Source organism: Nostoc sp. (assembly GCF_036919555.1).
Taxonomy (GTDB): domain Bacteria; phylum Cyanobacteriota; class Cyanobacteriia; order Cyanobacteriales; family Nostocaceae; genus Nostoc.
Genome location: NZ_JBALCS010000093.1, coordinates 1 through 57671, shown reverse-complemented (window position 1 = coordinate 57671; position 57671 = coordinate 1). Strand labels below are relative to the sequence as shown.

The 57671-nt window shown below is 42.3% G+C and carries 43 protein-coding genes, 1 tRNA gene, 2 pseudogenes and 1 CRISPR repeat array; of the genes and pseudogenes, 25 read left to right on the top strand and 21 right to left on the bottom strand.

Features of this window, described 5'->3' with window-relative positions:
* The first annotated feature begins 16 nt into the window (after positions 1-16).
* Together cobN and V7K36_RS25820 are read left to right on the top strand one after the other, a co-directional pair.
* Positions 17-4120 (top strand): cobaltochelatase subunit CobN, encoded by a 4104-nt coding sequence (cobN, locus tag V7K36_RS25825; RefSeq protein ID WP_335120539.1) that lies wholly within the window; start codon positions 17-19, stop codon positions 4118-4120.
* A gap of 9 nt (positions 4121-4129) precedes the next feature.
* Positions 4130-5269: a peptidoglycan-binding domain-containing protein gene (locus V7K36_RS25820; RefSeq protein WP_335120538.1), complete on the top strand. Its 1140-nt coding sequence runs from the start codon at positions 4130-4132 to the stop codon at positions 5267-5269.
* 131 nt (positions 5270-5400) lie between these two features.
* Here the strand turns inward: V7K36_RS25820 and V7K36_RS25815 are convergent, their stop codons facing one another.
* From V7K36_RS25815 to lipA (V7K36_RS25800), 4 genes are all read right to left on the bottom strand, one after another.
* The gene (locus V7K36_RS25815) at positions 5401-5856 is read right to left on the bottom strand and encodes a Fur family transcriptional regulator (protein WP_292790390.1); all 456 of its coding nucleotides are present in this window, start codon (positions 5854-5856) and stop codon (positions 5401-5403) included.
* A gap of 418 nt (positions 5857-6274) precedes the next feature.
* A complete protein-coding gene (gene sigC / locus V7K36_RS25810) occupies positions 6275-7525 on the bottom strand; it encodes an RNA polymerase sigma factor SigC (protein ID WP_334826592.1) in 1251 nt (416 codons plus the stop codon).
* Positions 7526-8106: 581 nt separating this feature from the next.
* Positions 8107-9033 (bottom strand): NAD(P)H-dependent glycerol-3-phosphate dehydrogenase, encoded by a 927-nt coding sequence (locus tag V7K36_RS25805; protein WP_335120537.1) that lies wholly within the window; start codon positions 9031-9033, stop codon positions 8107-8109.
* A 61-nt stretch (positions 9034-9094) separates the two neighbouring features.
* The gene (gene lipA, locus V7K36_RS25800) at positions 9095-9973 is read right to left on the bottom strand and encodes a lipoyl synthase (RefSeq protein WP_335120536.1); all 879 of its coding nucleotides are present in this window, start codon (positions 9971-9973) and stop codon (positions 9095-9097) included.
* A 146-nt stretch (positions 9974-10119) separates the two neighbouring features.
* Between lipA (V7K36_RS25800) and V7K36_RS25795 the strand changes: the two genes are divergently transcribed.
* Positions 10120-10193, top strand: a tRNA-Pro gene (locus V7K36_RS25795).
* A gap of 322 nt (positions 10194-10515) precedes the next feature.
* Positions 10516-10926: a CRISPR direct-repeat array (repeat unit 37 nt; unit sequence CTTTCAACCCACCCCTAGCCGGAATGGTTGTTGAAAC).
* Between the two features lie 497 nt (positions 10927-11423).
* On the opposite strand, the gene cas12k is transcribed toward V7K36_RS25795, so the two are convergent.
* Entirely contained in the window at positions 11424-13352 is a 1929-nt protein-coding gene (gene cas12k, locus V7K36_RS25790; RefSeq protein WP_335120535.1) for a type V CRISPR-associated protein Cas12k, read from the bottom strand.
* Between the two features lie 176 nt (positions 13353-13528).
* Between cas12k and V7K36_RS25785 the strand changes: the two genes are divergently transcribed.
* Entirely contained in the window at positions 13529-13690 is a 162-nt protein-coding gene (locus V7K36_RS25785; RefSeq protein ID WP_335120533.1) for a hypothetical protein, read from the top strand.
* Between the two features lie 85 nt (positions 13691-13775).
* Here the strand turns inward: V7K36_RS25785 and V7K36_RS25780 are convergent, their stop codons facing one another.
* The 3 genes from V7K36_RS25780 to V7K36_RS25770 all read right to left on the bottom strand — a co-directional run bounded on the left by V7K36_RS25780 (position 13776) and on the right by V7K36_RS25770 (position 16548).
* Positions 13776-15626 (bottom strand): GmrSD restriction endonuclease domain-containing protein, encoded by a 1851-nt coding sequence (locus V7K36_RS25780; protein ID WP_335120532.1) that lies wholly within the window; start codon positions 15624-15626, stop codon positions 13776-13778.
* Between the two features lie 142 nt (positions 15627-15768).
* Positions 15769-16161 (bottom strand): hypothetical protein, encoded by a 393-nt coding sequence (locus tag V7K36_RS25775; protein WP_442948517.1) that lies wholly within the window; start codon positions 16159-16161, stop codon positions 15769-15771.
* A gap of 69 nt (positions 16162-16230) precedes the next feature.
* On the bottom strand, positions 16231-16548 hold the full coding sequence (locus V7K36_RS25770) for a hypothetical protein (RefSeq protein ID WP_335120531.1): 318 nt from the start codon (positions 16546-16548) through the stop codon (positions 16231-16233).
* A gap of 195 nt (positions 16549-16743) precedes the next feature.
* Here V7K36_RS25770 and V7K36_RS25765 point away from each other — a divergent pair, with 195 nt between their 5' ends.
* From V7K36_RS25765 to hsdR, 5 genes are all read left to right on the top strand, one after another.
* Complete coding sequence (locus V7K36_RS25765) at positions 16744-16866, top strand: hypothetical protein (protein ID WP_335120588.1); 123 nt, start codon at positions 16744-16746, stop codon at positions 16864-16866.
* A 265-nt stretch (positions 16867-17131) separates the two neighbouring features.
* On the top strand, positions 17132-18646 hold the full coding sequence (locus V7K36_RS25760) for a class I SAM-dependent DNA methyltransferase (RefSeq protein ID WP_335120530.1): 1515 nt from the start codon (positions 17132-17134) through the stop codon (positions 18644-18646).
* Positions 18643-19881: a restriction endonuclease subunit S gene (locus V7K36_RS25755; RefSeq protein WP_335120528.1), complete on the top strand. Its 1239-nt coding sequence runs from the start codon at positions 18643-18645 to the stop codon at positions 19879-19881. Before V7K36_RS25760 ends, V7K36_RS25755 begins: the two co-directional genes overlap by 4 nt.
* The gene (locus V7K36_RS25750; RefSeq protein WP_335120526.1) at positions 19878-21302 is read left to right on the top strand and encodes an ATP-binding protein; all 1425 of its coding nucleotides are present in this window, start codon (positions 19878-19880) and stop codon (positions 21300-21302) included. The genes V7K36_RS25755 and V7K36_RS25750 overlap by 4 nt, the downstream gene beginning before the upstream one ends.
* Before the next feature lie 386 nt (positions 21303-21688).
* Positions 21689-24022: an EcoAI/FtnUII family type I restriction enzme subunit R gene (hsdR, locus tag V7K36_RS25745; protein ID WP_335120524.1), complete on the top strand. Its 2334-nt coding sequence runs from the start codon at positions 21689-21691 to the stop codon at positions 24020-24022.
* 219 nt (positions 24023-24241) lie between these two features.
* Here hsdR and V7K36_RS25740 read toward each other — a convergent pair whose 3' ends face one another.
* From V7K36_RS25740 to V7K36_RS25730, 3 genes are all read right to left on the bottom strand, one after another.
* Positions 24242-24757 (bottom strand): hypothetical protein, encoded by a 516-nt coding sequence (locus V7K36_RS25740; protein ID WP_335120523.1) that lies wholly within the window; start codon positions 24755-24757, stop codon positions 24242-24244.
* Complete coding sequence (locus V7K36_RS25735) at positions 24750-25196, bottom strand: ATP-binding protein (RefSeq protein WP_335120522.1); 447 nt, start codon at positions 25194-25196, stop codon at positions 24750-24752. Before V7K36_RS25735 ends, V7K36_RS25740 begins: the two co-directional genes overlap by 8 nt.
* A 254-nt stretch (positions 25197-25450) precedes the next feature.
* Positions 25451-27022, bottom strand: a complete 1572-nt coding sequence (locus V7K36_RS25730) for a transposase (RefSeq protein ID WP_335120521.1) — start codon at positions 27020-27022, stop codon at positions 25451-25453.
* 406 nt (positions 27023-27428) lie between these two features.
* On the opposite strand from V7K36_RS25730, the gene crtD reads away from it, so the two are divergent.
* The 3 genes from crtD (at position 27429) to V7K36_RS25715 (ending at position 31037) form a co-directional block, all read left to right on the top strand.
* Positions 27429-28961 carry a C-3',4' desaturase CrtD gene (crtD, locus tag V7K36_RS25725; protein WP_335120520.1) on the top strand — a complete coding sequence of 511 codons (1533 nt, stop codon included), beginning with the start codon at positions 27429-27431 and terminating at the stop codon, positions 28959-28961.
* Between the two features lie 97 nt (positions 28962-29058).
* Complete coding sequence (locus V7K36_RS25720; RefSeq protein WP_335120518.1) at positions 29059-30165, top strand: saccharopine dehydrogenase family protein; 1107 nt, start codon at positions 29059-29061, stop codon at positions 30163-30165.
* Positions 30166-30608: 443 nt separating this feature from the next.
* Positions 30609-31037, top strand: coding sequence for a hypothetical protein (locus V7K36_RS25715; RefSeq protein ID WP_335120517.1), 429 nt, complete (start codon positions 30609-30611; stop codon positions 31035-31037).
* Positions 31038-31224: 187 nt separating this feature from the next.
* Here the strand turns inward: V7K36_RS25715 and V7K36_RS25710 are convergent, their stop codons facing one another.
* Positions 31225-32523: a cation:proton antiporter gene (locus V7K36_RS25710; RefSeq protein WP_334831336.1), complete on the bottom strand. Its 1299-nt coding sequence runs from the start codon at positions 32521-32523 to the stop codon at positions 31225-31227.
* A gap of 485 nt (positions 32524-33008) precedes the next feature.
* On the opposite strand from V7K36_RS25710, the gene V7K36_RS25705 reads away from it, so the two are divergent.
* Positions 33009-33278: a hypothetical protein gene (locus V7K36_RS25705; RefSeq protein WP_335120516.1), complete on the top strand. Its 270-nt coding sequence runs from the start codon at positions 33009-33011 to the stop codon at positions 33276-33278.
* Positions 33279-34517: 1239 nt separating this feature from the next.
* Positions 34518-34889, top strand: a complete 372-nt coding sequence (locus V7K36_RS25700; RefSeq protein WP_335120515.1) for a hypothetical protein — start codon at positions 34518-34520, stop codon at positions 34887-34889.
* Between the two features lie 100 nt (positions 34890-34989).
* On the opposite strand, the gene V7K36_RS25695 is transcribed toward V7K36_RS25700, so the two are convergent.
* Entirely contained in the window at positions 34990-36135 is a 1146-nt protein-coding gene (locus V7K36_RS25695; RefSeq protein WP_335120514.1) for a glycosyltransferase family 4 protein, read from the bottom strand.
* A gap of 63 nt (positions 36136-36198) precedes the next feature.
* Entirely contained in the window at positions 36199-37371 is a 1173-nt protein-coding gene (locus V7K36_RS25690) for a glycosyltransferase family 4 protein (RefSeq protein ID WP_335120513.1), read from the bottom strand.
* A gap of 686 nt (positions 37372-38057) precedes the next feature.
* Between V7K36_RS25690 and V7K36_RS25685 the strand changes: the two genes are divergently transcribed.
* From V7K36_RS25685 to V7K36_RS25675, 3 genes are all read left to right on the top strand, one after another.
* Complete coding sequence (locus tag V7K36_RS25685; RefSeq protein WP_335120512.1) at positions 38058-40271, top strand: hypothetical protein; 2214 nt, start codon at positions 38058-38060, stop codon at positions 40269-40271.
* Between the two features lie 560 nt (positions 40272-40831).
* Entirely contained in the window at positions 40832-41452 is a 621-nt protein-coding gene (locus V7K36_RS25680; protein ID WP_335120511.1) for a PEP-CTERM sorting domain-containing protein, read from the top strand.
* A gap of 83 nt (positions 41453-41535) precedes the next feature.
* Entirely contained in the window at positions 41536-42423 is an 888-nt protein-coding gene (locus tag V7K36_RS25675) for an Rpn family recombination-promoting nuclease/putative transposase (RefSeq protein ID WP_335120510.1), read from the top strand.
* On the opposite strand, the gene V7K36_RS25670 is transcribed toward V7K36_RS25675, so the two are convergent.
* Entirely contained in the window at positions 42420-43298 is an 879-nt protein-coding gene (locus V7K36_RS25670; RefSeq protein ID WP_335120509.1) for an aspartoacylase, read from the bottom strand. The two genes, V7K36_RS25675 and V7K36_RS25670, sit on opposite strands and share 4 nt — an antisense overlap.
* Before the next feature lie 224 nt (positions 43299-43522).
* Between V7K36_RS25670 and V7K36_RS25665 the strand changes: the two genes are divergently transcribed.
* A complete protein-coding gene (locus tag V7K36_RS25665) occupies positions 43523-44725 on the top strand; it encodes an AGE family epimerase/isomerase (protein ID WP_335120508.1) in 1203 nt (400 codons plus the stop codon).
* 94 nt (positions 44726-44819) lie between these two features.
* Here V7K36_RS25665 and V7K36_RS25660 read toward each other — a convergent pair whose 3' ends face one another.
* On the bottom strand, positions 44820-45455 hold the full coding sequence (locus V7K36_RS25660) for a response regulator (RefSeq protein ID WP_335120507.1): 636 nt from the start codon (positions 45453-45455) through the stop codon (positions 44820-44822).
* Between the two features lie 325 nt (positions 45456-45780).
* On the opposite strand from V7K36_RS25660, the gene lipA (V7K36_RS25655) reads away from it, so the two are divergent.
* Together lipA (V7K36_RS25655) and psaX are read left to right on the top strand one after the other, a co-directional pair.
* Complete coding sequence (lipA, locus tag V7K36_RS25655) at positions 45781-46752, top strand: lipoyl synthase (RefSeq protein WP_335120506.1); 972 nt, start codon at positions 45781-45783, stop codon at positions 46750-46752.
* 143 nt (positions 46753-46895) lie between these two features.
* Positions 46896-47033 carry a photosystem I protein PsaX gene (gene psaX, locus V7K36_RS25650; RefSeq protein ID WP_335120505.1) on the top strand — a complete coding sequence of 46 codons (138 nt, stop codon included), beginning with the start codon at positions 46896-46898 and terminating at the stop codon, positions 47031-47033.
* Between the two features lie 21 nt (positions 47034-47054).
* Here the strand turns inward: psaX and V7K36_RS25645 are convergent, their stop codons facing one another.
* On the bottom strand, positions 47055-47921 hold the full coding sequence (locus tag V7K36_RS25645) for a branched-chain amino acid ABC transporter permease (RefSeq protein ID WP_335120504.1): 867 nt from the start codon (positions 47919-47921) through the stop codon (positions 47055-47057).
* A 329-nt stretch (positions 47922-48250) separates the two neighbouring features.
* Here V7K36_RS25645 and hrmK point away from each other — a divergent pair, with 329 nt between their 5' ends.
* Together hrmK and larE are read left to right on the top strand one after the other, a co-directional pair.
* On the top strand, positions 48251-50107 hold the full coding sequence (gene hrmK / locus V7K36_RS25640) for a hybrid histidine kinase/response regulator HrmK (protein ID WP_335120503.1): 1857 nt from the start codon (positions 48251-48253) through the stop codon (positions 50105-50107).
* Positions 50108-50266: 159 nt separating this feature from the next.
* Entirely contained in the window at positions 50267-51094 is an 828-nt protein-coding gene (larE, locus tag V7K36_RS25635; RefSeq protein WP_335120587.1) for an ATP-dependent sacrificial sulfur transferase LarE, read from the top strand.
* On the opposite strand, the gene V7K36_RS25630 is transcribed toward larE, so the two are convergent.
* From V7K36_RS25630 to V7K36_RS25620, 3 genes are all read right to left on the bottom strand, one after another.
* A complete protein-coding gene (locus V7K36_RS25630) occupies positions 51084-52148 on the bottom strand; it encodes a radical SAM protein (protein WP_335120501.1) in 1065 nt (354 codons plus the stop codon). The genes larE and V7K36_RS25630 overlap by 11 nt on opposite strands.
* Positions 52149-52322: 174 nt before the next feature.
* Positions 52323-52571, bottom strand: a complete 249-nt coding sequence (locus V7K36_RS25625; RefSeq protein ID WP_335120500.1) for a hypothetical protein — start codon at positions 52569-52571, stop codon at positions 52323-52325.
* A gap of 232 nt (positions 52572-52803) precedes the next feature.
* Positions 52804-53871 (bottom strand): SGNH/GDSL hydrolase family protein, encoded by a 1068-nt coding sequence (locus tag V7K36_RS25620; protein WP_335120499.1) that lies wholly within the window; start codon positions 53869-53871, stop codon positions 52804-52806.
* A gap of 931 nt (positions 53872-54802) precedes the next feature.
* On the opposite strand from V7K36_RS25620, the gene V7K36_RS25615 reads away from it, so the two are divergent.
* Entirely contained in the window at positions 54803-55015 is a 213-nt protein-coding gene (locus tag V7K36_RS25615) for a hypothetical protein (protein WP_334831366.1), read from the top strand.
* A gap of 519 nt (positions 55016-55534) precedes the next feature.
* Here V7K36_RS25615 and V7K36_RS25610 read toward each other — a convergent pair.
* A pseudogene (locus tag V7K36_RS25610) lies at positions 55535-55654 on the bottom strand (DNA methyltransferase); the annotation flags it as partial.
* A 314-nt stretch (positions 55655-55968) separates the two neighbouring features.
* Between V7K36_RS25610 and V7K36_RS25605 the strand changes: the two are divergent.
* A pseudogene (locus V7K36_RS25605) lies at positions 55969-56340 on the top strand (hypothetical protein); the annotation flags it as partial.
* Positions 56341-56488: 148 nt separating this feature from the next.
* Entirely contained in the window at positions 56489-57271 is a 783-nt protein-coding gene (locus V7K36_RS25600) for a COP23 domain-containing protein (protein ID WP_335120498.1), read from the top strand.
* Positions 57272-57671 lie beyond the last annotated feature (400 nt).

Genomic DNA, 57671 nt, shown 5'->3' with positions numbered 1-57671 from the left:
ACGGTAAGACAGAATTATGCATCGTATAAGTAGCACATCGGGTGGATGGAATCAGTCAGAGGGTTTAATTTTTCTAGAACAAACTCCAGCGCCTTTCGTGTTGATTACGGCCGCTGATACCGACATTCAAACTTTGGCAGCTACGGTGACAAAATTACCTGCAAGCTTTCCGGCATTAAGAGTCGCCAACCTGTTGCAGTTGCAGCAACAATTAAGTATAGATACTTATGGAGAGCAAGTTTTGGAACTTGCCCAAGTAATTATTTTGCGCCTATTAGGAGGACGCTCCTACTGGGGTTATGGCTTAGAAGTAGTGCAGGAAATTGTGCAACGTAATGGTAGAAACCTGATTGTAATGCCAGGGGACGACGCTTTTGATCCCGATTTAATTTCCCAATCTACCGTGCCTTTGGGCATTGTTAACCAGATATGGCAGTATTTTAGCGAAGGTGGCGTGGAAAATTTCGTTAATGCTCTGCAATTTATCTCTGACAGTTGCCTGTTAACTGCATACAATCCCCCGCTACCCCGGCCAATTCCGCGTGTGGGATTGTATGAGTGGGGAGTGGGGAGTGGGGAGTGGGGAGTGGGGAGCAGGGAGCAGGGAGCAGGGGGAGCAGGGGGAGCAGGGGGAGATTTAGAATCTTGTGCATCCACCTTTGAACTGGATTCATCAACCTTTGATACTCGTTTATCCACCTCGGAACTGGATTCATCCACCTCAGATACTCATTCATCCACCTCGGAACCTCAAAGCTTCCAATACCTTATGCCTAAAATCGGCATCCTTTTCTACCGCGCTCATTATTTAGCGGGAAACACTAAGGTAATTGATGCTTTATGCGAAGCTTTGGTACAGAAAAATTTACAACCAGTACCAGTGTTTGTTTCCTCATTGCGTGAACCCGATGTTCAAGCGGAGTTGAGTGAATTTTTCCAACCCAAAGAAGCCGAATCAATAGCTGTGCTGTTGAATACCACCAGTTTTTCTCTAGCACGCTTGGAAACCGAAACACCCCAAACTGACCTGTGGCAAAAATTAGATGTGCCTGTGTTGCAGGTAATCCTCAGTGGTGGGTCAATTGAGCAGTGGGAGTCACAGTTTCAAGGGCTTTCTCCCCGCGATATTGGGATGAATGTGGCGCTACCAGAAGTAGATGGGCGGATTATTACTCGTGCTGTGTCTTTTAAAGCAGTAGAAACGCGTAATCCCCATCTAGAGACAGATGTGGTAATTTATGAACCAGTAAGCGATCGCATCGAGTTCGTTGCTAAACTAGCAGCAAATTGGGCGCGTCTGCGTTCCAAACCACCCCAAGAACGGCGAATTGCCCTAATTTTGGCAAACTACCCGAACCGAAATGGCCGCCTTGCTAATGGTGTGGGACTGGACACTCCAGCTAGTTGTGTAGAAATCCTGCAAGCTTTACATCTGGCTGGGTATGAAATAGAAAATCCGCCTGCTGAAGGAGATGAGTTGATTCAACGGCTGACAGATGGCGTCACAAATGATCCTGAAGGTCGAGAATCGCGTCCGGTACAGCAAAGTGTTTCTTGGGAAGAGTATCAAGAGTATTTCGCTTCTTTGCCGCCAGCAGTGCAGGAAGGTATTAGTGAAAGGTGGGAAATGGGGCATGGGAACAAGGGAGATGAGGGAGAGAAGCAAAATAAAGGGAATAACTCATACCCAATACCCAATGCCCCATGCCCAATGCCCATTTCTGGAATTAAACTCGGCAACGTCTTCGTGGGAATTCAGCCAGCAAGGGGCTATGATAATGACCCCAGTTTGAATTATCATGCACCAGATTTAGAACCAACCCATGCTTATTTAGCTTTCTACTATTGGATTAGAGAATGTTTTGGTGCTGATGCTGTAGTTCATGTGGGAAAACACGGAAATCTAGAATGGCTACCCGGTAAAAGTGTGGCTTTATCCAGTAATTGTTATCCAGAGGTGGCTTTCGGCGCACTTCCCCACCTGTACCCGTTTATTGTGAATGACCCTGGTGAAGGTTCCCAAGCCAAACGTCGCGCTCAAGCGGTGATTATAGATCATCTAACGCCGCCGATGACTCGTGCGGAACTCTACGGTTCTTTGCAACAGTTAGAAAATTTAATTGATGAGTATTATGAAGCGGACAGTTTAGATCCTTCGCGTTTACCAGTGATTCGCGATCGCATCCACGAACTGGTAATCAAAGAAAATCTCCATCTAGATTTAGGAATCCAAAATGAAACAGAAATTTTTAATTCTGAATCTTTAATTTTTAATTCTATCGGTGGTTATCTTTGTGAATTGAAAGAAGCCCAAATCCGCGACGGGTTGCACATTTTTGGGCAATGTCCGCAAGGACGCCAGCTACGAGATTTAATAGTAGCGATCGCTCGTATACCCAATCGCTATTCTTCAGGTATTACCCGTGCCATAGCTCAAGATTGGGGACTAGATTTCGACCCCCTGACAGCAGATTTGTCAATGACTAGTGGCGAATGGTCGGTAGTCAATGGCACAGAATGCCGTACCCTCGGTGATATCGTCGAAGTCCTAGAAGAACACGCCGCCCTTCTAGTAGAACAACTCATAAATCAGGATTCAGAATTCAGAATTCAGGAATCTTGTACAGACGCGATTCATCGCGTCTCCCCACTCAACACAGACGCGATGAATCGCGTCTCTACCTGGATAGGCGATCGCCTATTTCCCGCTTTACAACAAACCCACCAAGAAATTACCCACTTATTACACGGACTCGATGGCGGATACGTCCCAAGTGCCCCATCTGGCGCACCCACGCGCGGCCGCCCAGAAGTTCTACCAACAGGGAGAAACTTTTATTCTGTCGATATTCGCGCCATTCCCACAGAAACAGCTTGGGATATCGGTAGAAAAGCTGCTGAAACCCTCGTAGAATATTACACTCAAGAGCATGGTGAGTATCCCAAAACACTAGGCTTATCAATGTGGGGAACTGCCACCATGAGGACTGGGGGTGATGATATTGCCGAAGCCTTGGCTTTACTTGGAGTTCAACCTGTATGGGATGGAGCAGCACGGCGAGTAGTGGATTTTGAAATTTTGCCCCTAGCGATTTTGGGACGTCCCCGTGTAGATGTCACCTTGCGAATTTCGGGATTCTTTCGAGATGCTTTTCCCAACTTAATTGATTTATTCGCTCAAGCAGTGTCAGCAGTAGCAGACTTAGATGAAGCGCCAGAACAAAATCCCCTCGCAGATGCAGTTCGCCAAGAAACCGATTTGTGGACTCAACAAGGATTAAGTTTAGAAGCAGCAGTGGTGCGATCGCGCTATCGCATCTTTGGTTCTCGTCCAGGTGCTTACGGCGCCGGACTCCAAGGTTTAATCGAATCGCAAAACTGGACAGACGACCAAGATTTAGCCCGCGCCTACATCAACTGGAGTTCATACGCCTACTCATCGGGAGCAGGGGAAGCAGGGGAGCAGCGAGCAGCGAGCAGGGGAGCAGGTAGCAATAACATAATCCAATCCCCCATGCCCAATGCTCCATGCCCAATGCCCAATACCGAAGCCTTCGAGCAACGGTTGGCGAAAATGCAAGTTGTCCTGCACAATCAAGATAACCGTGAACACGACCTGCTCGATTCTGATGATTATTACCAATTTCAGGGTGGTTTAACTACTGCGGTGCGTTCTCTACAGGGAAAAAATCCCCAAACTTATTTTGGTGATAATTCCATACCCGCCCAACCGCGAGTCCGCCAACTGAAAGAAGAGATCGCACGAGTGTATCGTTCTCGCGTAGTTAATCCCAAATGGATTGCAGGAGTCATGCGCCACGGTTACAAAGGAGCCTTTGAAATGGCGGCGACGGTAGATTATCTATTCGCCTACGATGTAACAGCTAAATGTGTCGAAGATTATATGTATCAAGGCATAGTAGAAGCTTACTTGCTCGATCCAGTTGTCTCGGAATTTATTCAGGAAAAGAACCCTTATGCTCTGCGTGATATTGCTGAAAGATTATTAGAAGCACACAAGCGCAATTTGTGGGAGGATGTGAATATCGAAACACTAGAAGCCTTGAGGAACCTAGTACATCAAGCTGAAGCAGTTATCGAAGAAAAATCAATGGTGTAGGAAACAAATATGGAAAATCTTGCGTATTTGCACCTAGCTTTCGCCTACGAAGACAGCACACCCAGTGAATTGGTCTCCCTCAGTTCTTTGTTTAAGGACGCAGCTGCACCAGACTGGAAACGGCTCTCTGGTAGGGCTTGGAAGTATATGATGCCCCTTGCTCTGTCTTTGTCCATTCTTGGCGCTGTTAGCAGCGTCATGGCACTGGAAAAAGGCGATCAAGGCCCTTCTGTCAGAAATCTCCAACAAAAGTTGAAAACAGCAGGCTTTTATCAAGCTTCTGTTACCAAAGTATATGATGTATCCACAGAAGAAGCTGTGCGGCGCTTCCAAAAGTCCGCTGGTTTACCAGTAGACGGCATTGTTGGAGATAGCACCCTGCAAAAATTAGAAAGTTGGCAAGCCAAAAAGCCCACAACTGCGGCTACACAAGCTAAAAAAACCACTGCTGTAACTACACAAGCCAAAAAGCCCAGCACTACTAGTTCAACTAGTTCAGCCACTAGCAAGCGCCACAATCCCAACTACCTTGCTAAAGGGGATGAAGGCGAAGATGTCAGGGTTTTGCAAGAACGCTTAAGAATCGCAGGTTTTTATTACGGGAACGCCACAGGAATATTTGGCCCAATTACCGAAGAATCTGTCAAGCGGTTCCAAGATTCTTACAAATTAAGTGTTGATGGAATTGTTGGCCGAGCAACATTAGGTAAATTGCCGGGAGTTGGCATCGGTGATGGAGAAGATGCTCCCAAAAAGATAGTCAATCGAGATAAACTCCGTGTAGGCGATCGCGGTGAGCCAGTTAGAATTGTTCAAGAACAATTGATCCAGGCAGGATATTTAGAGGGAGAGCCAAATGGCTACTATGGCCCCTATACTGCCGATGCTGTAGGGAGATTCCAGGCAGCTAATTTCTTAACAGCAAGTGGCGTTGCTGGTCCAACTACCCGAGCTAAGTTATATAGCTCAGTTAATACTGCTAACAAAAGCGAATTTAATACCCTAGAAATCCAAACGCGACTACGGGAGCGGGGTTTTTATAAAGGCAAGCTGAACGGTCTGATGGCAGATGACACTAAAAAAGCAATAAAACAAGCCCAGGAATTTTACGGCATCAGTCTCAAGGATGTTAAGAGCGGACGCTTTTAACATCCGCTTTGGTGTTGTTAGTATCAATCCCCAACTGCTTGCTTGCCTCCAGTAACAGCAAATTACGAACTGCTCATAATTCCACTTATTTGGTTAATTTGAGTAGTTTCGTTTTATGATCCACCCAAGTGCTAAAGCGGCATCAGCGCCCGTTGGCACTTGGGACACACTGCATGAATGGTCATTTGACAGTCAAGCAGGTGAAAACCTTCTTTTTGAGCCGTTTTTGCCCCAATTTTTAAAATCGAGTCGTTTTTAAACTCAATGGTTGAGTTGCATCTAACACAAATTAGGTGATGGTGATGATGGGGATAGGGCTGGTTGATCTCATAATGTTTATGTCCCTCGCCCAGTTCTAATTCCCGCAAAAGTCCCATCCTTGCCATCAACTTCAAAGTCCGATAAATAGTTGATAGACTGATCCCTTCACCATCAGTTTCTAGCCGATGATAAAGATCCTCCGCACTCAGATGTTGACCTTGCGGAAGTTCTTGAAAAATATGTAGAATTGTTTCGCGCTGGGGAGTTAAACGCCAGCCTCGTTCGTTCAGTTCTGCCTTGAGTGAAGTAGTTGTGTAGACAGTCATATTAATATTTCTCAACAAAGCTCATTAGTTGAGAATATAACAAATCTTGGGAGCAATTTGCAACAATCATTGCCTATTGAGAATTTTTACTAAATATTTAAGAACAATTATCAAATCTTGATCAAAATTCAACTAATAAGCTGTAGTGCATTTAATTTGCCTACAGCTAATAGTTAGGATACTTATAACGATTGTATCCCTTGACTTTTAATTTTGAATGAGTGAATTTTGAATTGCTTAGTTGATCTCCACCTTCAAGATATCTGAGCAAAGGTCTAGGGAAACTCTTGTACAATTAAATGCAAATTATTTTCTACAAGCTTCTCAGAGGGTTTTAAGATGAGGATAAAATCAGCCCTTTGTCCCTAGTCATTTGTCAAATGCAGTTTTTTAATGACAAATGACTAATGACAAATGACTAACTTAGAGACTCCAAATAGTCACGGATGAGGTTGCGTCGCTTGGGTTGACGTAGCTTTTGCAAAGCCTTGGATTCTATTTGCCGAACTCGTTCCCGCGATAAGTCGAGCGCGCGGCCAATTTCTGCTAAAGAATAAGGATGGCCATCTGCCAAACCAAAGCGCATCAAAATTACATCGCGCTCTCGGCTAGTCAAATCTGACAGAAGATGATGCAAATCTCTTTGTAAAGATTCTCGCATTAACATCTCTTCTGGGGTTACACAGTCAGTTTCGAGTAATTCGCCTAACTCAGTGTCTTTATCCTTGCCTACTTTGGTTTCCAAAGAAACGGAGCGAGGCACCCGCAACAAAACTTCTCGGACTTGGGTCGGTGTCATCTCTAACTCAGTAGCTAAATCTTCTAGAGTCGGGGTGCGACCTTTTTCTTGAGCAATTTTGCGTTGGGCCTTTTTGATTTTGTTTAACTTTTCGGTAATATGGACAGGGAGGCGGATCGTCCGACTAGAAGTAGCGATCGCCCGTGTAATTCCCTGACGAATCCACCAGTAAGCATAGGTACTGAAGCGATAACCCTTAGTGGGGTCAAATTTTTCTACAGCCCGCTCCAAACCCAGTGTGCCTTCTTGGACTAAATCCAACAATTCCAAACCGCGATTTTGATACTTCTTAGCAACAGACACAACTAGGCGAAGATTAGCCTTAATCATGTGTTCTTTTGCTTGGAGTCCTTGGGACTGAACTTGCTCCAACTCTTCTACTGTCAACTTACCAATTTCAGCCCAGCGACGTTTGCCATCTGCCAAAGTCGGTCTAAGATCCGATAAAATTATGTCAGCAGTGGCAGCCCATCTTTCCAAAGACGGGCGATGTCCGAGTTCGGAGGTCAAACGTTCTTGAACTTCAATTAACCGAAGATAGGGCGTAATCACTTCATCCCCTTGCTTGGCGGCGTTAGCAAGCACTATCCGCATCCGCAAGTAGCGTTGGACTTTTTGAGCTTCTGAAACTTCTTCATCCCGCCCTAACAAGCGAACTCGACCAATTTCCTGAAGATATAGACGTACTAAGTCTGTACTACGACGGTTATTGTTAGCAGCAAAGTTAGCATGGTCAACAGAAGCGATCTCCAGCTCCTGTAGGTCATCTACCGATAACTCACTGTCATCAACCGTGAGATCCGAGTCCAAAGCCTGGCGGGACTTTTTGGTATTGTAGGGGGCATCTGCATAAAAAGATGTTGCTGGCATAAAGATTGTCTCAATGGCTCCAGGTAACAATAGATTACGGTCAGCTTAGATTATGGTCAGCTATTCAACTGTTGCTATTGTTCCCGCGATTCACGATGAACTAACACAGTTAAAGGTTCCATTACAATTTTTTTAGAAATTAACTGTAAAGGTTTTATTCGATACACTATTACTGAACTTAATCGGCTGCTAAACTTTTGATTGAACCAATAGCTATTCAAATCCGCAGCTAGGTTTTCAATATTTAAACTACTTAGTTAACATTTCAACCTTCAAGGTTCGTGATAGTAACTTTTGTAACACAGTATAAACATACTTCAGTGAATATCATGCTTTATAATTGGCATAGTCACATTTACATGGCTACAAAAGTAATATCCTGACGATTTAGCAATTTTTTCTCAGGATTCTTTAGGTATAAGTATAACTAATAGATATAGGGGAAGTGATTAGTATTAACGTTAAATAACATACAATTTATGTCCCTGGCTTACCTCACCCTCAATCCCTCTCCTTATAAAGGAGAGGGATCGTGAGATAGGATGAAGTTTTGCATTTTATTTAATCCACGTTCCTAACTACTAGTTGTACTCTGGCTTGATATCTCGCAGCATCAGCTCATCAAGTGCTTGTCGGGGTGTAATTTCGCCTTGAAGTAACTGATAAACTTGCTCGGTAATCGGGATAGCTATGTTTTGTTGCTTTGCTCGTTGCATTAAAACCCGACAAGTGTTCACGCCTTCAGCAGTTCCTTGCAAATTTGCAAGAATTTCTCTAAGTGACTTACCATGAGCTAGCTGGTAGCCAACTTGGTAATTGCGACTTAAGGGACTATTGCACGTTGCTAACAAATCTCCTAGACCCGATAAACCATAAAATGTTTCCGTCTTTGCACCCCAGTCATTGCCGATGCGAACCATTTCTGTAAGTCCACGGGTGACTAAAGCAGCTTTGGCATTAGTTCCCAGTTGTAAACCATCGCACACACCAGCTGCGATCGCAATCACATTTTTCAGTGTTCCCCCTAGTTCCACCCCCAAAGGATCGGGATTGGTATATACCCGGAAACGTTGAGAAGAAAATACTAACTGCACTACTTCCGCCGCCGTGGGAATATTACTGGCTACCACGGTAGCTGCTGGTAATTTCATTTGAATTTCTTTCGATAAATTAGGCCCAGACAAAACAACCACTGCATGGTTAGGGAATACTGTTTGCCAAATTTGGGACGGCGTGCAGGTGGTTTGGGGATCTAAGCCTTTGGTCGCCGTCACAAAAATTGTCTCTGGAGAAAGGGGAAAAGACTGGACTTGGGAAGCAACATCTCTTACACCAATCATTGAAATAGCGGAGAGGACTATTTGGACATCTTCTAACGCGGCTTGAAGAGTTTGGGAACCTTGACGCGACCACACGCGCACCCTATGACCATTTGCTGCGGCGAGATTTGCTAGAGATGCACCCCAAGCACCCGTACCAAGAATTGCTACTGATTTTGCATTAGTCATTAATCAACAGTCTCTCCATCACCCAATCACCCCATCCTCTTAGCAATCTAAAATCTAAAATCTAAAATTGGCTGCGGGGATAACGTTCGATTAATTCTCTGACTTGTTCTGCATGATATGAACTTCTTGTCAATGGTGAAGAAACAACTTGTAAAAATCCTATTTCTTCGCCGAATGCCTTCCAAGCAGCAAATTGTTCTGGGTTGATAAATTCATTTACCTGCAAGTGTTTTTGACTGGGTTGGAGATATTGCCCAATTGTCAAAATGTCACAATCCACATTTCGCAAGTCTTGCATGACTTGGCGGATTTCGGCATCAGTTTCACCAAGTCCAACCATGATCCCGGATTTAGTGTATGTGCTAGGAGAAACTTGGCGAGTTCGCTGCAATAATTCTAATGTGCGATCGTAGTTCCCTTGGGGACGCACCCGGCGATACAGGCGTGGGACAGTTTCTGTATTGTGGTTTAATACCTCTGGCGCAGCTTGTAGAATTATCTCTAGAGCATTCCAATTACCGCATAAGTCAGGAATTAGCACCTCAATTGTCGTATTGGGTGAAACAGAATGAACCGCATCAATACAGTCCACAAACTGAGATGCACCACCATCAAGCAAGTCATCTCGGTTTACAGAAGTGATTACTACATGATTCAGTTTCAGGCGGTGAACAGCTTGGGCTAGTCGTGCAGGTTCCGTGGGGTCTAATGGTTTGGGTTTTTTCTCAAAATCAATATCGCAGTAGGGACAAGCGCGTGTACAAGCTGGGCCCATAATCAAAAACGTGGCAGTCCCAGCGTTGAAGCATTCACCAATATTCGGACAGGAGGCTTCCTCGCAAACTGTATTGAGGGCTAAATCCCGCAAAATTTCTTTAACGTTACCGATGCGCTCACGCCCAGGTGCTTTCACCCGCAACCAGTCTGGTTTTACAGTCACAATCGGCTTTTACCACTAGAGTTATACAAATTTAATCGTAGCAAGCAAAGCCTTTGATGAAGTGATCATATATTCATATATATAGATGTAATTCTCTGATTTGGCACAGGTTGTGATATTCTTAATTTACAATGCCATTTTTATGGCGGGATGTAGCGCAGCTTGGTAGCGCACTTCGTTCGGGACGAAGGGGCCGCTGGTTCGAATCCAGTCATCCCGATTTGTACTTGTCGAATAACACTTTATTTGTCGTCGTTAACACATTAGTGTCGTTATTAACGATTTAAATGTCGTCTTAACAAATTAATGTCGCTGATTTACCCTAGACATCCGTTAACAAATTAATGTCGCCGACCTTTTTGGTGGAGTTGAGTCCAGCACATCTCTAATATACTCACAAATGTTGGAATATTCCCGAACGAAGTGCGCCTTTCAACCCTCTCAAAAAATTTTAATGCTTCAAATGTTTTTCTTAATCCACTCCTAGCCGGAATGTTTATTCAAACCAAAAGACTCACAAGTAATTCTCGTGAGTCTTTTCTCTGTCAACTCACCCCTAGCCGGAATGGTTGTTGAAACCGCCAAGGGCGAACGCGGCGGCGGTAGACTTTAGTCCATTCTTTCAACCCACCCCTAGCCGGAATGGTTGTTGAAACCAGCCGATGTAATTGTAATCGATGCCACACCTCGAGGCTTTCAACCCACCCCTAGCCGGAATGGTTGTTGAAACTTCAAAATAATCAAACTGCCATTGTCTCAGGTTCGATCTTTCAACCCACCCCTAGCCGGAATGGTTGTTGAAACGGTAAAGGTGTTTTGGTAATTGCCCACCGATTAGAATTAATCTTTCAACCCACCCCTAGCCGGAATGGTTGTTGAAACATAAGTGTTATCAATTTTTAGAGCGCGGTTCCTTCTTTCAACCCACCCCTAGCCGGAATGGTTGTTGAAACCCCGCCGCCTAGACTCCTTGCAAATAAAGCTTTCCAGGTACAAATTTGAAATATCTCTGAAAAAGCTTCCTTTGTCTAACATCAAAAAACTAAATCAACTGACATGCTAGTTTCTGAAGTTAACACATTACAAGGGTTTTAAGATTTTGGCAGGACTCCAGGGATTTTGCCCCCGCTTCGACATGCCAAAAAAATATTTGAGAGGGTTCCCCCGACGAAGGGGGTGATTCAGTAGCCACCACTGCGGTAATCCGCACCGTTGCTAACAACGGCTATTGCTTTTTCAAGCCTTACTCCTTATTGCTGGGAGCGCACCTATCCTGTCTTGCGACAGCAGCATCGGAAGCGGGCAGCTACTAGGGTCAGAAAGCAAAACGGTTTTGCAGCCGTCAAACTAACCCAGATTTTTCACAGTACATTGGTTCCAAAGAACATGAACTGCGGCGCTGTTATTTTCCTATTATAATATTTTCAAGGTACAGAATTTTTTAGCTAAACTAAAGCAACTTCACTTGGCGCTCTTGATAAGCAAACAAAGCTAAATCTCTGGCTTGTTCCTGTTGGCTGTCTCTAATTGGCTGTGATCCGCTTTCGATAGATATTCCACTTTTCCCAGCTTGGATTTGAATACTCTCGATTAATCGACCATAGCTCCAACGGTGGATGCTGATACGATAATCTTTGGCATAGTTTTGTTGACCTTCCTTGTAACCTGGAATTTTTTTCTCTGCTTTTGCTTGAACTTCGCTTTGAATAATTTCTCGCATATCGCCGAGTTTGGGTAAAACAATGCTGTCGGCAGAGTAAGTTTTTGTGATCGCAACAATTGCATCTGCCAGTAATCTATCAACATATTGTCCTAACTCTGATTCACCGAATGAGTTTGGCGCGTTTTGTTTCTGAGCTTTGTGACGTTCGTGTGAGAGCCGTTGCTGTTGCTGCCGCTGGCGGTTTAGTAAATTGTAATTGTCACCGAGTAGTTGTTTAACACTACGATAAGTCAGAACTTTTTTGCTCGCAGCATCTACCACAGCAACTGTTGCTGGTTTTTCTAGACCTAAGCTGACACCGACAATAATATTAGATTTTCCTTGATATAAAAATTGACTAGGACGACTAGGAAAGAGATTGTCAAGTTTCCGCCTGGTAGTTAACTCTTTTTGGAGACGAATTACTTGGGTCTTCTTTAGACTACCTTGTTGTTCCATCTTGCTGATAGTTTTTTCAGCCTTATTGATTTTTTCAAGGCGAACTAGTTCTGTTTCTTCTTTTGTCCACAAACGTGTTTCTATAGAGCATTGAAGAATTAAGCTGTGAACCCTCCACGGCTCACCTTTACCGTTTCTTTCCTGCCAGAATAGACGTGCAGAACGCAGAATAAATAGCCCAGAAGAATATGTTTCATCATCATCATGCCAAATTTGCCAATCTTGACAGAAGCGTTGAAAATAATGAAGCTGGCGAGAATCACAATAAACCTCAAATTTAGGTTTATTCATTAGTTCATTCAAACCATTAAATTTGATAAAGATACGACCTTTCTCGTTTGTCAACCAAGTTAGGTCTGTATTAGTTTCATAATCAACAGGATATGGCATACAGCTATTTTCTCTCAGGAGGGTAGCTTGCCAAGATTTAGCTTCATCTTCATTTTGAGGGACTTTATTAACCACCTCTGACAAAGTTTCTAGCCACTTTTCTCCTGTTAAATCTCGTCCTTTAGGTTTCCGACTTTTGATTTGATTTCTTAAACGTTCAATTTCAATTTCTTTTTTACGTCTACTTTTAGCATATTGGTCAGGTTCTTCATCAACCTCATTGACCTGACAGTTATTTTTGAGCAGATAGGCAAGGGCGCACCGAGATAAACAGTCTTCTGTTTTCTCGTACATATCAAATAACCCACCGAAAAGTGTGGTGTTTGAAGAATTTTTTTTAGTGTTATTGCCTTTTTTTCTTTGAGATTGCTGATTTTTAGTCTGGGAGAACTTGGCAACAAATGAAGTCAAAATTTCGGTAGCTTTGGCGCGAATAACATCTAAACTAGATTGGCTTTCTTGCTGTAATTCTATATCAGTCTTGAGCATCTTTAGCCAACGCTCTTTCCCTTCTATTTGGCGCTGTCGTCGCTTTTGTAAGGCTAACCAAGACTTATAAACTTCCTTGACTAGAGTAACTGCTGATGTGTAAAAACGACCTGGCTGGTTATCAAAATGCTCTTGTGTTTTAAGAGAGCTGCATATTGTCTTGATAGTGTCTTTAGGCACTTCACCTTTTTGTACCCAAGTCTCGAAATCAGGGCATTTTCCTAGCTGTTCCAATAATTCGTTAATCAGTGGTGTGTTTTTCTCAGCCATTAGTTCCCACAAGATACGGAGGCTGTTTTCATCACCAACCAAGCGACATTGAATAGTAATTACGCTCATGGTGTTTTTAGCAGTATGACGTTGATGAGAGTTGCTCTTTTAGTCTTTTACTGGTTTTACTACCTATCTTTTATTATAAGCGTAATGACGTAATGCCGCAATAGCTTTTTAGCGCAAATGTGCTTTTGCCAAAATGCTGTGCCACAATTAAGCCCGACCTAAAGCAGCATGTGGAGATGGCAGAAGAAACTAGAGAAGTTCGGGGAAGAATTCCTAAAGATTTAAAAATCGCTTTTGAAATTGCTTGCGCTCGTCTGGAAGCCACGCAGACAGCAGCCTTGGAGGAGGCGATTCGAGACTGGTTGAAAAAAAAAGAATCCTCTGAAAAACAGCACTAGGACGATTGAGGGACGCAGTTGCTATCGGTTAAGTTTGCTGCCAAATACTCAATTGAGTAAAGTTAACGATTGTGGCAGTAATTGCTTAATAATTATTTATGATTTCGGGATGAAGCTTATACTCTTTGCTCTTCCCGTTATGAGAGTGTCCAGCAAAATCCTCAAAAGATTCAAAACTTAAACTTTTGCCCATTGCCTTTCCAATTAGCGTTAGCAAATTATTTGCCCGCATCTGGAAAAATGCTTCAAAATCATCTCCCCGTAAAGTTTTTGGAGATATAGCGTGCGATCGCAACATTTCATCCAGCCTTCTAGCTGATGTCTCAGAAAGTTCAAACTCCTCTAAATAAACAGAAGGTGCTTTACTACCAATCTTCTTGTTTGTTTTGGCACTTAAAGGTGTGCGATTAATCAAGCAGTTATATTTTTTGGGTTCAATGCCCTGCTTGCGACACCATGCGACTGGAAAGATGTGGTGCGAATCTATTTGTTCTTCAAAATAAATAACATCATTGATTTCCTCTCCAGTACACCAATCAATTGCCCCTTCGCGTCTTAATAAAGCTGCCAAACCCTGATACACCGCACCGTAACGTTTCCTAACGCTAATCAGCCGATCAAAAGAGAAATTCGCTTGCACAATGCTAAAAGGAATTGAACCACCTGCTAACCAGTCTGCTACTTCAACTATCTCCCGCCCTACGCGTGTCTCATACCAGCGTGTATATACTTCACCAAAAATCCCGCACCACAACCAACGTTCCAGCATAGAACGTACCTGAGAAGAGCGGGAACGCTCTCCAAGAAGAGTAAAGATTGCACTTAGAACGACTAATTGAATGGGGTAAGCTAAATCATCTGCATCAAAGATTTTTTGACTATAAAGGAAACGAGCAGACTCTTCAAAACCTCTGGTAATTGGGTCAACCCATTTTTGATATTCTTCCTTGGTGAGTTTTAGTACTTCAGCGCGACCACAAGCAACACCTGGTAATTTATCGAGATTCCACCCTTGCTTTAAAGCTTCTATCCTCTTGGCATAGCCAGCTACCAAGGTAACTGCTTGTACAAAATCAGTACTTCGTAGCTTTCGCAATACCTTTAATGATTTGAAGCGATTTTCCCGCTGCTTCCAATCATCTCTCAAACTGAAGTCAGCACTGCAATAGCTGGAACTCATTAAGTCGAAGTAATTGAGATCACAGCCAGAAGTATTTGTATCCTCAAAGACTTGGCAAACAGCTTCTTTTGGTAAGGAGTCACGCAGTTGGATAACAGGTATTTGATAATGCTCGAATTTCTTGAGAATTTCTAGTTTTAAAGTATCAATTACTTCCAGCTTTTGAGGATTGTATCGCCAATGCTTAGAGAATTTACTACGCCATTCCGAAAAAAAGAAAACCTTGGATAAAGGAAACAAGAGCGCCTCATATTCTTTTTCGGGAGTAGAACAATCAATTAAGTTACCTGAGAAGATTCGCATAATTTTGGATTCTGGCAACACAACGATCGCACTACGGCGATCGCACTCTGGGTCGAGGCATTTTTCAATATCCAGGTAGTACCACTTTTTGATAATTTTCTGGCTTTTTTGGTCTTTGATGATTACAGGTAGCTCAGAGAGCAGCACCATGAACAAAGCTGTCAGGCGTTGCTGTCCGTCAAGGATTAATAGGTTTGGAGTATAATTTTCTGATTTTAATACTCCATTGACTAGGCGGGGTTTGAATTGTCGGCTTTGATTACCTTGCTGAAGCATCATTACTGCGCCAATTGGGTAAGCCAGAGATATGCTGGCAAGCAAACGGCGCACATGGATATCGTCCCAAACCCAATCTCGTTGAAAATCTGGAAGTTGGATACGTCCAGTTTTAATGTCTTTCATGACATCAAGGAGAAAATATTTAGTGATGTCAAAGGTAGAGATTGAGTTCATTTGATGTTCTGCCATTTTTGTCATCAAGAAAGATGCGGCTACTCGCTACAGCTAGTACTTCTGTACCTCAGCCTAAGATTCTCTTTGGGGTAACAGCAAGGGGTTTTTGGGGCAGTTGGTCGTGAGTAGCGATCGCTTTTGCTTAGTCTTGAGGAAAGTCTGGTGGTAAAGTAGCAATTCCTTTTGCGACGAGATGTTTAAATTGATTAATTAGGTCTGCTTGCCGTAAAATTCGGGTAACGTATTTGGGTCGTCGGCGAAAGCCTGTCCCCCAATCTTTAACAGTTTTTGGGCTAGTACCTGTAACGTCAGCGATCGCATTAATGCAAGCTTTGCGATAATTACGTCCTGGTTCGTGAGTAACCCAACGACGACAATACTCCATCGGTTCCAGGGGCAACTGACAGAGGGTATCAATTTGATGTTTGTTTTGGTGGGATTGCCTCCCAGTTTGCATCTTGAGCGTTGGTGAGTTAGTAAGGGTTACAGCAGCAGGGAATTGTGGAGGGATCAAGCTACTGCACGCAAAATCCATGCTTGCTGACCTCAACTTAGGAAATCTCTGCCCATAGTACAAGTATTTTAGTCACGAATTACGAGTAAATTATTCTTGAGGAAAGTCAGGAGGTAAGACTATTTTTTTGATTTGGTTGAGCTTATCCGCCATTCGTAAAATATGTGCTACATAATTGGGGCGCTTCTCGAAGTTGGAACCCCAATTACCTATAGTCCTTGGACTCAGCCCAGTTGCTTCGGCGAGAGCGGCTATGCAGGCTTTTCTATACCCCCGGTCATCGGGGGACATATCAACCCATTTTTTACAGTATTCTATCGGCTCCAAGGGCTTTTCACTGAGCGCATCGATTCTATATTCAGCCCTTGGAGGAATGATGTCTATTACACTACTTGATTTGAGTAACACGTTTACTCACGATTCATGTCTATTCTGATAAACATCATTAGTTTTAGAACGTTAGCAAGTAGGGTACAGATATTTCTTGACCATCCCAGGTTAAGCTGCAAAACGTGCAAAAATGAAAGCCGCAAGCTTTGGCTTCAAATTAGGATGGGAGAAGAAACTTGAGAGGTTAGGGGGAGACTCCCTAAAGGCTTAAAAATCGCGGTTGAAATTGCCTGTGCGCGTCTGGAAATGACACAAACTGCGGCTTTGGAGGAGGCGATTAGAGATTGGTTGCAAAAAGAAAAGTCCCCTGCTGATGGCGAGTCACAGGGGAGTTAAAGGGTTATGGTTAAAATTGCTGAGATACTTGTATAATTTATGCTACAAATGTTGGATTACTGGTTTCTTTGACTCTGCGATAAATCTCGATTTATCCCTACATAAATCGGAAATTTCAATCTAGGCTTGGGAGTCTGAGATTGCATTAACTATGTAATATTTTTAACCGTGATGTAGCATTTAACGAATCGCACGCTCATTTTACCTTGTAGGTGCAAAATTATGAGCCAAGCTATTAATCTTAAAAATCCCACAGTAAAGCTAAATGTTCGAGCAAACTTTTAAAAATATTGATGATGTTCTCCGGGAGGAAGCGGGTTGTACTACAGAGTTAGATTACACCGAGCAAACGTCTTGGTTGCTGTTTCTGAAGTATTTGGATGATTTGGAGCAGGAAAGGGCGCTAGAGGCGGAACTGGCTGGCAAGCCTTATGAATTTATTATTGATGAGGCACATCGCTGGTCAGCTTGGGCTGCGCCGAAAAAGGCGAATGGTACATTGGATCGTGATCATGCGCTGAGTGGCGATGATCTGATTGATTATGTCAACCGCAAGCTATTCCCATATTTACAGAGTTTCAAGCAACGGGCTACTAGTCCAGACACCATTGAATACAAGATTGGGGAAATTTTTAGCGAGATTAAGAACAGGTTTCAAAGCGGGTACAGCTTGGGGGATGCACTGGAATATATTGATGAGCTACGGTTTAGATCGCAACAGGAGAAACACGAGCTATCCCATCTCTATGAAGCGAAAATCAAAAATATGGGTAATGCGGGGCGTAATGGTGGGGAATATTACACGCCACGTCCTTTGATTCGGGCAATGATTCAAGTGGTGAAGCCGAAGATTGGCGATCGCATTTATGATGGTGCTTGTGGTTCGGCTGGGTTTTTGTGTGAGTGTTACGACTATTTACGTCGGGGTAAGCTGACAACAAAAGAGCTTGAGATACTTCAAAAACATACGTTTACGGGTAAAGAAAAGAAAAGTTTAGCGTATGTGATTGCGATCATGAATATGATTTTGCATGGCATTGATGCGCCCAATATTATGCACTCCAACACGTTGACGGAAAATCTCAGTGATATTCAGGACAAGAATCGTTTTGATGTAATTTTGGCTAATCCGCCATTTGGGGGGAAGGAACGCAAGGAAGTACAGCAGAATTTCCCGATTAAAACTGGGGAAACGGCGTTTCTGTTTTTGCAGCATTTTATCAAAATCCTGAAGATGGGCGGTACGGCGGCGGTGGTAATTAAAAATACGTTCCTGTCAAATTCCGAGAATGCTTCGCGGGCGTTGCGTCAAGAGCTTTTGAGTAGTTGCAATCTGCACACGATTTTGGATTGTCCGAGTGGGACTTTTATCGGGGCGGGGGTAAAAACAGTGGTGCTGTTTTTTGAGAAAGGAAAGCCGTTCGATTCCGTTCAGGGAACGCCTTTATTTTCTCAGGGAAAACCTTTAAATGAGGGAATGGCGACTCGAAAAATTTGGTATTACCAACTCGATCCAGGGCGGAATATGGGTATAACCAATTCGCTGAATGATAAGGATTTGCGCGAGTTTGTGGAGTTACAGGCTAGGTTTGCGGAAACAGAAAAATCTTGGCTGGTGGATATTGCTGATGTGGATCGGGAGACGTTCGATTTGTCAGTGAAGAATCCGAATAAGGCTGAGGAATCGGTGTTACGGGAACCGCAGGAAATTTTGGATGAAATTGCTGCGTTGGATGAGGAGAGTGCAGAGATTTTGGCTGGGATTGGGGGGATGGTATGAGGGAAGATTGGCAGATTAGTTCTCTCGAAGAAGTCGTTAAATTTATTGATTATAGAGGTAAAACACCTCAGAAAACAGAATATGGAATGCATTTAATTACAGCTAAAAACGTAAAAATGGGATATCTACAAAATAAACCAATGGAGTTTGTAGACCCAAAAATTTACGATGAGTGGATGACGCGAGGTATTCCGAAAAAAGGAGACGTTTTATTTACAACAGAAGCCCCACTTGGTAACGTTGCTCAACTTGACACAGATGAGAAGGTGATTTTTGCTCAACGAATCATAGTTATGCAACCTAAACGAGAAGTGCTTGACTCAACATTTCTCAAATATATGCTTCTTTCAAATTTAATGCAGAAGAAAATACATGAAAAAGGCACTGGAGCAACAGTTCAAGGAATTAAGTCTCAATTACTGAAGAAAGTTCCAATATCTTTTCCTCGATCTCTGTCCGAACAAAAGCGGATTGTGGCGATTTTGGATGAGGCGTTTGAGGGGATTGATAGAGCGATCGCAAACACCGAAAAGAACCTCGTCAACGCCCGCGAATTATTTGAAAGCTATCTAAACGCCATCTTTACCCAGAAAGGCGATGGGTGGGTAGACGCAGCGATTGAAGATCGTATCAAGTTTATTGATTATCGTGGTCGTACACCCAATAAGACAGAAGGCGGAATGCGGCTTATTACGGCTAAAAACGTGAAAATGGGATTTTTACAACTAGAACCACAAGAGTTCGTAAATCCAGATATTTATGATAACTGGATGACTAGAGGAATTCCCCAAAAAGGTGATGTTTTATTCACGACTGAAGCACCACTGGGTAATGTGGCTCAACTAGATACAGATGAAAAAGTAGTTTTTGCCCAAAGAGTCATCATTATGCAGCCAGATGAGAAATTCATTAACAAAACTTTTTTGAAATTTCTGCTTCTATCAAACATAATTCAGCAGCGCATACAAGATAAAGGTACTGGAGCAACAGCACAAGGTATTAAAGCTAGTTTACTTAAAAAAATTCCGATTTCATTTCCTTCTGATCTTCTTATTCAACAATCTATAGTTTTAAAACTTGAAACTATTGAAGCCGATACTAAGCGGCTCGAAACCATCTACCGCCAAAAAATCGCCGCCCTCAACGAACTCAAACAATCGATCCTGCAAAAAGCATTCACTGGCGAACTTACCGCAGACACCCCAAAAGCTGCTAAGGAGGCAATTGCAGCATGATTACCCTAGAAACCCTTGAAAAATGGCTGAATGCACCTGCTGAAACCGAAAACCTTGAATTTAAACAAGCCAAGCAGCAATTTAATAAAGTTGACTTACTCAAGTATTGTGTAGCATTAGCCAATGAGGGAGGTGGATATCTAGTTTTCGGCGTAACCAATAAGCCACCACGTCAAATTGTAGGTTCCCAAGCTTTTCCATCACAGACTTCCCTGAATGAAATTAAATCCCGTATTGTAGAAAAACTCGGATTCCGCGTAGATGTAACAGAATTAGCCCATCCCAATGGTCGAGTGTTAGTCTTTGAAATACCACCTCGTCCTGTAGGACAAGCTTATACCTTTGATGGTGCATACTTGATGCGATCTGGTGAAGATTTACGCCCGATGACACCAGATGTACTCAAGAAAATTTTTGCAGAAGATCAACAAAATTGGTTTTGCCAACCTGCTCAATCTGAAGCCAGTCCTGATGATGTAATCAACCTTTTAGATACTCAATCATACTTTGAACTGCTAAAAATCCCCTATCCAACTACCCGCGATGCAGTTCTTGATAGATTAGAAACCCAAAATTTAATTCAAAAAACAGCACAGGGTTGGACAATAACAAACCTAGCAGCCATTCTTTTGGGAAAAAAACTAGATGCTTTTTCACCTGTATTGGCTCGTAAAGCACCACGTGTCGTTATTTATGAAGATACAGATAAGCTAAAAACTCGTAATGAAACAACAGGTGTTAAGGGTTATGCAGTTGGCTTTGAGGGGTTAGTGGATTTTATCCACTCAGCAGCACCACAAAATCGCTTTATTGAGGAAGTTTTACGGGAAGAAGTAAAAATGTTTCCCAGACAGGCTTTACGAGAACTAATTGCAAATGCTTTGGTGCATCAGGATTTTCTTGCAAGGGGTACTTCGGTGATGATTGAAATGTATAGCGATCGCATTGAAATATCTAATCCCGGCATCCCACCCATTAAGGTAGAGCGATTTATTGATGAAAATCGCTCCCGTAACGAACAACTCGCCAACCTTATGCGACGTTTTTATATATGTGAAGAAAAAGGTAGTGGCATTGATAAAGTTGTAACAGCAGCAGAAGAATTTCAATTACCAGCACCAGATTTTCGAGTAGGTGACACACGCACTACAGCAGTGCTGTTTGCCCATCAGGATTTTGCCGATATGAGCAAGAGGGATCGAATTCGAGCCTGCTACCAGCATTGTTGTTTGTTATACGTAAGCAATAAGCGAATGTCTAACCAAACCCTGCGAGAGCGTTTTCGTCTAAGTGAGTCAAAGGCAAAGGCTGTCATCGTTTCTCAGATTATAGGAGCTACCAAAGAAGAAGGCTTGATCAAGACTGATGAATCTGAATCAAGCTCTACCCGTTATGCTCGCTATCTTCCTTTTTGGGCTTAGAAGCAAAAAAGTGCTTAATCGCAAATCGATATTAGCCCCTCTCAAATCCTGAAACCCTTGTAAAACATACAAAAAAGTGATTAATTGCAAATCGATATCGGTTGCTCTTAACTCCTCAAACCTTTGCAAAAACAATAAAAAGTGTTTTAACGCAAATCGTGCAAGCGCAATAAGAATGAAACTGACCTCTTAGGCACACAGATTACCCTTATTTCCCAAGATGCAGATAAAAAATCTTCAGTTCTAATTACCATAGCATAAACAAAAGTGCCTCTACACTACCAAATACATTACCGTATTAACACTTAAACGTTTGTTATAGTTAAACTAAAATAAGGGATTGTGATCGCGCACAGCCGACTGCCATATTCTGAAGACGAGCCATCATGAACGAAGCCGAAACCCGTGCCGAACTAATTGACCCCGCATTAAAAGGCGCAGACTGGGGAGTTATCGAAGGTAGTCGCATCCGCCGCGAAGTTATTGCCCCTGGTCGTTTAATTGGCAACGGTAAACGCGCTCAATCAGACATCGCCGATTATGTCCTGGTTTATCGTGGTGAAAAACTCGCCGTCATCGAAGCGAAAAAACGCGACTTACCAGATACCGCAGGTTTAGGACAAGCCAAAAAATACGCCGAAAAGTTGCAGACTCGATTCGCCTACTCTACAAATGGCATCGGCATCTACCAAGTAGATATGCACACAGGCGCAGAAGGCTACGTCAACCAATATCCCACCCCGGATCAGTTATGGGAAACCACCTTTAACGAAGATAACCAGTGGCGCGATCGCTTTGCTGCCATCCCCTTTGAAGATAAAAGCGGCACATGGGAAGCCCGTTATTATCAACACAATGCCATTAAGCACGTCCTAGAAGCAATCTGCCAAGGACAAGACCGGATTTTGTTAACGATGGCAACAGGCACAGGTAAAACCTTCATCGCCTTCCAACTCGCCTGGAAACTCTTTCAAAGCCGTTGGAATCTTAGCCGAAAACCGACCCGTCGCCCGCGAATTTTGTTTCTAGCAGATCGCAATATCTTAGCCAACCAAGCCTATAACTTTTTCTCTGCCTTCCCCGATGATGCCCTCGTCCGCATTGACCCCGAAGCCATCAAAAAACGGGGTCGAGTCCCCAAAAATGGCAGTATCTTTTTTACCATTTTCCAAACTTTTATGACCGGACGGGACGACGCTGGCAATCCTACACCCAAATTCAGCGACTATCCCCCCGACTTCTTTGACTTCATCATCATTGATGAATGTCACCGAGGCGGAGCCAGTGACGAAAGCAGCTGGCGGGGCATTTTGGAATACTTCTCACCAGCAGCCCAACTTGGACTCACCGCCACCCCCAAACGAAAAAACAACGCAGACACCTACGCCTACTTTGGCGAGCCAGTATATACCTACGCCCTCAAAGAGGGCATCAACGACGGGTTTCTGACTCCCTTTAAAGTCAGGCAAATCGAAACTACCCTAGATGAATATATTTACAGTGCTGAAGATGAACTAATCGAAGGTGCAGTAGAAAAAGCCAGAACCTACAGTGAAGCCGACTTCAACCACATCATTGAAATTGCCGAGCGCGAACGCTACCGGGTGCAACTATTCATGGAAGAAATTGACCAGAATCAAAAAACTCTGGTGTTTTGCGCCAACCAACCCCACGCTTTAGCTGTGCGGGATTTAATCAACCAGATGAAGATTAGCAGTAAGCCTAATTACTGTGTTCGCGTCACCGCCGATGATGGGAAACTGGGAGAACAGCACCTCAGCACCTTTCAAGACAATGAGAAAACTATCCCCACCATTCTCACCACTTCTCAAAAGCTCTCCACTGGGGTTGATGCTCGTAACGTTCGTAACATCGTGCTGATGCGCCCAATCAAGACGATGATTGAATTTAAGCAAATTATTGGTCGCGGGACTCGCCTATTTGAGGGGAAAGACTACTTCACCATTTATGATTTCGTCAAAGCCTACGAACACTTCAACGATCCTGAATGGGATGGCGAACCCCAAGAACCTGTAGTAGTCAAAAAGCCTGAAGGTGCAGATACAACCAAAGGTTTCATAAAAGATACTGACAAAGGTAGCGTGGAAACTCCAGAAGAACGCCGCCCTCAAAAAATCAAAATAAAACTCGCTGATGGCAAAGAACGTTTCTTCCAGCATCAGATGTCTACCACATTTTGGAGTCCAGACGGTAAACCCATGAGCGCCGCAGCATTTGTAGAACGTCTCTTTGGTGAAATTCCTGAACTATTCACAGATGAAGACGAATTAAGAGCCATTTGGAGTCGCCCTGACACCCGTAAAGCCCTATTAGAAGGACTGGCAGAGAAGGGCTACGGCGAGGAACAACTCACAGAAATTAGTCGGCTGATTGATGCCGAGAAAAGCGATTTATATGATGTGCTAGCTTATATCGCCTATGCCTCTCCACCCATTAGCCGCCGAGAGCGCGTCCTTGCTCACAAGTCGTTAATCTTCTCGCAGTATCTCGGCAAACAGCAAGAATTTCTCGACTTTGTACTAGAGCAATACATCAAAGCCGGGGTGGGGGAACTCGATCGCACTAAATTACCTCAACTGTTAGAGTTGAAATATCATACTGTTCGTGATGCTGTGGAAGAACTAGGCAGCGTTGCGAATATCAGTGCAGTATTTATTGGGTTTCAGCAGTATTTATATTCACACAACAGGGCAGCTTAATTGGGCAGGTCGCTAAAATTAAGCATCCTACTCAGAACATTAACTCAAAGCTACATGATCATAGCTAAAAAAGCGATCGCTTATCAACATAGCTCAAAGCTATTAATTTGTATGTATAAATTAAAACCTGCTCCTTATATTTTATCTTTTCAGTTTTTTGCAGCTGGATATCTAGTGATATAGCAACATAGACGTATATTTTTCTTAGACATCTAGAGGTCAATAACTCTTTTGACGTTTCGCCATCGTCGCAAATGGTAAAAAACAATGCGGACACTCCCCTTGTACCCAATCTGCCGGAATCGGGAAGGATGTCTGGCAGTTAGTACATTTTGTGAGTAAGCGTAATTGATGGCGATCGCACTTCATTTTCTCCTTAAACTGCCACTCAATTCGGTGACAAGGTACTTCCGCATAACAAGCAGCACATAATCTAATTGGTCGGGGCTTCATCGTCATCCCCTTGGGTGGTAACATCTGACTTAATCTATCCACATTAACTACCACCACAGATGCCAAAGCCTCCAATTCCTGTGTATTAGGAAATGGGTTAAAGTAAAGTTTTTCCCATCGTCCCGTAATAGCACCAAGACCAGCAATTTTTCCTAAAGAGTATCCTGAAGGTAGGCTGTTAGGCTTAAATCGACGTAATCCCCCCAAATAATGACTAATGCTCTCTCCTTCGTATGGCTCGACATAACCTAACTTTGGGCGAATTTCATTATCTTCATTCATTCCTATTTCTGTTTTCGAGAGGAACATATTTTGTGCCATAACGACTAGCAATTTTTTCTAGTATGCTTTCATCAACCCTGCTAAATCCATTTTTGAGAGAATGTAAAACTGCCTTAGTAAGTATCTTGACTAAAATTCCCATTCGCGCACTTGTACTAACCGCTAAAATTTCAAAAATATTCCCCTCAGCTAAATTAGATAATTCAGGAAGAGATAAAATATCTAGTTCAATTGTAATTAATGTCTTTCTAAAATCCTCATATTCCAAGCGCTCAAACTCATACAGTGTTGGGAAATTAGTCAACAAATCACAATCTTGTAAAATATCATCTAACTCCCTCCCTCCAACTAAGACAATAGGAACATGACATTCTTCAAAAAGTTGTTTTAAGTCTATAAGTGCTTCTTTTTGAAGATTATCAGCATTATCTATGATCACCAATTCTAGTCCAAATAGCTTTGTTGGGTATCAGCTTGCGCTGAAATATTTTCCTGTAACTGTGGCTCTATTTTCTCAAGCTTGATTTCTTCCCTAGAAACTCTCTCTGGTATAACTGCCTGATGGTCATCTTTTTTGGAATAACTTGAAGCTCTACTTTTGCGTATTTCAATAACATTTGAGTTTTTCTTAGATGCAGAACGGAGACGCTTTTGTTCTGAGCGTCTTTTTTCCTTTTTGTCTTCTTTCCGTTTCTATACAAGTTCTTTCCGTTTATTTAATGCTAATAAAGCATCATAGTTAAAATGTTCTTTACGAGCTTTACTTCGCTCTTTATTTAGGGCTTTTAACTCTTCAAAACTCAAATTCTGAGTATCCATGTTTACGGCATGAGCATAACCCAAAAAGTCTTCCGTATTATCATCACTTTCGCAACTATATACATATAAAGTCAAGATATAGTCGGGATCATATCTCAGGGTTACATATTCACCTTTATATGCCTTGAGTGATTCTCCACGATAAATCAAGTTTTCAAACTGTATAGATCCATGTGCTTGAACAACTCGTTGCGCTTCTTTCATCAAACAGATATCTAATTCTCGCTGATCCAAAGGTTCAGGCAGTTTTTTTCCCATTCCTTTAAACCATCGCTCAAATCTCGTTTCACGAGGATCTTTAGGATATGGTTCGTGATTATAAATATCACAAAAAAAACTAGCGAGAATCTTGTCTAGATCCTGTATTGTCAAACACGCTTCTTTCTCTGCATTTTCGGGGCGTTCCTGAAAATTTGCCCCCGTATAACCAGGTAAATCTTTGAGAACTTGAGTATTAACGGTTTTGAAAATGCGTTCTACAATACCACCTTCGGGTGGGCGATCGCGTAGTTCACATTGAAATCCTAGTTTCTTACCAATGGCTTTGAGATGTTTTGAGCGAAAATCTTTTCCACCATCAGTAAAAAAATATTGATAGGGATATCCACAAACATCCCAAGACTTATTTAACTGATAATCATCAGGGTAGTTCTTAGGTAGAATAGCGTGTCTTAAGGCTAAAGCCACCTCTGTAGAGCCTGGTTGTTTAATCCATAAGCGGAAACCAACAATACAGCTTGAATAAGTATCCACAATAGTAGTTAGCCAAGGACGATCAGACAATAAATTGCCATGACTATCAACTATGCGAACATCCAATTTAGTATGATCACATTGAATAATTTGGTTACTAAACTCAGCCTTCAGTAGTTCACCATCTCGTGTTACCACTGTCATCCAAGATCCCGAACCCGGATTTCTAACTCTTGTTTTCCGTTTATGTTGCTCAATTAAAGGGTCTAAAATCCTATAAACAGTAGCTTGATGAGGATATTCTCCTAGCTTGAGTTTAAGATCCACAATTGCGTGTCGCTTCACTTCACGAACTATAGATGCTGGTGATATTGGATGTTTGTCTTTAAGACTCTTTTCATAGATTGTTTTGATGAAGTCTTGCCAATATTCGCTAACTCGATATTTTCCCTTATCTGCTCGTTCTATTCCTGCTGTTTCTCTTAACTTGTCTTCATCGTATTGCTTGAGAAGACGTTCTACCTGACGAGTAGAAACATCCAGGGTATTTGCAACGGACTGTTTTCTCTGAGATTTAATAGCGCGGTTGGGTGACTCAGCAAGCCACTGGATAAGATTAAATGTCAGTTTATGCCTATCGGACGTTGCCAGAATAATTTGGGATGGATCTACGACAAAATTACTCTTGTCAAGCAAAATAGCGTCTGGAGCTTGCGTTGATCCTTCAGTAAACTCAAATTCTTCGTCTGCCATAGAGTGCAGCCCACTCATGAATAATTAAGATACTAATGTACGATAAAATCCTTAAATAAGCGACATCTAATGTGCAAAACAGCTAAATCTTAATAAACGACATTTAATTTGCGAAATATAGATTTGCGACATACAATATGCAAATTGAGTGAAACTATCTTTTATAGGTGTAAATAACTTATAATAGTTGCACAATAGAGCTTCCAGGCTTTAAAAGCAGTTACGACATGGTTTGCAAAATGCGACATATAATGTGCGAATGTACATGTAGAAGCGGTTTCTAACAGCCCTTTTATCTACGATGCCTGGGTTGGGCTACGCCTACGCACCCTTGGCACCCCATTCAACTCAGAGAGTAAGGTAAAATTATAAACAAAAATATTAAGAATATTAAAGAACCTAATCAATGTCCAGCATTTCTCTTGACAAAAGTAAATATCATATTGTCGTTATCGGTGCGGGAATAGGTGGACTGACTGCTGGAGCATTATTAGCTCATAGAGGTTACAGCGTCTTAATTTTAGATCAAGCCCTCGTACCAGGCGGCTGTGCTTCGACGTTTAAACGCCAGGGATTTACCTTTGATGTGGGGGCAACTCAGGTGGCGGGGTTGGAACCAGGGGGCATTCACCACCGGATTTTCTCAGAATTATCAATAGATTTACCCGCCGCAACGCCTTGTGATCCGGCTTGTGCGGTCTATTTACCTGGGGAAAGCACACCGATTAATATCTGGCGTGACCAAAAGAAATGGCAAGAGGAACGACAAAAACAGTTTCCCGGTAGCGAACCTTTCTGGCAATTGATGGCAACTTTATTTAATGCCAGTTGGGAATTTCAAGGACGTGATCCGGTGCTACCACCACGTAATTTATGGGATTTGTGGCAGCTAACGCAAGCGGTGCGTCCCAGTACATTAATTACTGTACCCTTCACTTTGTTGACGGTGGGAGATGCTTTACGGTTATGTGGACTGGGGAATGACCAACGACTGAGAACTTTTTTAGATTTGCAACTGAAGCTATACTCTCAGGTGGATGCAGAAGAGACAGCATTACTTTATGCCGCAACAGCGTTGAGTGTATCCCAACTGCCCCAAGGATTGTTTCACCTCCAGGGAAGTATGCAAGTACTAAGCGATCGCCTGGTACAATCCTTAGAAAGAGATGGCGGCAAATTGTTGATGCGCCACACTGTAGAAGAAATAAAAGTAGAAGATGGTAAAGCTACTGCTGTAGTCATTAGAACTCATAAAACTGGTGAAGTCTGGACAGAACGAGCCGACCACATAGTTAGCAACGTCACCGTGCAAAACTTAGTGCAGTTATTGGGAGAACAAGCGCCATCTGGTTATAAAAACCGCGTGGAAAAACTGTCCCAAGCATCGGGTGCGTTTGTGGTTTATTTGGGTGTAGATGCCAGCGCGATTCCGCTAGGATGTCCACCCCACTTACAATTTTTGTATGATGCTGATGGCCCCATTGGCGAGAATAATTCCCTATTTGTTTCCGTCAGTCATCCTGGAGATGGTCGCGCCCCAGATGGGAAAGCGACAATTATTGCTTCTTCATTTGTCGATCCTGCACAGTGGTGGCAGACTGAAGATTATGAAGGACTAAAAGAAAAGTTTACCCAAGAAGCGATCGCTCGTCTTGCCCAATACTTCTATCTCAAACCAGAAACTATTATTCATCAAGAAGCCGCAACACCTCGCACCTTTGCCCATTTCACAGCCCGCGATCGCGGTATAGTTGGCGGTATTGGTCAAAGAATCCCCACCTTTGGCCCCTTTGGTTTTGCTAATCGTACACCAATCCAGCATCTGTGGTTAGTTGGTGACTCCACACATCCCGGCGAAGGTACTGCTGGAGTGAGTTATTCGGCGTTAACGGTAGTCAGGCAAATTGAGGCGCAAAACTTATCAACTACCAATAATTGAAAACTCTTCCTTGATTGGCTGGCAAGTCATACTTGTAACCGATGGCAAACAGGACGTAAAACTGATGAAATAAGGTTAGTATTGCTAATCTGGAGTAATGACAGACAGCGTTTTAATTCTTGGTGGACGGGGGCGGATTGGTAGCAGTGTTGCTCACGATCTAGCTACGCATACGCAGGCACAAATTACGATTACTGGACGTTCTGCGGAGTTTGGGAAGGCTGTTAGCTTGTCTTCGGGAGGACAAGTGCAGTTTTTGGTATTGGACTTGGCAGAAGTTGACAAGTTGCGAGATGCGATCGCAAACTCTAACTTAGTTATCCACTGTGCTGGCCCATTTCACTATCGAGATACTAATGTTCTCGAAACCTGTATTTCTCAAGGCGTTAATTATGTAGATGTCAGCGACCATCGTTCCTATACCAGCAAAGCTCTCAATTATCATCAACAAGCTGCTACTGCTGGTGTGACGGCAATTATTAATACTGGCATTTTTCCTGGTATTTCTAATAGCATGGTACGTCAAGGTGTTGAACAATTTGATCAACCAGAAAAAATCCATTTAAGTTATTTAGTTTCGGGTTCTGGTGGTGCTGGTATTACAGTGATGCGGACAACTTTCCTTGGGTTGCAATATCCTTTTGAGACTTGGATAGATGGAAAATGGCAGATAGTCAAGCCTTATAGTGAAAGAGAAGTAGTTGAATTTCCACCTCCCTATGGACGCAAAGGAGTTTACTGGTTTGATATGCCAGAAACCTTTACATTGCCCAAGACCTTCCCATCAGTAAAAACTGTAATTACTAAGTTTGGCTCGGTTCCAGATTTTTACAATCACCTAACTTGGATTGCGGCACACGTTTTTCCCAAGTGGTTAATGCAGCGTCGTTACATGATTGAATTTCTCTCTCATGTCAGCCATTCGATGACAGATGTTACTAATAATTTTAGTGGAATTGGGGTAGCAGTTCGTTCAGAAGTTACAGGCCAAAAAAATGGTGAAACAGCCGTTTATTGTTCAACTGTAGTACATGAAAATACAGCGATCGCTTCTGGTTGCGGCACGGGTAGTATTGCCCAATTATTGCTAGAAGGTAAACTCAAGAAACCGGGTGTTTTTGCTGTGGAAGAAGCACTACCAACAAATTTATTTGAAGAGGTAATGCAAAGCCGAGGAATTAAAATTAATCATAGTTGGTTATAGGTTAATACGCTTGGGTTAAGCACGCAAACTAAAGGGCTGATCATTCACTTGAAAATCTCCCTATATAATAGAGTGAAAATTGGGAGCATCTCACTTTCGTAAAAAGCCTTGTAAAACCTCACCCCAACCCTCTCCTTACCAAGGAGAGGGAGCAAGAATCTTGTTTCTCATCTGGTATATTTGCTTTCACTGAAATGCTCCCTGAAAATTTCAGTCCACTTGAGTGGACTTGAGCTATTAGCCCAGAACTTTAGTTTTGGGCGGGATATTAGTAAGCACGATAACTTAACTCTTACAAAAATGTCGGTAAAGCTAAATTCTAAAAGGTTCAGATAGCATTAACTGAACTATAGGTAAAAATTAATATACCCTGCGGTAGAAGGAAGAACTGTACCTAAACACTTAGGATGCCTGTGAGCCTTAAATATTGAATATATTTATACATGGCCAAGGCTCATAAAATAAAAAGAGGAGATTTTTTCATGCAAAAAATTCTATTAACTTTAAAGCAAGCGTTACGTTCCAGCTTTTTGGTTCTTAGCTTGATGATTTCCATCAGCTTGTCGGGTTCCTTCATTTTCGTTCAGCAAGCTAGTTATGCAACCACTCTTGAAGAATTAAAGCTAATACCTCCAGAGTATAAACCAAATTCTGAAGAAAAAATTAATCGTGCTAACGAATATGACCCAGGTGTTGGCGTTCAAGAAGAAAACCGAGAAGAAGCTTATGAGCAAGCAGTAAAAGATTCAAAAAACCTTAATACTATAGAGAAGACTTACGAAAGGAATTTGAAAGCTGAGAGAGAACAAAATCCCCCAGAAAGTTTTGGTGAAAAAGCGAAAGAAGTTATTGAAAAGGTGACAGGTAAATAGGGAATATAGACCTAACCCCCAACCCCTTTCCTAAAAAGAAAGGGGAATAAGAGTCGAAGTCTCTCTACGGTTTGGAGTGAGGTTCAGAAAACTAAATTGTAGGGTGTGTTATGCCAAAGGCTAACGCATCTTAAATTGTTGATAGTGCATTACGCTAAAGCGATAACACACCCTACAAAAATTGCTTTTACTCAAGTTCATCTATTGTGGCGCGAGGGGTAGTCTTTCTTTGATTAGCAAGATTGTGTTCATACCACTTCATTAATGGAGTTGAACTAATGCCATGTATAATCACAGAAGCCACAATAGTAGTGTAAGTTATCCAAGCAATTTGTTCGGCTACTTCACCTTTTAAGCCATGACCAAATGCATAGGCAAGATAATATAAAGAACCAACACCGCGAATACCAAACCATCCAAATAACAACCGAGTTCCTGGGTGCAAGGTTCGGCGGTGTGATTCTAGAGGACGTTTACCTATTGTGCTAATCCAAACTCCTACAGGTCTGATTATCAAGAATAACAAAATTATCACTATCAAAGATTGCCCAGCATAATTGAGCATTGGCTTTAATAACAATATTGAACCTAATAGTAAAATTGTCCCAACTTCCAGCAGCTTTTCAACTTGCTCAACAAATTCCAATTCTGCTAGCGGTTTTTCAGGATTTCTGTAACTGCGTTGCACAACTAACCCAGCAACAAATACTGCCAAAAATCCATAGCCATTCACCATTTCCGTTAAGGAATAAGTTAGTAGAATTGTACTGATAGCAATAAAATCTTCCATTAACTTATCGGCAGCACGGCGTTTTTGAATTTTTTGTTCAATCCAAACTATAGATTTGGCAACAACAATTCCCATAACAATGCCAACTGCGATCGCCCAAATTAAATCAACTGCAATCCACTGTTTAAACCAGTTGCCCCAGTTGTCATCTTTTAACGCATGAATGCCAAAATAAACGAAGGGAAAAGCTAAAGCATCATTTAACCCACCTTCAGAAGTTAAACCAAATCTCAATTCATCTTGGTCGTTTGTATCGGTCAGTTGTACTTCTGATGCTAATACTGGATCGGTAGGTGCGAGAATTGCTCCTAATAAAATCGCTTCTCCCCAATTCATCCCTAAAAACAATTTACCCACAGCAGCCAGAGCAAAAATTGAAATTGGCATCAGGAATACAATCAATCGTACTGTAATATCCCAAACGCCCAACTTTAGAGGACGAACAATTCTTAAGCCACAGCCAAACACAGAAATAATTACTACAAGTTCTGTTATTTTCTCCAGCAGTTCAGCGTTGAAAACTTGATCTTGACGTAATTGAACGAGTTTTAAGCCGTAAGGGCCTAGAAATATACCAACTAGTAGGTAGATAAGGGCAAAAGAAAGAGGTAGGCGAGCAATCCAACCTGACCCTAATGTGACCATCAGCAAAAGTAGACCAATCACAAATAAGTCAATAATATAGGTATCTACCATATAGCGATTTATATAAAAATTAGGCGTTGCTTTGTAAGCTTAGTTGCAATAGCTTTGTATTATAAATAACCTATGGGCAGATTTTTTTGAATTTGGGATTGGAGATTGGCTATCAAATTCGAGAAGAAGGGAATAGATAAATTTGGCGTTGGCTTTGTCTGCACTTCGGGATACTTCGACACTTCGACAAGCTCAGTGCATCGCTGCGCTCAGTACAAGAGGCTCAGTGACCACCGTAGGCATTGCGCTTTGATATTCGCATCTCGATTCAAACATAGCCCCTAAAACAATGAGGTGTAGCACGGGAATATCGCTAATGCAGACCTGTACGCTTATACTAATGATCTATCTTCGCTACTTTCTCCTCAGACATCGCCCGTTTTTAGTACAAATATACTATAATAGAGATAGCGTCCACAAAGCCTAGCCAAATGCATAACGGCTGTGTGAAAACCTTCTGGAAGATGGATTCAAGGGTTAGTTCGATGATGAAGCATTACATTCTCAACCTCAATCCGACTGCCAAGCATGAATGGGATCGGTGTATTTTGCGTGATCCTCTGACTGCCAAACGCCCAGACATTGCCAAATTAATTGCGGAAGCGGTTGGTGCTGATACAGGCAGTTATTTGGTGAGCGTGAATATCGAAGTTCAAGTATTGCAGCAAGCCGCAATACCTCAAGCAGAACAACTCTCGCTTTCATTTCCAGAGTTGAGTGTGCCGTCACAACCACAACTGCGGGAAGTAGCTTGAGCTATAGTGCAGAGTTTAGTAGAGAATAATTAGCCTGTATAAGCAGGCTTACTTCGTGTAGCCGCAGACTTCAGTCTGACGGCTAACGAAATCATGGGTATATGAGCGGACTTATATCATGTCCGCTTCATTACTTATAAAACCGCAAGAACCCCACCCCGCCAAAGCTACACTTTGTCTCCCCTCCCGAAGAGCCTACCGTGTATACACAAGTCTAGTTGGCAATCAAATGGACAGAAAAGAACGGAAAATTATTTTTAAAATCCTTGATTTTCCGTTATGCCTCTATCAATAATCTGACACTATTGATAATCAACTTGATCAAATCAAAACTTTGCCCATTAAGGCTTGTATCTTACCAGGCAAGGATTTTAGGACTTGTGTATACACCGTAGCCCGAAGAGCGGGGAGGGGTGCAATGACTGTGGGAATCATAACGAATTATCCGAACTTGATATTACAGCAGAATTCAAGTATTTGAACCACATCTGTCGTAAGGGCACAGCAATGCTGTGCCCCTACCGCGTGGTCTATTGACCTGAAAATAGCTGTAATCTTATAACGCAAAATTAATGGCGTTGTTCAAAACTAATTTCAAAAACTCAAAAAGTTAGCTGATACAGAATATCCCTCTTCTGTCACTCTCCGAAAACTTTTGCCATTTCTGAATTTTAGAGCTTTTGTATATGAAGCGATCGCGCGATTATTTTCTAATAACAAATACAAGACCAATTTTTTTCTAATAGTATAGCTTGTATTGATTGCCTCATGAGGCTTCTAGCGATCGCCCTCCCGGAAAGTGACAGAAGAGGGATATAGCGCTTCTCAGTTGAGTGCAATACAGACCTAACCCTCAAACCCTCTCTTTAGCAAGGAGAGGGAAGCGTTTGCTTTACTCAAATGCGGGGTGACGTTTAGACTATATTGCACCGAAATGATAACCGCCATATATAAATATGAGGTTCTCATTTAAAATTTGTTGAGAGTTTATTTGAACTTCATTTTCGCTGAACAGCTTAAAGTTAGTGTAAAAGAGTGGTGGATAACGATCGCTATTCCTGCACCTCAGACATCGCTTTTTATCTCCTAATTCAGTACATTTAGACTATAATAGATATATAAAGTCCACCAAGCTTAGTTAAGTGTAAAACTGCTCTGTGACAGCCTTTTGGTAAATGGATTCCAGGGTTAGTCTTATACTTAAACACTACATTCTTAACCTTAGAGGAAAATTATTAAATGATGCAACTGAGTCATTATCCAGGTGCGATCGCACAAGCTGCCCAACGGGCTAATGAAATAGACTCTCAGTTGATGGCTGTGCAGCACCAAGTTAACCGATTTGAGGGCAATGCCGATCGTGTCGCCGCTTTTGAGATGGATTTGAAAAATGATGCTCAACGCAAGGCTCGTCGCTTTGAAGTGCTGCTTGTGAATCAGGAATATCAAAAGGCAATAGATACCCAGATTCGATTAACTGTCGATAAAGCAAATGCGATCGCTCATTTGGAATATCTGCGTAATCAGTTTAGTGTAGCTAAGTTAGAAGCAAGATTAGCGATCGCTCAACAACTATCTGATTTTGAATCTCGTGAATTAGTTGGTTTGTAATCATACCCATAAACCCCAGATTTAAGCCTGGTGCTTTGTCTCCCCTCTCCGCAAGCGGGGAGGGGATTAAGGGGTGGGGTTCTTCGGGTTTAATAAGCAATCAAGCGGACATGATATGTGACAGTAGTTGAGCAATTTGCTGATTAATAATTGCAACATCAAAACGTTCACTAGCCGTAGTCCTGGCATTATTGGCTATAGTTGCAGTTATTTCCGTCTCCTGTAAACAGGTGATAATTACTTGTGCAAGTTCCTGGGGTTCTCCTGGTGTCACTAGAAAACCATTAAGTCCATGTTCTACTAATTCCATTACACCCCCAGCTTTTGCTGCAACTACAGGTTTTCCACATAGCATCGCCTCAACAATCACTCTACCAAAGGGTTCTGGGGAAGTAGAGGTATGTGCCACCAAGTTACAAGCTGCCATTAACTGGGGAATATCTGAACGAAATCCTAAAAATTTGACGCGGTTTTCTAATCCCAGTTGGGCAATTTGTTGGTGTAACTTTTGGACGTAATCTTGTTCGCCAAACAGTGCATCACCCACTAAAATTGCTGTCACTTCTTGCGGACATTTAGCAAGGGCATCAATTAAAATATGCTGTCCTTTCCAAGGTGCAAGACGGCTAAAGTGTCCGATGACAAATTTTCTCTCTAATCCTAAATGATGCTGTAATTTATTAATGTCAGACTCATCAGTTTGATAAGTTTTTGGATCAAAGCCGTTATAGACAACTTCGATAATATCTGAGCGTCCTCCTGATTGCACAAAGGCTGTTTGACTAGCTTGAGAATTAGCAATTACTAATGATGCAAAACGATTAGCTAAATTAACAGCAATGCGAAGATTAGTTTGGCTAAAATGTTCTGTAGAAAGAATATCATGTAAATGATAAACCAGAGGGCGACGACTGAAAAAGCTTGCTAATGCTCCTACAACTAATGCTTTTTGGGTGTTGGCATAGATTAAATCGTATTCCCGCGCTTTTTTAATTACCTTAGTAATCAAAGGTGCAAGTTGTCTCAGACTCTTTAATCCTTGTACCAAACTGCTTTCTTTGCGAACTTGGATTGCTTGAGTTGCGAGAACTTCTACTGGGATCTTATTTTGCTGTAGTAAATGTTTAAATGACCCATCTGCAAATAAACCTACCAAAGCGCGAGCGCCATATGGTTTAGCAATATCTATTAAACATAATTCGGCACCGCCTAGTTTACCGCTTTGGTCTAGGAAAAGAATTCTCATTAAACCTCTATTTTATCTAATTTTACCCACGTAGCGCCCCTAACATTTATTAGATTCACTTGTTTAAGCTAATAAAATATTCCGTACTTGTTGGGCGATTTGATTCCAGTCGTAATGTGTAGTTGCATATTGGCGACAGGCTTCTCGTGAAGGTATGGGAATATTTCCCAAAAGCACTTGCTCTAATTTTTCAGCAATAGCTGAGGCTTCGGTTGAAGTAGTAATTAAATCGGGTGAAAATTCTGCTAAAATTTCTGGCATTCCCCCAACTGGGGTACATAAAACAGGAGTACCACAGGCTAGAGACTCGATTATTACTAATCCAAATCCTTCAAAAGATTGACTAGGCATAATAGTCAATTCAGCAGCTTGGTAAGCTATAGGTAATTGCTCATCAGGTAGAAAACCTAAAAATTTAACGTTGTCGTCTAGTCCTAATTCTGTAGCCTGTTGTTGTAGTGCAGCTTGGATGTGACCACAACCTGCGATCGCTAGCCAAACATCTGGTATTTTGGGCTTAATTATAGCCAGTGCCTGCAATAATTTGTCAACTCCCGTTCGATGTACTAAGCGGCGTGATGTAAATATAATCCGGCGATTATGAGGCCAGCCTAGCTGTCTACAAGCCTCTTGGGGTGATAAATTTGACTGAAACCAGTTAATATCAACTCCACCAGGAATAACATTAATTTTACTCCACGGTACTTGATATTTATCATGTAAAATTTTACCAAATGCTTTGCTCAAAACAATGAAGCGATCGCAGCGATTATAAGTGTTTTGTTCTATTAGCCAGTGCTTGATCAAAAGACTAAGATTTTTATTAACTACCTCTTGCTGACTCTCAGAAGCCCAAGGTCCATGAAAGTTAAAAGTAACTGGTACTCCCTTTGGTAAAATATCTAAAATAGGAAAGCTATATAATGCAAAGTGCAGATTAATAGCATCTGGTTTGCTTGTTCTTGTTTTCTGAAAGTTAGTGCGAATCGACCATAATCTTTGCCAAATAGGACTATCAACAGAAGCCAAGTTAGTCAGCTTAACCGGCGAATTTAGTTCAGCCTCTGGAAGACCGACTCCGCATAATTCAATCTGGTCTTTATTTGCTGCTAATTTATGAGTTAATTCATAAATATACCTTTCTAGTCCTCCGGGACTTTGGGGAAACCAGCCTAATCCAAGGGTGAGAATAGATGCAGATGCTGAACTCAAACTTCTTTTTTTATTACCTTCCATTCATGTGTCTCCTATAAATGTATTAAAACAGTCAACTTAGAGCCAGGGCGAATGGAATAGAGCCTCCGGCACGCTGACGCGAACGCGGCTACACAAACTCTCGTCCACCTCCGTGAACTAAGAGAAAATTAAGGTTTTTTAACCCAGGTCGGTGGGTAAAGCTTCGTGTAGACGCGGTTTCTAACCGCCCTTTTAACTATAATTTCCGAATACACATTACCAATAAGAGTTTTTTTATAGAACACCAATTTATAAACTATTTATATGCCAACGTCAACAAGGAATTAAAATCTGTATTTTTATTAACCAGATAATACCGACTAGGACAGATATGATACCTACCAATTAAGGAAGGTGAATGCTAGACAGCGAGAGGGAGAAACAACTATAAATCAATAAGTTTTAAAGGATTTTGTATTAATTTTTACTATGTTTATTGAAAAACAAGTAACCATTAATACATTAATTGTTTTTCTTAAGATATTAGCTGAAGTTTTAAATAACCATGTGATTTTTATAAAGTTTATGTAAATAGCATTCTTTTAATCTTGTTCGTTTGTTATTCATATATCATCAGATGTGATGCCTCTATATAAGTTGTATTTTACCCAGGAAAAAATAGTTATATTTTGTGCGGATTTTATAAAAAATCATTGTATTTAAATAATTAAAAGCTTAAAAGTTATATGACAAATAAATTACTGACGCAGTTAGGAAAACTCCGTCACAAGCTGAATCAGCAGATCAATAAATTATCTAGTACTAGATATTTACACAGAAGTAAAACTTTCAACTTTTTACTCAGCTTGACTGTGGGAGTCATTGTTACCACTCTTGGAATTACAACAGATTGGGCGACAACTGGAACAGCTACACTTACCTATAAAACATCGTGGATAGGTAACACTTTTGGTAAGGGAAATCTGCGGGTACAAAATAATATTGAGGCAATGTATGTTGCTCCTGATGGCACAGTTTATACCAACAGCCATTGGGATGAAGCAGGAATGGAGGCAGCCATATATAAAGATGGTAAAGTTATTGGTGCTATTGGCGATACTCACGGCTGGAGTCGTGGAGGTGGCATAGCTGTAACAGCAAATAGTAAATATATTTACCTTGCCATGACTCAGGGATCGAAGGGCAAAACCGATGAAGATTATCCCCCTGAAGGAACAACTTGGCATAGCGTTAGACGTTATGATTTGTCGGGAAAACCTATGCCGTTTCCTAATGGGCGTGGCTGGGATAAAAGTATGTTGATTACCAGCACTAAAAGTGAAATCACTGGATTAGCAACTGTGGAAAGCGAGTTGTATGTGAGTGATTTTGCTGCTAACCGGATTCGTGTCTATGATACTGATACGATGAAGGAACTCCGCACCTTTACCGTTGCTAATCCGGGAGCAATAACTATTGATCCACAAAAAAATCTGTGGATTATTCAAAGCAAAAATGGTGGTAATCCTGCCAAGATTTTACATTATTCTCAAAGTGGAAAGCAATTGCCCGAACAGATTGCAGATATCGTCGAACCAACAGCGATCGCAGTCGATCATCAAGGTAAGCTGTTAGTGGCAGAAAATGGCCCACGTCAGCAAATGTTGATTTATGACATCAAAGATAAGCCGGTGCAGGTGGGTAGTTTTGGCTGTAAGGGCGGTATCTATGCAGGAGTTCCTGGTGAAGTTCGAGATTTGAAACTTTATGGACTTACCGGAGTTGGTACAGATGCTTCAGGTAATATCTATATAAATAGTAATGGTTTCAACAAATCAGGAACAGATTTGCGGAAATTTTCGCCATCGGGAAAACTAATGTGGCGATCGCTGGGATTGATATTCGTCGATAATGCAGATGCTGATCCTAAAACTGATGGTGTAGATTTATTCACCAAACAAGAACACTATCTGATGGACTACAGTCAGCCTGCTGGTAAGCAATGGACTTACAAAGCCTACACTTTAAATGCTTTCAAATATCCTCAAGATCCACGTCTGCATACATCACCAGATGGAACCTTTGTTCGCCGCATCCAAGGGAAGCCGTTTTTGTTCCTTACAAATATGTATAGCAGCTTTCTGCAAATATATCGTTTTAATCCAGCCACAGATGGCCAAGTTGCCATCCCAGCCGGAATGTTTGTCGGTACTAATGGCGATAAAAAATCAATAGCGGAAAATTGGCCACCGCATCAACCAGAACAAGGAGAATGGATCTGGCGCGATCGCAACGGTAATGGCAAATTTGAAAAGAACGAATATGATACCAGCAAAGATTATCCCTATCTCGGCGGCTGGTGGGTAGACAGCAAAGGAGATGTTTGGAAAGCTTTGCGAACCCAAGATGGCATTCGACACTATCCTTTACAGGGAATAGATCCTAAAGGCAACCCCATCTACAGCTATAGTTCGATGGAAAAGCAAACTATTCCCAGCATCTTTAACGACTTGCGGCGGCTCGAATATTTCCCCCAAACAGATACCATGTATTTGTCAGGCTTCACAGTAGATCACCCTGCCTTCGGCGACGATACAGGAGTTGCTGGATCTGAGATTGCCCGTTTTGACAATTGGAGTCAAGGAAATCGGACTCCTCGTTGGCGAATTGTGATTCCCTACGACACCACCGGCAAACGTGAAGTATCTACAGCTGCAATGAGTGTGGCAAAAGATTATGTATTCGCCGTCACAGTTAAAACCGCAGAGGTAAATGTCTACAATGCCACGACGGGAGTGCAAGTACAACAGTTAAAACCAGGCCCAGAAGTTGGAAGCGAAAGTGGCTGGATTGATATACCTTATGGTATCCGCGCTTTTCGACGTTCAAATGGTGAATATTTGGTATTTGTGGAAGAAAATTGGAAAGGAAAGGTGATTATCTATCGGCTGGCGAGGTGAGCATTTACAATTACTAATTCGTAATACTTCGACTTCGCTCAGTACAAGTTCGTAATTCGTAATTAATATCAAGTTCGCATAATTAGTTATAATTCCCACAGTCATTGCACCCCACACGCCAGATGCTCAACTTGGGGAGACCCCAAGACCGCACTGGCTCCCCTTAGTCCCCTCCCGAAGAGCGGGGAGGGGAGACAAAGCGTAGCTTTGGTGGGGTGGGGTTCTTCGGGTTTAATACAGCAAATTGCAATCAATCGTGCCACAGATGGAAATAATCAAAACCAGTGATAGAGTCTATTCTGCGATTGATTTTGTGGCGGGCTTGGTCGAAAACTGCTGTAAGTAATCAAGCGAACATGATATAAGAGTCCCAATTATAAATTACGAATTTTTTTATAATTTGTGAACTCTTCTGGGATAAAATCTATTGGTCAAGGAATTTTGATTAAATTTACGATTTTGGCAGTTTTTGATTTCTTGATGTGAAATTCGGCGTTTACTGCCGTGTCATGCGATTATACTCACTTGCAGTAATTTGTCAATTGGAGGCTATGTAATCAATGAAAAGCTTTTTCGCCCTAGCCCCAGCGCAGGTAGCTACTAGTTTGGCACTCTGTGCGACTTCCATGATTGTTTCTACTAATCTGGCTCAAGCTGCTGATTTAACATTTAACTGGAAGGGTGATGCTGGTTATTCGGTTTCTGGCTCGTTCAGCTACGATGAAACCACTACCCCAGCCATAATTTCCGAAAGTGGTGCGGGAAGTACAAAAGCCTTGCAGTCACTCAATGTTTCTTTTTTCAATCCATCACAGGAGTTGATTGGAACTAAAAACGAGGTTGTTAATGGTGTATCAAGCAATCAGTTTTTCCAGTTTAATTTTGACACGACTACAGGCAATTTATTTGGGGCTTTTGATGTAGGTACTGGTAGTGGTATAGGTGATGTTTTTCTCAGCAATGTTGAGGCTCCCGGCCGTATCTTCATCTCTCCGGGGGCGACCTCTTATCTTTACCGAAATACTACAGCAGACAATAGTCAATTGCTCGATTCGAGTACGAATCAGATTAAAGCATCTGCGGTTCCTGAACCGACAACTATTTTGGGAACCCTGGTAGTTGCTATGTTCGGTGTAGCACTCAGCAGCAACAGAACTGTTTCCAAAAAAAATATAACCTGATGAGGCTCCCGACTTTTCCCGTTAAGTCGGGAACCATCGAAATAGCAAAGATTCGCATATTTAAGAAATAAATAAAATGCTCCATGCGTCGGGACTCAATTTTTTACAAATTGTTTCAACAATCGCCCAGTCTTTTATTTGAACTATTGACAAATCCGCCGACAAATGCAGATGCTTATCGATTTGATTCGGTAGCTGTCAAGGAACCCAAATTTGAAATTGACGGGGTATTTTTACCACCAGAAAGCGAGACTCCTGGGATTGTATATTTCTGTGAGGTACAGTTTCAAAAGGATGAACAGCTTTATGAAAGGGTGTTTGCTGAATCTTCGTTATATTTCTACCGCAACCGCGCCAGATTTAACGACTGGCAAGCAGTTGTAATTTATCCATCTCGCAATACCGAACAAAGTAACATTTATCCTCATCGTGGATTACTAAACAGTAACCAAGTGCATCGGGTGTATTTAGATGAATTGGGGAATATTCGCCAATTACCTTTATGGGTAGCATTGATGGTATTAACTACGGTAGAGTCAGAACAAGCACCTGAAGAAGCAAGGTATTTGTTAACAAGAACTCGGCAAGAAGTACCATTAGTAGCGAGTCGCGCCATAATAGATATGGTAACGACGATAATGATGTACAGATTTGAACAATTGAACCAAGCAGAGGTAGAGTCTATGCTAGGAATAACACTACAGCAAACGCGAGTTTACCGAGAAATTAAGGCAGAAGGACGAGAAGAAGGACGAGAAGAAGGACGAGCAGAAGGACGAGAAGAAGGACGAGAAGCGATGGCTAATGCTATTTCTCGACAATTAACTAAGCGGCTTGGAGAACTGTCTGCGGAAATGCGCTCATCCATTTCTGGTTTACCTTTCCCTCTTCTTGAAGAATTGAGCGATGCATTGCTTGATTTTACTACTTTGGCTGATTTGCAATCTTGGTTAGAAGGGCGAATAAATTAAACTACCTGTTGCTGCTTTTGAGTTAGATACATCGCAATTCCTTTCTCGTAGTAAGCTGCTTCATTAATAAAAATAGGATAAACAGTAGACGCTCCTTCATAGAAAATATTTTTTCCTTCAAAAGTCAGAAACATTGGATCACCGGGATTCAGAGGTTCATAATCCCTAAACTGAAGCTGAGGATGAATCATAGCTTGAATCTCCCCGCGCTCGCTTCTAGGATAATCTATAGTTCCAATATATTTATATAATGTAAGCTGACTATTTTCCTGTAAAATATTACCTTGGTTGCAGCCTTCAAAATAGTCTAAAATCGTATAAATAAGCTGCTCCGTTTTCTCAAATAATTCGGCGTTTAAAACATTCTGAGCCACCGCCCCAACTTCTATAACAAAACCCAATTCGCACAAAGAACGGAGAAAGCCACTTTCTTTGGATTGCTGATTAATACAGACTTTTACTAAAGGATTTCTTGAACTTAAATAAGCGGCTAACCGAAGTAAAAAAGGATGTGTATCAGACAAAATCAGACTTAACCCCATGTTGGCAGTTGTGCTGTGCAAATCAATAATTGCATCTACAAATGGCTGATTTTGCGGTTGCAATATCTGTTGGATTGCTTTCGCGCGCGTATCTTCATAACTTGAGAGTTGGGGATTTTGTAAGCCTTGATTGGTGAAGCAACGATTTAAATCCTTGTCAATGTATCGTTTGCTTTCTTCAATAGCTTTGAGATTGCCAAGTAATGCTAGAGTTTCAAAACTTGATCTATTGATTAAATTAGGATATTGCTGAAACTTTTTGACTAGATGTACTCCTGTTAACTCATTTCCGTGGTTTCCTCCAACGATCGCAACCCGTTGAATCTGACTCATAACAACCTCATATCTAAAAAACTTGTCGGGTGGACACTATAATGCTCATCCTACGGTTATTGAGAATAATCCAAGATATAAAATAGAAGTATACCTTCTGCTGAGTAAATCTTGTCAGAGACTGACGCGATGTCTACGACGGGCTGTTCGGCGTCGCTCCATGTTTGAACCAAAATATGATAACTGTTAAGCTCTTGGTTTTATCACAAAAGGGGAGGAAATTTATGGGGTATAATTTTCAAGCGATGCCTCCGGCGGGCTACGCCTACGCTGAACTTTACAAAAACGCCCTCCTCAACGACGTACTTCCATTTTGGGAAAAATATTCTCTCGATTGGCAGCAAGGCGGCTATTTCACTTGTCTCGATCGCTACGGCAAAATTTATGATACAGACAAATTCATCTGGCTGCAAAACCGCCAAGTGTGGACTTTTTCGATGCTTTACAACCAGCTAGAAAAACGCGAAAACTGGCTGAAAATTGCCAGCAATGGCGCTAATTTTCTCGCCCAACATGGCAGAGATAGTGATGGTAACTGGTACTTTGCCCTCACCCGTGAAGGGAAATCACTGGTTCAACCTTACAATATCTTTTCTGATTGCTTTGCGGCGATGGCATTTAGTCAATATGCACTCGCTGGCGGCGAAGAATGGGCAAAAGATGTGGCAATGCAAGCTTACAAAAACGTATTACGCCGCAAGGACAACCCGAAGGGCAAATATAATAAAACCTATCCCGGCACACGCCCGATGAAATCATTGGCTGTACCGATGATTTTAGCCAACCTGACTCTAGAAATGGAATGGTTGCTGCCAAAGGAAACACTAGAGAATGTCTTGGCTGAGACTCAGGGCGAAGTGATGACTGATTTTCTCGACCAAGAACGGGGACTAATGTACGAAAACGTTGCCCCTGATGGTTCCCACATTGATTGTTTTGAGGGACGGCTGATTAACCCAGGTCACGGTATCGAAGCTATGTGGTTCATCATGGACATCGCCCGTCGCAAAAATGATCCTAAAACTATTAACCAAGCCGTTGATGTGGTGTTAAATATCCTGAATTTTGCTTGGGATAGCGAGTACGGCGGATTGTATTACTTTATGGATGCAGATGGTCATCCCCCACAACAATTGGAATGGGATCAAAAGTTGTGGTGGGTTCACCTAGAGTCTTTGGTTGCGTTAGCGATGGGCTATCGCCTGACCGGGCGTGAGGTATGTTGGGAATGGTATCAAAAAATGCACGATTACGCCTGGTCACATTTTGCTGATTCAGAGTACGGTGAGTGGTTTGGCTATCTCAATCGGCGTGGGGAAGTATTGTTGAACCTTAAAGGCGGCAAATGGAAAGGATGTTTTCACGTACCGCGTGCATTGTACCTTTGCTGGCAGCAGTTTGAGGCGGTGAACTACCCCAACCGATAGATGGACATAGCTCCCCAATTCATCGGGAATAGCCTCCAGAACTCCGTAGTTCTATTGGTCATAATTATCTTACCAGAAAAAATGAGTACAAATACTACTTGATTTTTTGTTTAATAAAAGTCACAACCTGAGTTAATTGTTTCTTCAAGCTATCAATTTCTGCTTGCATTGTGACCATTTTCTCGTTCAATGCCTTAATTTCTGCGTTGGAGGCTGCTTCGACGCTAGGGGTTGCGATCGCCGTATTTGTAGCAATCGGAGTTGCTGCCGTAGCATTGGCGACATGAGAAGTTGCAACTGTGCTATTTTTTACAGCAACTCCTGCTCCTACTGGAACTAGTTCTGGGCGTGGCAGTTTCGCCTTGGTCATAGCTAACTTAATTGCGCTAATTAGTTGCTTCTGATCAAAAGGCTTGCCCAGAAATTCAAAATATTCAAATGGTTCTGTGATTTTCTCGGTAACTTCTTCCTTCCGACCAGACATGACCACCAAAGGAATTTTCCTTAACTCTGGATCGGCTTGAACTTTCTGGAAAACCTCCCAGCCACTCATTTTAGGCAACAAGAAATCCAGCATAATCAGGCTGAGTTTTTCCTGAAGGATGAAATTTAGTCCTTCCAAACCGTCTTTTGCTTCCAGTACCTCAAAATTGCCCGGAGGCAACATTTCTCGTACTTTTACCCTGACAACTGTAGTGTCATCGATAACTAAAATTTTGTTACTTGCCACGACTCTTTTCTCTAATAGAAACTTTAAGTGTAAATAGCGACTTTGCTGATTGTCCTTGAGAATTCTCCTACTATATACAAAATTTTTAGCAATTGGGGGATAGTATATTTCGGTATAAATGACACTGCTAGAGGTGTTTTGCAAAACTTTTGCTGGCGCTCTTTTCAATTTGTGTCATGGTGATATTTAAGGCTTTAGCTTTGATCTAGGGCATAAGGGACATGGTGACTTGATTAAGAGGGTTCCTGCTCCTTGCGTCTATTCTTATCTATCATTTGTTAATTGACAGACCACTACTCTATATCCGCATCTTGCTTGGATCTTTATGATTTCGTCACAACAAGCCGAATTAAAGTCTGAAATTACGGCAATGCCTAGCTGGTTACGTCGTCCAATTGCCAAAGCCAGTGAAATCTCTACCGTACAACGCATTATTAAGCAGCGCCAAATTCACACAATTTGCGAAGAAGGCCGCTGTCCCAACCGGGGAGAGTGCTACGCCCAAAAAACTGCAACTTTCTTACTAATGGGCCCCACTTGCACACGCTCTTGTGCTTTCTGTCAAGTAGATAAAGGTCATGCACCAATGCCCCTTGATTTAGAGGAACCCCAAAAGGTCGCCGAGGCGGTGCAGCTTTTGGGGTTGCGTTATGTGGTGCTGACTTCTGTAGCCCGTGATGACTTACCCGATCAGGGTGCAGCGCACTTTGTGAAGACGATCGCGACTATCCGCCAGTTGAACACAGAGACTCAAATTGAAGTGCTGACCCCAGACTTTTGGGGTGGTGCTGGTGTTGGAGAGTCAGGTCAACGCCAGCGCATAGCGATGATTGTGAAAGCCAAACCAGCTTGTTTCAATCACAATATTGAGACAGTGCAACGGTTAACTGGGCCAGTGCGCCGGGGAGCCAAGTACGATCGCTCGCTGTTGGTGCTGGCTATAGTCAAAGAAATCGATTCGACAATTCCCACCAAATCAGGTTTGATGCTGGGACACGGAGAAACACTTGATGAAGTTGTGGAAGCAATGGCTGATCTCAGGGCTGTAGGGTGCGATCGCTTGACTATCGGGCAGTATATGCGTCCTTCTCTAGAACATCTGCCAGTCCAAAAATATTGGACTCCAGAGGAATTTGATCAACTCGGCAGATTAGCATGGGAAATGGGATTCAACCATGTTCGTTCTGGGCCTCTGGTTCGCAGTTCTTATCATGCTGGAGAGGAGGGAGTGGGGGAGATGAGGCAGGGGAGCAGGGAGCAGGGAGCAGGGAGCAGAGGAGAAAGAGGTAATTTTTAATTCTCCCCCTTGCCCCCTGCGCCCTGCCCCTCTGCCTCTTGTGCCCAATGCCCAAGTTCACACAAATATTCTTAAAGAATTTGAATATTTGGTACGCCAGTTTGGTATTTCTTAAAAAGTCTTGACATTAGGAGAATCGCATTATGACTGCTAAAGCTAAGAATTCCCCAGTTGCCGATAGTGGAGCTAAACCTCCCTACGCCTATCGCACAGGCTGGGCAGTATTCTTGTTGGCTCTCAACTTACTGGTAGCAGCCTACTATTTCCGCGTTATTCAATAGTTAGAAGTGGAGTGGTGCTGCTCAAATCGTCCCTTTGAATAAACCTTTGGGACGAATGAGCAGCACCAAAATCATGATCAACAGTGCTACACCTTGTTTATACTGGGAACCCAGCCAAGGAGTGCTGATTTCCTGGACGATGCCAATAATAAAAGCTGCCGCGATCGCACCGTAAGGGTTGCCAATCCCACCAAGTATTACTGAGGCAAATAATGGTAAAATTAAAAACCATCCCATATTCGGGCGCACGGCTGTAATTAACCCATACATACTCCCACCCAATGACGTAAGAGTGCCAGCAATTAGCCAAGTCCAGAAAATTACTCGATCAACATTGATACCTGAAACCCTAGCTAAGTCCAGATCGTCAGCAACTGCTCGCATCGCCTTACCAATTTTCGTATTTTGCAGCACGTAATGCAGCGCCAAAATTACTAGCACCGCCAACCCCAATACTAATAATTGATTTTGCGGCACCTTTAAACCCAAAATATCTAAAGCTGGGGTAATAGGTAAATTGTAATTTTGGTTCTTGCCACCCCAGATAAAAATAATCCCATTGCGGAGAAATAAGGCAAGTCCGATAGAAATAATAATCAGCGTAGTGGAAGTAGCACGCATAGAGCGCATCCTTGACCACAGTAACTTTTCCGATAACAGCATTGCTGCTACTGTTCCCGCCGCCGCCAGGATCATCGATAGCCAAATATTGACTCCAATAGAGTTGATCAGCCAAGTCAGATAGGCTCCTAAAGTTAGAAAGTCACCATGAGCAAAGTTAGATAACCGTAAAATTCCATAGGTAAGAGTTAGTCCGACTGCCGCTAGAGCAATAATGCTCCCCACCGCAATCCCATTAACGATTAATTGGGCGAATTGTGTATCCATAAGTCTTATAGCGTTTCCTAATAACATGAAGTACATCATAGTCCCCTCTCGAAGAGGGGGAGGGGGTTGGAGGTGGGGTTCTTGTACCTCACTCAAGTGAGAACCGCTATAAGTTGCTTTAAAAAATTTTAGTACAGTGATTCATCCAATAATTTTTATAGTCTAGGCTAAACCAGACATCATAAGTTATGGTTGATAACAACATAAGCTATGGTTTATAAATAAAAATCATGGTTTATAAGTAAATAAAGAATTGTCCGCTAATATACATACGAATCCTGTTCGGATTTTTATGTGAAGCTAACATTTGTTCAACGGTCTAATTGACCATGCAGCAGTATTCAAGCTTACCAGACCAGAACTCACAGATAGATGCAACGCCAAAACTTTTGACAACAATTCTGCAACTTCGCACACAGCTGTGGTTGGAGAGCAGCTTGAACCAGTTGCAAAGTCGCCTTAATGATTGCCTGCTTTCTGCTTGTAACACTGTCCCCCAGGCAGAAGCCGCACAAGCAGAAGTTTTCCAAACTGTGGTTGACCAGATTAACAGTGCTGTTCACAGCAGTAATCTAGCGCTTACAGATTGTGCCATAGGTATCGCTCTGTTTCAACCACAAGAAACTGTTGCCACAGTTTGCTATGTTTCTCCTTCTCCATCCGCAAACTCACAACCTTTATTTCTAGAAGTGCTGACAGCAGAAAAAAAGCTGCTGTTGAGATTGCAAGAGGTTATAGAAGTCGGAGATTTGCAACAGCTTGAAAATCAACAACCACCCAGCGCTTGGCGATTAGCTGATGATTCTGGCAGTATCATGGGCTGGCTAATTATCGCCGCAACGTCCCGAAGCTGCGATCACCAGTCGCTCATAGAATCACAGGCTCAACTCAGATCACAGTTGATGGCAAGGTCTGCCATACACTGTAGGACAGTCTTGCTACAACTTAGACATATCCTATCTTCGCAGCAACTGTATGAACACTTAAGTAGCTCTAATCAAGAATTGGAGCACACTAATCAACTGAAAAATCAGTTTCTGGCAAATACTAGTCACGAAATTCGTACACCACTTAGTTCTATAATGCTGGCAATCAGCATGCTTTTAGCACCAGGATACGAACCAACTAGAGAACGCCAGCAAGAGTATTTAAATATGATGCAGTCTAGCGGCAAGCACTTGCTAGATCTAATTAATGATATTTTGGATCTCTCTAAAATTGAAGCAAATCAGCTGGATGTGCATTGGGAAACAATAGATGTGGAACTGTTGTGTTGCAATGTTTTGGCGTTGGTGAAAGAGAAAGCCGCTAGTAAGAATTTGAGACTGTGCCGAGAAATTGACCCTGATATTACAACCCTAGTAGCCGACTCCTTACGACTTAAGCAAATGCTGTGGAATTTACTCTCCAACGCCCTAAAGTTTACGAGTCAAGGAAGTGTTGGCTTACAGGTTGCTTCCAAAGGTGAATTTGTGCATTTTACAGTTTGGGATACTGGCAGTGGCATTTCTCAAGAAGACCAAGTTCAACTGTTTCAACCCTATTTCCAAATTGCCAAGACTGTAGCTGATGGTGTTGAAGGTACTGGTTTGGGTTTAGCAGTGACTCAAAAACTCGCCGAAATTCACGGTGGTTCTGTGAAAGTGGAATCGGAAATAGATCACGGCTCTCGTTTTACCCTCGTACTTCCCCTTAAGCAAGAGGCGGGAGTGGATGGAGATCAGGGAGTAGAGGAAGCAAAATTTTCTTCATCCCCTCTGCCTTTCACCCCTAGTTCCTGTGTAGACATTTTGCTGGTAGAAAATGACTTAGCCAACGCTCATTTGATGCAAATTCATCTACGTAAATTGGGATATCAGGTGACTTGGGCCAAGAATGCTAGTGAGATGTGGGAAGCTCTAACACAATTAAACCCAGCCGTGATTTTAATGGATGTCTACCTGGCAGATGGAAATGGTCTGAACTTGGTGCAACAACTGCGAGAAAATGAGCAATATAGGGCGATTCCGATAATTATCCAAACAGCAATGGCGATGAAAGGCGATCGCGAAATTTGTTTAGCATCTGGAGTAAATGACTATATTTCTAAACCGATTGATTTACCACTTTTAGACAGTCTGGTGAAGAAGTACAGTAAAGCACCAACCTCGGTTGATGGGGAGTGGGGAGTGGAGAGTGGGGAGTGAGGGAGACAAGGAAAATAACCATGCCCAATGCCCAATGCCCAATGCCCAATGCCCAATACCCAATGCCCAATGCCCAATGCCCAATGCCCAGTGCCCAATGACAAATGACTACAATAGAAATTGTTGGGTGCTATAGGGTTTTGGCAGGATTGAGAAATGATGCTAACAGAAAAATTTGAGCAATTAATAGCCTTATTTAAAGAAATGGAGCAGGCGTTGATTGCCTACTCTGGGGGCGTTGATAGCACTTTGGTTGCCAAAATTGCTTTTGATGTGTTGGGCGATCGCGCTTTGGCTGTCACGGCTGTTTCTCCTTCGCTATTGCCAGAAGAATTGGAAGACGCAAAAATTCAAGCTGCAACGATTGGGATTCCTCATAAAATCCTCCAGACTCACGAGATGGAAAATCCCAATTACACCTCTAACCCGGTTAATCGCTGTTATTTTTGCAAAAGTGAGTTGCACGATACTCTCAAACCTTTAGCTTTAGAGTTGGGCTATCCCTATGTAATGGATGGGGTGAATGCCGATGATTTGCATGATTATCGCCCAGGAATTCAGGCGGCGAAGGAAAGAGGGGCGCGATCGCCTTTAGCAGAAGTCGGTGTCACGAAATTAGAAGTTCGCCAACTTTCGCAACAACTCGGTTTAGCTTGGTGGGATAAACCTGCTCAACCTTGCCTCAGTTCCCGGTTTCCTTACGGTGAAGAGATTACTGTAGCTAAGTTGCAACGAGTCGGTAGAGGAGAAATTTTTCTGCGTAAACTAGGTTGGCAGAATTTGCGCGTGCGATCGCAAGGGGATACAGCACGCATTGAATTACCATCAGAACAAATTAAAGAGTTTGTGTTAACTACGGATTTACAAATATTAATTTCCGCATTTCAAGATTTGGGATTTATCTATGTAACCTTAGATTTGGAAGGTTATCGCAGTGGGAAGTTGAATCAGGTTTTGAATCAGGAAGCCTTGGGCGTTAAAGTATAGGATTTTCCTGGACTGTAGACAAGGTTGGGCTGTTTTCACCTGCCTCACTTGTCTTCGCCAACTGCATCAGTGTCTCATACCAATCTGTAATCGGCAGATCAGCAGGTGCTGTTAGCTCTTGATAAACGTGTTGGCAGAGTTCTCGAAAAGCGCGGTAGCGCTCTTGACGCCAATGCTTAGTGAGTTCGCCCAGAGATGCCTCATTAAGATTTCCTAGAGCATAATTGCGGTCAAAACCATGTTGCATTGGCACGACTGTCCCATCGGCTTCGATAATTAGAGGTGACACGAGGTCAGCAAAGCAGTAGTCTTGCTGATTTATTAGGGATTCGTCTGCAAAAAAACTACCGGGATTTGAACGCAGCAAATCTTGATGAGTTAAATCAATCTGAATAAACAACCTGTCACCAAGGGCTTCTTGCAGACGTGTGGCTTTTAGGTAAGCATAGGATAAGATCCTCGGATTCGGTCTATACCCGACAAGGCTTTGGGTAGCGTGTCCGACTTCTGCAAGTGGATGAATCTGCAATAAGTTCGCCCCTTGTTCCAAGGCAAAATTTGCAACCCAGTCTAACTCTCGAAAATTTTGTTTTGTGAGTGTAAAAATAAACCCAAATGGGATACCCGATTGGCGAACCCCTTCTAGTCGAGCCGCCATTTTTTCAAAAGCCTGCTCTGAAGAACGCATACGGTTATGGGAGGCTGGCATTCCATCAAGACTAATGGCGAGTAGATCAACCGCTCCAGTCAGCTGCTCCAAGTGTCCCTCGTCCAAGAGTATACCGTTGGAAGTAACCGTTGTCCGCATCTGACATTGATGAGCCTGTTTTAGCAGTTCGGGCAGAGGTTTGTAGACAAGGGGTTCTCCTCCTGAAAAGCTGGCAATGATATACCCTTGTTCACTTGCATCGGTAATTGCTTGTAAAAGGAGCGGGACACTGAGTTGGTCACGCTCCTCCGGGCTGGAAGAAGAGTAACAATGGAGACAGCGCAGATTGCACCGTCTGGACGGGTGGATTTGCAGAATGCGGTTAAAATTTCCAGTAGGTGTCATATACTTACCAACTCCAATTACTCTTTCTGATCTAAAACTCTATAGAAGCCTCAAACCCCCGATAAATTCGGGGGTTGGGGCTTCTAATGACCCGTTTAAAAAGCGATCCGGTTCAGATGGTCGCTTTTTAAAGGGGTCGCCAGAGCCGGGGGGATCTTATCTGAACCCCGTTGACTACTGACCGATATTTACCGCCTTAGTTGAAATTGTTGGGATATTTACCGCCTTAGTTGAAATTGTTGAGATATTTTCCTCCTTAGTTGAAACCTGGATTAAGTAGACGGGAACGCCAATAGGAAAACCGGGAATCCCAATAACAAAGTGAGATTTTAATCCTCCTCCTTTCAACTCTTCTTCTTCTTCTGGGGTCAGATCCATCAATTCCTCGCCTTGAATGTCTTGCACTTGCAGACGGTTTTCCATGATATTCTCCTTGTTTTTGATGAAGTGCGAGGCCAAATAGCCTGTCGTAGACATCGCTGATTTTTATGAGCGATCCGCACACTTTCAATTTCATTCCTTTCTGAGAAACTTACGCAAAGCTACTATGTTAAGTTACAAATATTTATATTTATAGGCACTATTTGGCAACCTATCTACGCAATTCTATAACTTATGGTGATGCGATCGCTCCAAGTTATGGCAAAGCGATCGCTCAATTCTGGCGCTGAGTCAGCTTGTATTCTATCTGCTGTAGTGCTGATCGCCAGACATCATATCCCTCTTGAGACAGGTGCAACCCATCTGTGGTCAACTCTGGGCGCATATTGCCTTCCATATCCGTAAACCAGCTATAAATATTTAGATAATTAGCGCCTTCTTGTTTAGCAATCACGGTTAGTTGTATGTTGATGTGACGAATGCGGCTATTGGAAACTTTTGGTAGGCGAGTAGGCAAAATTGATTCGACAATGATTTGAGCATGTGGGTGAGTCCGCCGTAAGCGGTGGATAATTCGGCGATAATTACGCAAAATTGTTTCATCACTAGCGCCTTTGCGTAAGTCGTTAATCCCAGTCATGATGTAAATCACATCTGGCCGCGTTGCCGAAAATGCCCCCAATCTTTTTAAAACCCCACTGGAAGTATCTCCAGATATGCCTTGATTCAACCACAATTTACCAGTAGGTAGTTTTTCTCTAGGAAACCACATACTCAAAGAATCACCAACTAAGATACTTAGATGATTTGCACCTTGACCTTGAGCGATCGCTCTAGCTTCTAAAGCTAGTAAACTTTTCCAGTCGTCATAAGTTAGTTGACGTTTCTTGATCGACTCCCACAAAGATTGAAAATTATCACTATCCACGCGTGTATAAATCTGACCTGTTTTCAGAGCCGCCAATCTTTGGTAATAAAGTTGATTGCCGGATGTTAGTGAGAGACTAGCTGCTTGGCCGCTGGAGTTGAGTAGTGACTCTGTTGGGGCTGGTAATCCCTGACTGCTGGGTTCTGCTAAGGAGAGATCAACGCTATTGATATTTTCCTCACCTACTGTTGGCTGCGAACTTTTTAGGGGTTGCAACACTTGGCCGCTGAGTTCTGGTAAGGAGAAATCAACGTTAGAGATAACTTTTGTACTGACTATTGCCTGGGAACCCTGTTTTAAATCCCACAGGGATCTAGAATTTTCTGGCAGGACAATCGACAGATGTGGAAGAGCCGATGCGGGTATTGCCAATCCTGTTAACAAACCTGCTGCCAACAGATAAGGGTCCTTCATCGCTTTGTCTCTCCTCTACTCACTGCTTTTCCCTATGACAGCATTAGTTGCCTGTATTCAGGAAAATTTTACTTCGGTTAAGTTATTATTCTTATTTACACTGTATAGTTCTGTAAAGCGTGTTCACGATATTATATTTGATAATTTACGATCTCTTTAAAGTACGGTTTTCTCAGTGGTATACAAGTCTTATTTTTGAGAATACTTTTACTGAAAGCACTGTTGTGATCATCCGACCACTTTCCATAACTCAGTTGTCACAAGTATTGCAAGTGTTTTTAAACTCGGCGATTACTGAGTGATTTTTGAGTATCTCAGGACAGAGGTTTTGCTTTTGATGTTGCTAATATTAGGAAATAACCATTTGATTTTAGGTTTCCAGATTTCAGTAAATTGTGCGATCGCATCAGATTTTGCTAGACCGAGAGGCGATGTCTGACGACAAGCCCTTTCACGTCTACGCTTTTTAATTTCTCATCTGAAATTGAGCGGTGCAAATGCATCAGTTTTGAACTTGGCATGACTAGAGTTTAACTGTTGAGAATATTGATATCATACGATGCTGTGCCCTCAATGATCAAGCATCAGGTTTGCCATGCTGAGAATTTTAGAACTTAATTCAAACAGAGCTAGAGATAACTCTGGAGTCATCTCTAGCTCTGTTTGATACTATACGCGTTATGCTGGGATGACAAAAGTTAAATTTATTTTCATCCAAAAGTAAACTCTTACGTTTGATGCGATGATTGAGGGTTTTATATAAATTGTCGAGAAGCATGACAATGCCCAGCACTTAGAACCGTTGTTCTCTATATTGGTAATTTAAGATTTATGTTTACTCATTGAAGTATGAGTTGAAACACATTTAAATTAAGTTTTAACTCTAGAGAATAACCTCATTTAAAGTGCTAATATTTAGGCTGAATCATTAGTGTTTTGCTTTTATTCCGTGGCTAGAGCTAGTACAGCGATTGGTGTGAGTCCTATTATTAAAGAGATTGTGCAAAAACAGGCACATTCGACACGTTTAACCCTGAAAGAAGTTATTCTTATGGGGATGTTAGCGATTGATAAACTAGATGATCAAGCTCGTCAAGAGCTAGCGGATCAAGTTCATCAAATGCAGGTGAATGGAGAAATTTAATTGAGGAGTTATGAGTTAGGAGTTATCAAACAGAATTCAGGAGTCAGGAGTCAGAATTTAGCAATGAATTCTTTCCGAGTGGCGGATGAATAATCGGGTTTAAAACCCCACAAAACTAGAATTTTTGGTGGTGCAACAATTCAGTGGCGGGTCTAAGAACAAAGTTGCTCCTCTTGGGGAGACCCCAAGACCGCACTTTGCGCTGAATCCCCCACTGATTGATTCTGACTCCTGAATTCAGAATAGCTGAATTCTTCTTCAAGAGTTATGAGTTATAAATCTTAACTCATAACTCCTGACCGAAACAGACTCATGATCCAGAGCAACTAAATTTATTTATGGAGAAGAAAAAAATGTATTTCGAGACGCGCGGTGCGAGAAATACGGCGTCCGTTGACTTGCCCCTAAATTTATTTATAGGGATTAAAAATGTTTGAATTTTGAATGCGTGAATTTTGAATTCGCAGCGTTCGCGCAGCGTCTCGTTAGAGAAGCAACGTGACTCTTTACTTAATTTGTTTATTGGCTAAATCGATAACCACTTCCCATTACATAATTATCATTAATTTCAAAAGATATCCATCGGCGTTGTAGAGTTTCAGCAACAAACCCAGTTGTATTAGAACCTGCAAATCGATCGCCGTAAAGGGAATCCGGTAGTGGGTAGCTCTACTACTAATAGTGCTTCTAAGGAAGTTCTGGTAGTATTAAAACGCCAGTTGCTGCAACCGACCTGTACTCAGGCGGTGTAGGGAGTTCACTATTGTCCAAGTATTTAATTTTAAAGTTATTTTTTTAACGCAGAGAGAAGTCGGAGCGGTGGTTTGGTCAGTGATTTGGGCTTCTTCTATGGTCGCCGCTACGCGACACCGAATAGCCCAACCCAGGCATCGCCTGACAAAAAGCCACTAGTCAGCTATAAAATAAAGACAAATCAATCAAAGTGGGTGTTTATGGCAACCCAACTCGGTGAAGCTAAATCTTCAACAGAACTGGTAATATCTTGGGAAGCATTGCCCGCAGATTTTCATCTAGAGAATGAACCAGTAGAAAATACAGGTCAACCACTATTGGCTGGTGCTTTGCGCGAAAGCCTTGAGATAAGTGGTTTCATCCAACCGCAGATGTTGATAGCCTCGAATTTTGGACTTTGTGCGACGATAAACGGGCAATTTGTGGCTAAAGCACCTGACTGGGTTTATGTGCCATCAGTAAATCAGATTTTAGGAGAACGCAAAAGCTATACACCCAATTTAGAGGGTGATATTCCAGCAATTGTGATGGAATTTATATCTGACACTGAGGATGGAGAATACTCGGCGCGTCATGTAAAATTCCAGCACAGGTGAAAAAGCTAGTCGAAGAGAAAAAAGCAAGATAGCAAAAAAAATAGGATTTTTGATGAATCAAAAAACAGAATTATTCGTCAATTAAACTATCAATTCCCTACCTATTTCTACTGGAGGATGATTTATGTCATCACAACTGCTGCGATTTATGTCTTTGGGTATTCTTGGTTTATCTTTGTGTCTGGGCAATTCGGCAGCAATGGCACAATATGATTCTACTGGCGATGGTGTAGTAGTACCAACAGTACCATCAGGTGGTACATCAGCACCAGTCCCAATAGACACATCGACAGGCACACCATCTTCACCCTCGGCTGACGGTACAACTCGGTTTAGCTGTCAGACTTATAATAATCAGTACACCGTTATGTATCAGCCACAAAGTCAAGCAGGACAATTTTTTCCTTGGGCGGCACCTGCGGCTTTGGGCGGTGGTTGGGATGCACAAAGGCGTTGTGCAGCAATTGCCAGTCGTTTAGAACTTTATCGTCCAAATGGCTTACAAGAACTCCAGACAGCTGTAGAAAATAACGAAAATATTGTCTGCGTCACAACTGAAGCTAACCCAACCTGTAGAATTGTGCTGACAGTACCGCGTGGGAAAGACCCCTATGTTATCCGCAATAGCGTTTTCCAAAACTTAACTAGTGCTGACAGTGGACAACAGACTATAGCCGTTAACACTTATGGCGATCGCAGTAGTGGAGGAAACGAATTATATAATTTAGGACACACACTTCTGGGCAATGGTAATAATCGGGTTAGTTCATCTAGAGATGGGATTAATCTGAAACCTTTCCTCGATCGCCAAGATGGCGGTACTGGAAACAATTTGCGGAGTGGAGTAGCAATTCGTCGTCAGTCTCAGCCTAACGGTGCTCGTCTAAATCCTGGTAATTTCCGCTAATTGATGGTTCATTAGTTGATATATAGCGGTTCCCAGATGCCTGAAGTACATCAGATCAAAACCTCACCCCCAACCCCGCTTCCATTCCTCTCCCCGAAAGGTCGAGAGGCTTTGAACCCCCCTTCCCTTGTAGGGAATGGGGGCTAGGGGCGTTAGGTTTGGGAGACTTTGATGTTACCAAAAATACTTGTTCATTCATCCTCTAAGACTTACATGGTGAGTTTAGGAACCTGAGTAATTAGGATAAAAAGAAAAGTGAAGTCTTAAGAATCTCCGTGGCTTCAGCCCGGAGAGTGTCAAATTATTAGACCTCTTGCAGAATTCATTTTGTGTTATGATATGTGGTTTTGTCTTAATGCTAGTGGCAAGAGATAATTGAGAAAGGCAATACCTAAAGCAT

Excerpts from the sequence above, each read along its gene's own strand:
- sigC (WP_334826592.1), bottom strand. The coding sequence starts at position 7,525 with ATGCCAGCAACATCTTTTTATGCAGATGCCCCCTACAATACCAAAAAG.
- V7K36_RS25780 (WP_335120532.1), bottom strand. The coding sequence starts at position 15,626 with ATGAACTCAATCTCTACCTTTGACATCACTAAATATTTTCTCCTTGAT.
- V7K36_RS25705 (WP_335120516.1), top strand. The coding sequence starts at position 33,009 with ATGATGAAGCATTACATTCTCAACCTCAATCCGACTGCCAAGCATGAA.
- V7K36_RS25695 (WP_335120514.1), bottom strand. The coding sequence starts at position 36,135 with ATGAGAATTCTTTTCCTAGACCAAAGCGGTAAACTAGGCGGTGCCGAA.
- larE (WP_335120587.1), top strand. The coding sequence starts at position 50,267 with ATGCTAACAGAAAAATTTGAGCAATTAATAGCCTTATTTAAAGAAATG.
- V7K36_RS25715 (WP_335120517.1), top strand. The coding sequence starts at position 30,609 with ATGGCCAAGGCTCATAAAATAAAAAGAGGAGATTTTTTCATGCAAAAA.
- psaX (WP_335120505.1), top strand. The coding sequence starts at position 46,896 with ATGACTGCTAAAGCTAAGAATTCCCCAGTTGCCGATAGTGGAGCTAAA.
- V7K36_RS25675 (WP_335120510.1), top strand. The coding sequence starts at position 41,536 with ATGCGTCGGGACTCAATTTTTTACAAATTGTTTCAACAATCGCCCAGT.
- V7K36_RS25710 (WP_334831336.1), bottom strand. The coding sequence starts at position 32,523 with ATGGTAGATACCTATATTATTGACTTATTTGTGATTGGTCTACTTTTG.
- crtD (WP_335120520.1), top strand. The coding sequence starts at position 27,429 with ATGTCCAGCATTTCTCTTGACAAAAGTAAATATCATATTGTCGTTATC.
- V7K36_RS25730 (WP_335120521.1), bottom strand. The coding sequence starts at position 27,022 with ATGGCAGACGAAGAATTTGAGTTTACTGAAGGATCAACGCAAGCTCCA.
- V7K36_RS25630 (WP_335120501.1), bottom strand. The coding sequence starts at position 52,148 with ATGACACCTACTGGAAATTTTAACCGCATTCTGCAAATCCACCCGTCC.
- V7K36_RS25775 (WP_442948517.1), bottom strand. The coding sequence starts at position 16,161 with ATGGATTTTGCGTGCAGTAGCTTGATCCCTCCACAATTCCCTGCTGCT.
- V7K36_RS25700 (WP_335120515.1), top strand. The coding sequence starts at position 34,518 with ATGATGCAACTGAGTCATTATCCAGGTGCGATCGCACAAGCTGCCCAA.
- V7K36_RS25740 (WP_335120523.1), bottom strand. The coding sequence starts at position 24,757 with ATGAATGAAGATAATGAAATTCGCCCAAAGTTAGGTTATGTCGAGCCA.
- cobN (WP_335120539.1), top strand. The coding sequence starts at position 17 with ATGCATCGTATAAGTAGCACATCGGGTGGATGGAATCAGTCAGAGGGT.
- V7K36_RS25620 (WP_335120499.1), bottom strand. The coding sequence starts at position 53,871 with ATGAAGGACCCTTATCTGTTGGCAGCAGGTTTGTTAACAGGATTGGCA.
- V7K36_RS25665 (WP_335120508.1), top strand. The coding sequence starts at position 43,523 with ATGGGGTATAATTTTCAAGCGATGCCTCCGGCGGGCTACGCCTACGCT.
- V7K36_RS25820 (WP_335120538.1), top strand. The coding sequence starts at position 4,130 with ATGGAAAATCTTGCGTATTTGCACCTAGCTTTCGCCTACGAAGACAGC.
- V7K36_RS25760 (WP_335120530.1), top strand. The coding sequence starts at position 17,132 with ATGTTCGAGCAAACTTTTAAAAATATTGATGATGTTCTCCGGGAGGAA.
- V7K36_RS25755 (WP_335120528.1), top strand. The coding sequence starts at position 18,643 with ATGAGGGAAGATTGGCAGATTAGTTCTCTCGAAGAAGTCGTTAAATTT.
- V7K36_RS25720 (WP_335120518.1), top strand. The coding sequence starts at position 29,059 with ATGACAGACAGCGTTTTAATTCTTGGTGGACGGGGGCGGATTGGTAGC.
- lipA (WP_335120506.1), top strand. The coding sequence starts at position 45,781 with ATGATTTCGTCACAACAAGCCGAATTAAAGTCTGAAATTACGGCAATG.
- V7K36_RS25670 (WP_335120509.1), bottom strand. The coding sequence starts at position 43,298 with ATGAGTCAGATTCAACGGGTTGCGATCGTTGGAGGAAACCACGGAAAT.
- V7K36_RS25600 (WP_335120498.1), top strand. The coding sequence starts at position 56,489 with ATGTCATCACAACTGCTGCGATTTATGTCTTTGGGTATTCTTGGTTTA.
- V7K36_RS25625 (WP_335120500.1), bottom strand. The coding sequence starts at position 52,571 with ATGGAAAACCGTCTGCAAGTGCAAGACATTCAAGGCGAGGAATTGATG.
- V7K36_RS25815 (WP_292790390.1), bottom strand. The coding sequence starts at position 5,856 with ATGACTGTCTACACAACTACTTCACTCAAGGCAGAACTGAACGAACGA.
- V7K36_RS25645 (WP_335120504.1), bottom strand. The coding sequence starts at position 47,921 with ATGGATACACAATTCGCCCAATTAATCGTTAATGGGATTGCGGTGGGG.
- V7K36_RS25785 (WP_335120533.1), top strand. The coding sequence starts at position 13,529 with ATGGCAGAAGAAACTAGAGAAGTTCGGGGAAGAATTCCTAAAGATTTA.
- V7K36_RS25750 (WP_335120526.1), top strand. The coding sequence starts at position 19,878 with ATGATTACCCTAGAAACCCTTGAAAAATGGCTGAATGCACCTGCTGAA.
- cas12k (WP_335120535.1), bottom strand. The coding sequence starts at position 13,352 with ATGAGCGTAATTACTATTCAATGTCGCTTGGTTGGTGATGAAAACAGC.
- V7K36_RS25680 (WP_335120511.1), top strand. The coding sequence starts at position 40,832 with ATGAAAAGCTTTTTCGCCCTAGCCCCAGCGCAGGTAGCTACTAGTTTG.
- V7K36_RS25685 (WP_335120512.1), top strand. The coding sequence starts at position 38,058 with ATGACAAATAAATTACTGACGCAGTTAGGAAAACTCCGTCACAAGCTG.
- V7K36_RS25690 (WP_335120513.1), bottom strand. The coding sequence starts at position 37,371 with ATGGAAGGTAATAAAAAAAGAAGTTTGAGTTCAGCATCTGCATCTATT.
- hsdR (WP_335120524.1), top strand. The coding sequence starts at position 21,689 with ATGAACGAAGCCGAAACCCGTGCCGAACTAATTGACCCCGCATTAAAA.
- V7K36_RS25805 (WP_335120537.1), bottom strand. The coding sequence starts at position 9,033 with ATGACTAATGCAAAATCAGTAGCAATTCTTGGTACGGGTGCTTGGGGT.
- hrmK (WP_335120503.1), top strand. The coding sequence starts at position 48,251 with ATGCAGCAGTATTCAAGCTTACCAGACCAGAACTCACAGATAGATGCA.